Annotated in this window: 45 protein-coding genes, 1 tRNA gene, 1 rRNA gene and 1 pseudogene (1 of these 48 running past the window's edge); 19 read left to right on the top strand and 29 right to left on the bottom strand. The window is 72.7% G+C overall.

All coding sequences use genetic code 11. From position 1 onward, the window contains the following. Positions 1-205 carry the 3' portion of an antitoxin gene (locus AB0M16_RS31840; RefSeq protein ID WP_365349139.1) on the top strand. It extends 44 nt beyond the left edge of the window, so 205 of the gene's 249 nt are visible here — the last part of the coding sequence; its start codon lies beyond the left edge, outside the window; its stop codon occupies positions 203-205. A gap of 303 nt (positions 206-508) precedes the next feature. Here the strand turns inward: AB0M16_RS31840 and AB0M16_RS31835 are convergent, their stop codons facing one another. The 6 genes from AB0M16_RS31835 to AB0M16_RS31810 form a co-directional block, all read right to left on the bottom strand. Beyond that, positions 509-1,216, bottom strand: a complete 708-nt coding sequence (locus AB0M16_RS31835; protein ID WP_365349137.1) for a class III extradiol dioxygenase subunit B-like domain-containing protein — start codon at positions 1,214-1,216, stop codon at positions 509-511. A gap of 18 nt (positions 1,217-1,234) precedes the next feature. After that, on the bottom strand, positions 1,235-1,546 hold the full coding sequence (locus AB0M16_RS31830) for a hypothetical protein (protein ID WP_365349135.1): 312 nt from the start codon (positions 1,544-1,546) through the stop codon (positions 1,235-1,237). A gap of 34 nt (positions 1,547-1,580) precedes the next feature. Then, complete coding sequence (miaB, locus tag AB0M16_RS31825) at positions 1,581-3,113, bottom strand: tRNA (N6-isopentenyl adenosine(37)-C2)-methylthiotransferase MiaB (RefSeq protein ID WP_365349133.1); 1,533 nt, start codon at positions 3,111-3,113, stop codon at positions 1,581-1,583. Between the two features lie 93 nt (positions 3,114-3,206). Continuing rightward, a complete protein-coding gene (locus AB0M16_RS31820) occupies positions 3,207-3,902 on the bottom strand; it encodes a HisA/HisF-related TIM barrel protein (RefSeq protein WP_365349131.1) in 696 nt (231 codons plus the stop codon). Continuing rightward, complete coding sequence (gene pdxA / locus AB0M16_RS31815) at positions 3,881-4,891, bottom strand: 4-hydroxythreonine-4-phosphate dehydrogenase PdxA (protein WP_365349129.1); 1,011 nt, start codon at positions 4,889-4,891, stop codon at positions 3,881-3,883. Before pdxA ends, AB0M16_RS31820 begins: the two co-directional genes overlap by 22 nt. Before the next feature lie 203 nt (positions 4,892-5,094). Beyond that, entirely contained in the window at positions 5,095-6,483 is a 1,389-nt protein-coding gene (locus AB0M16_RS31810; RefSeq protein WP_365349127.1) for a four-carbon acid sugar kinase family protein, read from the bottom strand. 129 nt (positions 6,484-6,612) lie between these two features. On the opposite strand from AB0M16_RS31810, the gene AB0M16_RS31805 reads away from it, so the two are divergent. Further along, entirely contained in the window at positions 6,613-7,521 is a 909-nt protein-coding gene (locus AB0M16_RS31805) for a LysR substrate-binding domain-containing protein (protein WP_365349125.1), read from the top strand. Here AB0M16_RS31805 and AB0M16_RS31800 read toward each other — a convergent pair. The 3 genes from AB0M16_RS31800 to AB0M16_RS31790 all read right to left on the bottom strand — a co-directional run bounded on the left by AB0M16_RS31800 (position 7,514) and on the right by AB0M16_RS31790 (position 10,729). After that, positions 7,514-8,926 (bottom strand): hypothetical protein, encoded by a 1,413-nt coding sequence (locus AB0M16_RS31800; protein ID WP_365349123.1) that lies wholly within the window; start codon positions 8,924-8,926, stop codon positions 7,514-7,516. The two genes, AB0M16_RS31805 and AB0M16_RS31800, sit on opposite strands and share 8 nt — an antisense overlap. A gap of 250 nt (positions 8,927-9,176) precedes the next feature. After that, positions 9,177-10,100 (bottom strand): hypothetical protein, encoded by a 924-nt coding sequence (locus AB0M16_RS31795; protein ID WP_365349121.1) that lies wholly within the window; start codon positions 10,098-10,100, stop codon positions 9,177-9,179. A 140-nt stretch (positions 10,101-10,240) separates the two neighbouring features. After that, positions 10,241-10,729: a hypothetical protein gene (locus AB0M16_RS31790; RefSeq protein ID WP_365349119.1), complete on the bottom strand. Its 489-nt coding sequence runs from the start codon at positions 10,727-10,729 to the stop codon at positions 10,241-10,243. Positions 10,730-11,315: 586 nt separating this feature from the next. Between AB0M16_RS31790 and AB0M16_RS31785 the strand changes: the two genes are divergently transcribed. The 4 genes from AB0M16_RS31785 (at position 11,316) to AB0M16_RS31770 (ending at position 16,031) form a co-directional block, all read left to right on the top strand. Continuing rightward, positions 11,316-12,521: a sialidase gene (locus tag AB0M16_RS31785; RefSeq protein WP_365349117.1), complete on the top strand. Its 1,206-nt coding sequence runs from the start codon at positions 11,316-11,318 to the stop codon at positions 12,519-12,521. Between the two features lie 13 nt (positions 12,522-12,534). After that, complete coding sequence (locus AB0M16_RS31780; RefSeq protein ID WP_365349115.1) at positions 12,535-13,728, top strand: chromosome condensation regulator RCC1; 1,194 nt, start codon at positions 12,535-12,537, stop codon at positions 13,726-13,728. A gap of 28 nt (positions 13,729-13,756) precedes the next feature. Continuing rightward, positions 13,757-14,947 carry a chromosome condensation regulator RCC1 gene (locus AB0M16_RS31775; RefSeq protein WP_365349113.1) on the top strand — a complete coding sequence of 397 codons (1,191 nt, stop codon included), beginning with the start codon at positions 13,757-13,759 and terminating at the stop codon, positions 14,945-14,947. Between the two features lie 85 nt (positions 14,948-15,032). After that, positions 15,033-16,031 carry a TAXI family TRAP transporter solute-binding subunit gene (locus AB0M16_RS31770; RefSeq protein ID WP_365349111.1) on the top strand — a complete coding sequence of 333 codons (999 nt, stop codon included), beginning with the start codon at positions 15,033-15,035 and terminating at the stop codon, positions 16,029-16,031. Positions 16,032-16,299: 268 nt separating this feature from the next. Here AB0M16_RS31770 and AB0M16_RS31765 read toward each other — a convergent pair whose 3' ends face one another. Continuing rightward, positions 16,300-17,766, bottom strand: coding sequence for a HAMP domain-containing sensor histidine kinase (locus AB0M16_RS31765; RefSeq protein WP_365349109.1), 1,467 nt, complete (start codon positions 17,764-17,766; stop codon positions 16,300-16,302). A gap of 18 nt (positions 17,767-17,784) precedes the next feature. Further along, positions 17,785-18,489: a response regulator transcription factor gene (locus tag AB0M16_RS31760; protein WP_365349107.1), complete on the bottom strand. Its 705-nt coding sequence runs from the start codon at positions 18,487-18,489 to the stop codon at positions 17,785-17,787. 276 nt (positions 18,490-18,765) lie between these two features. On the opposite strand from AB0M16_RS31760, the gene AB0M16_RS31755 reads away from it, so the two are divergent. The 8 genes from AB0M16_RS31755 to AB0M16_RS31720 all read left to right on the top strand — a co-directional run bounded on the left by AB0M16_RS31755 (position 18,766) and on the right by AB0M16_RS31720 (position 25,548). Beyond that, positions 18,766-19,551 (top strand): amino acid ABC transporter ATP-binding protein, encoded by a 786-nt coding sequence (locus AB0M16_RS31755; protein ID WP_365349105.1) that lies wholly within the window; start codon positions 18,766-18,768, stop codon positions 19,549-19,551. A 300-nt stretch (positions 19,552-19,851) separates the two neighbouring features. After that, complete coding sequence (locus tag AB0M16_RS31750) at positions 19,852-20,772, top strand: glutamate ABC transporter substrate-binding protein (protein WP_365349103.1); 921 nt, start codon at positions 19,852-19,854, stop codon at positions 20,770-20,772. Between the two features lie 150 nt (positions 20,773-20,922). Continuing rightward, positions 20,923-21,570 (top strand): amino acid ABC transporter permease, encoded by a 648-nt coding sequence (locus AB0M16_RS31745; protein ID WP_365349101.1) that lies wholly within the window; start codon positions 20,923-20,925, stop codon positions 21,568-21,570. Beyond that, on the top strand, positions 21,567-22,469 hold the full coding sequence (locus AB0M16_RS31740; protein WP_365349099.1) for an amino acid ABC transporter permease: 903 nt from the start codon (positions 21,567-21,569) through the stop codon (positions 22,467-22,469). The genes AB0M16_RS31745 and AB0M16_RS31740 overlap by 4 nt, the downstream gene beginning before the upstream one ends. A 175-nt stretch (positions 22,470-22,644) precedes the next feature. Beyond that, complete coding sequence (locus tag AB0M16_RS31735) at positions 22,645-24,324, top strand: FAD-dependent monooxygenase (RefSeq protein ID WP_365349097.1); 1,680 nt, start codon at positions 22,645-22,647, stop codon at positions 24,322-24,324. A gap of 43 nt (positions 24,325-24,367) precedes the next feature. After that, positions 24,368-24,454: a putative leader peptide gene (locus AB0M16_RS31730; RefSeq protein ID WP_365349170.1), complete on the top strand. Its 87-nt coding sequence runs from the start codon at positions 24,368-24,370 to the stop codon at positions 24,452-24,454. A gap of 78 nt (positions 24,455-24,532) precedes the next feature. After that, on the top strand, positions 24,533-25,072 hold the full coding sequence (locus AB0M16_RS31725) for a cysteine dioxygenase (RefSeq protein WP_365349095.1): 540 nt from the start codon (positions 24,533-24,535) through the stop codon (positions 25,070-25,072). After that, positions 25,069-25,548, top strand: coding sequence for a rhodanese-like domain-containing protein (locus AB0M16_RS31720; protein ID WP_365349093.1), 480 nt, complete (start codon positions 25,069-25,071; stop codon positions 25,546-25,548). The genes AB0M16_RS31725 and AB0M16_RS31720 overlap by 4 nt, the downstream gene beginning before the upstream one ends. A gap of 208 nt (positions 25,549-25,756) precedes the next feature. On the opposite strand, the pseudogene recX reads toward AB0M16_RS31720, so the two are convergent. From recX to AB0M16_RS31700, 4 genes and pseudogenes are all read right to left on the bottom strand, one after another. Then, positions 25,757-26,434 (bottom strand): annotated as a pseudogene (recX, locus tag AB0M16_RS31715) (recombination regulator RecX); the annotation flags it as partial. Further along, positions 26,328-27,461: a recombinase RecA gene (recA, locus tag AB0M16_RS31710; protein WP_365349091.1), complete on the bottom strand. Its 1,134-nt coding sequence runs from the start codon at positions 27,459-27,461 to the stop codon at positions 26,328-26,330. The pseudogene recX and the gene recA, both read right to left, overlap by 107 nt. A gap of 359 nt (positions 27,462-27,820) precedes the next feature. Then, positions 27,821-29,134, bottom strand: a complete 1,314-nt coding sequence (locus AB0M16_RS31705) for an AI-2E family transporter (RefSeq protein WP_365349089.1) — start codon at positions 29,132-29,134, stop codon at positions 27,821-27,823. Between the two features lie 49 nt (positions 29,135-29,183). Continuing rightward, a complete protein-coding gene (locus tag AB0M16_RS31700; protein WP_365349087.1) occupies positions 29,184-29,378 on the bottom strand; it encodes a DUF3046 domain-containing protein in 195 nt (64 codons plus the stop codon). A 79-nt stretch (positions 29,379-29,457) separates the two neighbouring features. Between AB0M16_RS31700 and AB0M16_RS31695 the strand changes: the two genes are divergently transcribed. Next, positions 29,458-30,393, top strand: a complete 936-nt coding sequence (locus AB0M16_RS31695; RefSeq protein WP_365349085.1) for a hypothetical protein — start codon at positions 29,458-29,460, stop codon at positions 30,391-30,393. A 43-nt stretch (positions 30,394-30,436) separates the two neighbouring features. Here AB0M16_RS31695 and AB0M16_RS31690 read toward each other — a convergent pair whose 3' ends face one another. The 3 genes from AB0M16_RS31690 to AB0M16_RS31680 form a co-directional block, all read right to left on the bottom strand. Next, complete coding sequence (locus AB0M16_RS31690; protein ID WP_365349083.1) at positions 30,437-30,745, bottom strand: AzlD domain-containing protein; 309 nt, start codon at positions 30,743-30,745, stop codon at positions 30,437-30,439. Continuing rightward, positions 30,742-31,482, bottom strand: a complete 741-nt coding sequence (locus AB0M16_RS31685; RefSeq protein ID WP_365349081.1) for an AzlC family ABC transporter permease — start codon at positions 31,480-31,482, stop codon at positions 30,742-30,744. The genes AB0M16_RS31690 and AB0M16_RS31685 overlap by 4 nt, the downstream gene beginning before the upstream one ends. A 141-nt stretch (positions 31,483-31,623) precedes the next feature. After that, the gene (locus AB0M16_RS31680; RefSeq protein WP_365349168.1) at positions 31,624-32,478 is read right to left on the bottom strand and encodes an AraC family transcriptional regulator; all 855 of its coding nucleotides are present in this window, start codon (positions 32,476-32,478) and stop codon (positions 31,624-31,626) included. 444 nt (positions 32,479-32,922) lie between these two features. Here AB0M16_RS31680 and AB0M16_RS31675 point away from each other — a divergent pair, with 444 nt between their 5' ends. From AB0M16_RS31675 to AB0M16_RS31665, 3 genes are all read left to right on the top strand, one after another. Next, a complete protein-coding gene (locus AB0M16_RS31675) occupies positions 32,923-37,560 on the top strand; it encodes an ATP-dependent helicase (protein WP_365349079.1) in 4,638 nt (1,545 codons plus the stop codon). Positions 37,561-37,680: 120 nt separating this feature from the next. Then, entirely contained in the window at positions 37,681-38,487 is an 807-nt protein-coding gene (locus AB0M16_RS31670) for a DNA-formamidopyrimidine glycosylase family protein (RefSeq protein ID WP_365349077.1), read from the top strand. A 60-nt stretch (positions 38,488-38,547) separates the two neighbouring features. After that, positions 38,548-39,312, top strand: coding sequence for an SDR family NAD(P)-dependent oxidoreductase (locus tag AB0M16_RS31665; RefSeq protein ID WP_365349075.1), 765 nt, complete (start codon positions 38,548-38,550; stop codon positions 39,310-39,312). Here the strand turns inward: AB0M16_RS31665 and AB0M16_RS31660 are convergent. The 9 genes from AB0M16_RS31660 to AB0M16_RS31620 form a co-directional block, all read right to left on the bottom strand. Beyond that, positions 39,260-39,538 (bottom strand): hypothetical protein, encoded by a 279-nt coding sequence (locus tag AB0M16_RS31660; RefSeq protein WP_365349073.1) that lies wholly within the window; start codon positions 39,536-39,538, stop codon positions 39,260-39,262. The two genes, AB0M16_RS31665 and AB0M16_RS31660, sit on opposite strands and share 53 nt — an antisense overlap. A 256-nt stretch (positions 39,539-39,794) precedes the next feature. Then, entirely contained in the window at positions 39,795-40,178 is a 384-nt protein-coding gene (locus AB0M16_RS31655; protein ID WP_365349071.1) for a helix-turn-helix transcriptional regulator, read from the bottom strand. A gap of 109 nt (positions 40,179-40,287) precedes the next feature. Then, positions 40,288-40,821 carry a CinA family protein gene (locus AB0M16_RS31650; RefSeq protein WP_365349069.1) on the bottom strand — a complete coding sequence of 178 codons (534 nt, stop codon included), beginning with the start codon at positions 40,819-40,821 and terminating at the stop codon, positions 40,288-40,290. Further along, positions 40,818-41,504, bottom strand: coding sequence for a CDP-diacylglycerol--glycerol-3-phosphate 3-phosphatidyltransferase (gene pgsA, locus AB0M16_RS31645; RefSeq protein WP_365349067.1), 687 nt, complete (start codon positions 41,502-41,504; stop codon positions 40,818-40,820). Before pgsA ends, AB0M16_RS31650 begins: the two co-directional genes overlap by 4 nt. After that, a complete protein-coding gene (rimO, locus tag AB0M16_RS31640; RefSeq protein ID WP_365349065.1) occupies positions 41,501-43,009 on the bottom strand; it encodes a 30S ribosomal protein S12 methylthiotransferase RimO in 1,509 nt (502 codons plus the stop codon). The genes pgsA and rimO overlap by 4 nt, the downstream gene beginning before the upstream one ends. Before the next feature lie 82 nt (positions 43,010-43,091). Next, the gene (locus tag AB0M16_RS31635) at positions 43,092-43,931 is read right to left on the bottom strand and encodes a helix-turn-helix domain-containing protein (protein WP_365349063.1); all 840 of its coding nucleotides are present in this window, start codon (positions 43,929-43,931) and stop codon (positions 43,092-43,094) included. A 225-nt stretch (positions 43,932-44,156) separates the two neighbouring features. Continuing rightward, a complete protein-coding gene (locus AB0M16_RS31630; RefSeq protein WP_365349061.1) occupies positions 44,157-46,967 on the bottom strand; it encodes a DNA translocase FtsK in 2,811 nt (936 codons plus the stop codon). A gap of 116 nt (positions 46,968-47,083) precedes the next feature. Continuing rightward, positions 47,084-47,758, bottom strand: a complete 675-nt coding sequence (locus tag AB0M16_RS31625) for a response regulator (protein ID WP_365349059.1) — start codon at positions 47,756-47,758, stop codon at positions 47,084-47,086. Positions 47,759-48,057: 299 nt separating this feature from the next. After that, complete coding sequence (locus tag AB0M16_RS31620; RefSeq protein ID WP_365349057.1) at positions 48,058-53,523, bottom strand: HAMP domain-containing protein; 5,466 nt, start codon at positions 53,521-53,523, stop codon at positions 48,058-48,060. Between the two features lie 267 nt (positions 53,524-53,790). On the opposite strand from AB0M16_RS31620, the gene AB0M16_RS31615 reads away from it, so the two are divergent. Next, complete coding sequence (locus AB0M16_RS31615; RefSeq protein ID WP_365349055.1) at positions 53,791-56,439, top strand: SpoIIE family protein phosphatase; 2,649 nt, start codon at positions 53,791-53,793, stop codon at positions 56,437-56,439. A 95-nt stretch (positions 56,440-56,534) separates the two neighbouring features. Here AB0M16_RS31615 and AB0M16_RS31610 read toward each other — a convergent pair. Beyond that, positions 56,535-56,607 (bottom strand) — tRNA-Thr (locus tag AB0M16_RS31610). Positions 56,608-56,612: 5 nt separating this feature from the next. After that, a 5S ribosomal RNA gene (gene rrf, locus AB0M16_RS31605) occupies positions 56,613-56,705 on the bottom strand; the annotation flags it as partial.

Raw genomic sequence — 56,705 nt, 5'->3', positions numbered from 1 at the left:
GGACAAGGTCTCCGACCTCGCCAAGGAGCACGGGGGCAAGGTGGAGCACGGCCTGGAGAAGGCCGCCAAGGTCGTCGACGAGAAGACCAAGGGCAAGTACAGCGACAAGATCGAATCCGGCACCGGCAAGGCCAAGGGGGCCATCGAGCGGCTCGCCCACAAGGACGAGGGCCCGCCCCCGCCGCCTTCGCCGCCGGCCGCCTGACCCGGGCGCCCGCCCCTCCCCCTCGGCGGACGGTCGCGGAGCCCACGGCTCCGCGGCCGTCCGCCATGGCGTGCCCCGGCCGCCGTCGTCCCCGTACCGGACCCGGCTCGGCCCCGCTCGCGCCCAGGTCGTGTCCGGAGAGCCCCGCCCGGCACGCGACGCCGGGTACGCACGCTCGCCCGCTGTCGGCACACCGGAGTACGCCTGGTGCGAGGGCGACCCTCCGGCTCGGCGATCGCGCGCACCGGACGCCGCGAGCCCCGCCCTGCGGGCGGACGGCGCTCCTTCACGGACGCGACCTGGCTAGCTCCAGGCGGCGACGAAGTAGCCGACGCCGTACGGGGCGTCCTCGAAGAGCAGCCGGCCGGCCAGGTCCGCGCCCTCGGCGGCGCCCGCGAGCACCTGCCAGGGCGCCCGGCCGGCCGCCTTCAGCTCGTACGCGAGTTCCTCGTCCAGGGCGAGCAGCGCGGCCGGGTCCGCCGAGCCGAGCGCCCGGGCGGCCTCCGCGTCGAAGGCCTCGGCACGCTCGTCCAGGTAGCCGGGCGCCTTCAGCGTGCGGCAGGCGCTGCCGTCGCCCATCACGAGCAGGGCGACGCGCTCCGCCGACCCGGCGATGTCCCGTCCGGTCGCCGCGCAACGCGCGGCCTCCAGCGGCTCGCCGACCCCGAGGCCCTCGACGGGTGCAGCGGCCCAGTCGGTGTGCTCCAGGAGCCAGCCGGCGACGGCGAGCGAGGCGGGCAGCGGCCGGTCGCCGCCGGGCCCGCTGCCGAGCCGTACGGTCAGGTCGACGCCGAAGCCGGCGAAGGAGCCGACCGAACCGGCGGGGAACACGCCGCGGTCGCCCTCGGTCGCCGGACCGACCACGACCAGCCGGTCGGGGCGGGACGCGGCGAGCACACCGAGCGCGTCGGAGCAGGCCGTACGGGCCTCGGCGAGCTCGGGCGCGGCACCCGCCGCGACGGCGGGCACGAGCAGCGGAGGGCAGGGGCAGACGGCGGCGGCGACAAGCATGATCCGCAGCCTACTGCGCTACCGCACCGGGGGCCGGTCCTCAGGCTCGGCGGGCCACAGGTCCCAGTCCTTCGTGTCGTGGACCAGCTCGGCGAGGCTCAGGGTGATCTCCAGGAAGGTCACGGCCCCCTTGACGATCACCAGATAGCTGTCGCCGCCGGGGAAGCGGTAGACCTCGCGCCACTTCTCCCGCTTCGGCGCGCGGTACGAACGGACGGCGAGCTGCAGCGCCTCTTCGGCGTCCTCCCGGGTGCCGGTCACCCGGGAGACGACCTCCGTGACGTGATGGTCGCCCTGCGAGTACCTCGCGACGACGGCCCATTTCCCCATGTGTCCCCCCGGGGTGTCGGTATCGGTGTCCGTGTCAGTGGCTGCCGCAGGCCGGCGCGTCCGCGACCGGCAGGGGCTCCGGGACGCCGATCTTCGGCAGGCCGAGGAGCACGCCGGCCGGCTTGGCGGCTGCTGCGGCGGTGCGCTTCTCCCAGGCGTCGCCCGCGCGGGTGCGGCGCACGGCGGTGGTCGGGCCCTCGGCGAGGAGGTGGTGCGGGGCGGCGTAGGTGATCTCGACGGTCACGACGTCGCCCGGGCGCACGTCCTCGTCCGGCTTGGTGAAGTGGACGAGGCGGTTGTCGGGGGCACGGCCGGAGAGGCGGTGGGTCTCGCCGTCCTTGCGGCCCTCGCCCTCGGCGACCATGACCTCCAGGGTGCGGCCGACCTGCTTCTTGTTCTCCTCCCAGGAGATCTCCTCCTGGAGGGCGACGAGGCGCTCGTAGCGCGCCTGCACGACCTCCTTCGGGATCTGCCCCTCCATGGTGGCCGCGGGCGTGCCGGGGCGCTTGGAGTACTGGAAGGTGAAGGCGTTCGCGAAGCGGGCCTCGCGGACGACGTGCATGGTCTGCTCGAAGTCCTCCTCGGTCTCGCCGGGGAAGCCCACGATGATGTCGGTGGAGATGGCGGCGTGCGGGATGGCGGCGCGCACCTTCTCGATGATCCCGAGGAAACGCTCCTGCCGGTACGAGCGGCGCATCGCCTTCAGGACGGTGTCCGAGCCGGACTGCAGCGGCATGTGCAGCTGCGGCATGACGTTCGGGGTCTCGGCCATGGCGGCGATGACGTCGTCGGTGAAGTCGCGCGGGTGCGGCGAGGTGAAGCGGACCCGCTCCAGTCCCTCGATCTCCCCGCAGGCGCGGAGCAGCTTGCTGAAGGCCTCGCGGTCGCCCAGGTCGGAGCCGTACGCGTTGACGTTCTGGCCGAGCAGGGTGATCTCCGAGACGCCCTCGCCGACCAGCGCCTCGATCTCGGCGAGGATGTCGCCGGGACGCCGGTCCTCCTCCTTGCCGCGCAGCGCCGGGACGATGCAGAAGGTGCAGGTGTTGTTGCAGCCGACGGAGATGGAGACCCAGGCGGCGTAAGCGGACTCGCGGCGTGTCGGCAGCGTCGACGGGAACGCCTCGAGGGACTCCGCGATCTCGACCTGCGCCTCCTCCTGGACGCGGGCGCGCTCCAGGAGCACCGGCAGCTTGCCGATGTTGTGGGTGCCGAAGACCACGTCGACCCAGGGGGCCCGCTTGACGATGGTGTCGCGGTCCTTCTGCGCCAGGCAGCCGCCGACGGCGATCTGCATGCCGGGCCGGGCGGCCTTCATCGGCGCGAGGTGGCCGAGGTTGCCGTACAGCTTGTTGTCGGCGTTCTCGCGGACGGCGCAGGTGTTGAAGACCACCACGTCGGCGTCGCCGTTGGAGCCCGTGGGAGCCTTGACGTAACCCGCCGCCTCGAGGAGGCCGGAGAGCCGCTCGGAGTCGTGGACGTTCATCTGGCACCCGTAGGTGCGTACTTCGTAGGTTCGCGTCACGCCCTGCTCGGCCACGGCTCCGGTCCCGTCTTTGCTGCTGGTCACCTGACAAGGGTAAGGGGGACCGGAGGTTGCCCCGCCACGGCCGGGCGCCGCCCCGGCGCCGCCCCCGCCCCCGCGTCCGCCGCGGCCCGCCGCTCACGTCTCCCGCGCCCTCCGCCGGCGCCCCCCGCCGCTCGCCTCCGTCACGGCCGTGAGCTGGGCGGCGAGGGTGCCCGCGTCCGGTCGGACGGCACCCGCGAAGACCGCCGAGCCGACCGTGAAGGCATCGACGCCCGCCTCGGCGAGGGCCCGGATCTGGGTGGCGGTGGTGAGGGAGCCCGCGACGACGAGCCGGCCGGCGGTCGCCGCGCGGGCGGCGCGGACCAGGGCGAGCGGATCGGCCTCGGTGGCGCGGTGGGCGAGCAGGTCGACCCCCGCGCAGCCGGCCGCCTCGGCCCGGCGGCAGTCCTCCGCGATACGGGCCGTGTCGCCGGCCAGGCGGGTCGGACGGCCCTCGGGCTCGCCGACGAACGGCAGGTAGCGGACGGGCGTCCCGGCGAGCAGGTCGAGGGTCTCCGCCACCCACGTGCCGCCCATCAGCCAGTCGACGCCGAGCTCGACCGCGGTCCGTACGGAGTCGAGGGCCTGGTCTCGGCCGGTGGAGACCACCTCCAGGTGGCTGGTCGCGCCGAGCGCCCTGATCTGCTCGTGGAGCCTGCGCAGGGTGGCGGGGTCGACGCCGACGTCCTTGAAGCCGATGTGGGTGATGCCGAGATCGCGGACGGAGTCGAGGACGTGGAGGCAGTCGGTGACGGTCCGGTCGTCCCGGGTCAGCATGAAGACGAAGTCCATCGGGGGTCCCCCTGGGCGTGGGCGGCCAGCTCGTCGGCGTGGCGCAGGGCGGTGAGCAGGCTGGTGTGGTCGGCGGTTCCGGTGCCCGCGAGGTCGAAGGCGGTGCCGTGGTCGACGCTGGTGCGCACGAACGGCAGGCCGAGGGTGATGTTGACGCCGTGCTCCAGCCCCAGGTACTTCACCGGGATCAGCCCCTGGTCGTGGTACTGGGCGACGACGGCGTCGAACTCGCCGGCCCGGGCGCGCATGAAGACGGTGTCGGCGGGCCACGGCCCGCTCGCGTCGATGCCCTCGGCGCGGGCGGCACGCACGGCGGGGGCGATGACGTCGAGGTCCTCGCGGCCGAAGAGGCCGTTCTCGCCCGCGTGCGGGTTGAGACCGGCGACGGCGATCCGGGGCGGCCGGCCGGCGCCTTCACCCCCGGCCGCGCGCAGGGCTTCGTGGGTGAGCCGGATGACGTCCAGTTCGCGTTCGACGGTGAGGGCGTCGAGCGCGGTGCGGAGCGACTGGTGGACGGTGACGAGGACGACGCGCAGCTCGTCGTTGGCCATCATCATCGCGTAGCGGCCGGTGCCGGAGAGCTCGGCAAGGATCTCGGTGTGGCCGGGGTGCGGCAGCCCGGCGAGCCGTAGCGCCTCCTTGTTGATGGGGGCCGTGACGATCGCTCGTACGTCTCCGGCGAGAGCGAGGTCGACGCCTCTGCGGACGTACGCGTAGGAGGCCGCGCCCGCCACGGCGGCGACGGTGCCGAGGGCGAGGTCCGCGGGGAGGGCGGGCCCCGCCGCGAGCACGTCCAGGACGCCGGGGGTACGGCCGGCTCCGGCGGGGCTCTCCACCGTGCGCACGTGGAGCCGTGTGCCGGTGGCGCGGCAGGCGCCGGCGAGGACGCCGGGATCGCCGATCACGAGGACGGGGGCGCTCGCCGGACGACGCGGATCGGCAAAGGCCTTGACCGTGATCTCCGGGCCGATGCCGTGGGGGTCGCCCATGGTGATGGCGACCGGGCGGCCCGGTGGACCGGGCCGTGCCGGGACGGTGGGCGCCGGGCGGGACAGCGGGCCGAGCGGTGGGGGGACCGGGGCCGGGACGGTGGGTGCCGTAACGGTGGGCGCCGGGGCTACGGGCGCAGGGGCTGTGGGCGCAGGGGCTGCGGGTGCCGGGGCTATGGGTTCCGGGTGGGGCCTCGGGTCGGTCATCGGGCGTCTCCCGTGGCTCGGGTGTGTCCCGCCTGCCGTGTGTCGCCGGGTGCCTCCGGGTCGCGTGTCCGTCGCACGTCCCCCGGAGTCACACGGCCCCCCGCCAGCACGGTGTGCAGGCGGACGAGCGTGCGGTCGTCGCCGAAGCCGCCCGCCTTGACCAGGACGGGGAGGCGGGGGACGGCCGGCCCGTGGAGGGTGCCGCGGGCGATGCCCGGCTCCGGTTCGTCGTACAGCTCGATGCCGGTGGCGCCCAGCGCACCGAGGACGGCAGCCGCGGTCTCCCCGCCGGTGAGGACGAGCCCGTCGGCGCGCCGCTCCCTGATCAGGGCGTCCGCGGCGCGGGCGAGCCGGTCGAGCAGGGGGGCGGGGTCGGCGGCGCGCTCGTCGGGCGTGTGCAGGGTGAGGACGGAGCCAGGGTCCAGGGGCGACGGGGTCGTGATGCCGTCGCGCGCTTCCGACTCCTTCCGCAGCGCGGCGAGTTGGCGCCTGCTGGCGGGATTGACGCTACCGACGACCGTCAACGGGGCTCGCACGGAGGGGAGTTCGGGGAGCGGGTCGGCCGGCTGACGGGGGTGGCGGCGGGCCAGGGCCGCCGCCAGGCCCGGTGAACCCACCCACAGGACGTCCTGGGGGCGGGGTACGGCGGCCGTGATCGCGTCGAGGTCCGCTTCCGTGGCGGCCGAGCAGGCGAAGATCCCGCCGCTCTCGACCAGTCGGGGCAGCTCTGACAGCCGGCCGGGGTCGACGAGGACCGCATCCGGGAGGAGCTCGGCGAGGTCGGCCGTGCGGACCGGGTGGGCCGGGTCACGGGCGAACTCGCTCGTGTCGACCCGTACGCCCCGCACGTACTGGACGCCCCTGACCGTCGTACGGCCCTCGGTCGGGAAGGCCGGGGCGAGGATCGCGGCGCGACGGCCCGATCCGGCGAGGGCGGCGCGCAGTTCGGCGACGACGTGGCCGCGCAGGGTCGAGTCGACCGTCTTGACCAGGAGTTGCGCGTCCGCGTACGCCTCGGCGGCCTGCCGGGTCCGCACGGCGGCCTCCGGCTCTCCCAGGAGGCGGGTGCCGAGGTCGACGGCGGTCACACCTGCCCGGTGAGCCCCGTGAGCCCTGTGAGCCCTGTGAGCCCTGTGAGCCCTGTGAGCTCCGTGAGCCGTGCGGGCCTCGGGGGCCTCGGGGACCGCATGAGCCTCGGAGACCCCGTAGACCTCGGGGCCCTCGGCGGCCTCGGCGGCCTCGGGGGCGAAGAGGACGAGGGCGCGGTGGCCGGACCGGCGGAAGGGAGCGGCGCCGTCGGCGGCGCTGGTCAGGTCGTCGGCGAGGACGACGACGGTGGACGGCGGGGGTGGCGGGGGTGGCGGGGGTGGCGGGGATGGCGGCATCGGGGCGTGTCCCTCGGATCGTGGTGGAGCGTGCGCGATCGTTGTTCCGTGACGAGATCAACCTTGTCTCGCCACGAACCCGCAGGACAAGCGATTCCTTCTCACCCCACCTGTGACTAGATTTCACGCATGACCAGGCCGGACCTTCCCCCGCTGAACACCCTGCTCCCGTTCGAGGCGGCCGTCCGGCACGCGAGCATGACCCGGGCCGCCCAGGAGCTCCACGTCACGCACGGGGCGGTCAGCCGGCAGGTGCAGAGCTTGGAGAAGGCCCTGGGGACACCCCTCTTCGAGCGCGGGGCGCGCTCGCTGCGGCCCACCCCGCAGGCGCGCCGTCTCGCCGCGGCCGTGCGGGACGCGCTGGACCTGATCGAGTCGGCCGCGCGGGAGGTCTCGGGCCGCGACCGGGGCACCGGGCCGCTCGCCCTGTCGTGCGAGCCCACGCTGCTGATGCGCTGGCTCATCCCGAGGCTGCCGGACCTCGCCGCGCGGCACCCCGAGCTGACCGTGCACCTGTCCGCGGGCGGCGGCCCCGTCGCGTTCGCGCGGGACACGGTGGACGCGGCGCTGCGCCGGGACGACTTCCCGGCGCCCGAGGGAGTGAGCCGCGTACCGCTGTTCGAGGAGTGGATCGGGCCGGTCTGCCGTCCCGAGCTCGCCGCTCGGCTGAGGAGCGGCGCACCGGTGCCGCTGCTGCACACCAGCACGCGGTCGGCCGCCTGGGACGACTGGCGCCGGCTCACCGGCCTGACGACCACAGCCGCGTCGGAGCAGGTCTTCGAGCACTTCTACCTGGCGCTCCAGGCCGCCGCCGCGGGCGTGGGCGTGGCCGTCGGACCGTACGCACTCGTCCGCGACGACCTCGTACGGGGCCAGTTGGCGGCCCCGTACGGGTTCGTCGCGGACGGCACGGGCTACGGGCTGCTCAGCCCGCGCCCGCCGGAGCGGGACGCCCGGACCGCCGCGCTGCTCGGCTGGCTGCGGGACCAGGCGGCCGTGCTGACGCCGCCCACAGGCCACCGGTTCGGGATCAGTTGAGCGGGACGGTGCGGATCGCCCGGCCCGACCGGGCGGCGGGCGCAGCCGCCTTGAGGGTCCCCTTGTCCGAGGAGTACGCGGGCGCGTCCGCGCCGACCGGCGTGGTGGTCATCGGCCGGGACGCGGCGCACCGCTGCTTCTCGGCCTCCGACATGGGCCCGGTGCGCTGGAGCAGCCGGTCGGGCGCGGCCCGCGAGGGGCCGTCGATCACCGCGTGCAGCCGGTAGTCGTCCTTCTTGCTGAGGAACCAGCCCTCGACGCGTTCCCGGCTCGGCTGGAGCTCCACCCAGCTCACCTCGCCGGGCTGGATGCGCTCGACGACGGTGCGCTGGTCGCTGCTGAACCACTGCCAGGCCCGCTGCCAGCCCTGTTCGTACGCGAGGGAGAACTGACCGGCCATCGGCCGTTCCTTGATCCGCTTCTCGTCCTCGGTGCGGTCGCCCGACGTGGGCAGTTTGGCCACTTCGTTGAGGGGCAGTTGGGCGGCGGCGTAGGTCTGGGAGACGCTGTCGTAGCTCCGCTCGGAGAGGGGGACGATCCGGGTGTGTTCGAGGGTGTTGCGGGTGCAGTTGACGAAGGCCTCGCCCACGACCCGGGACCGGTCGTAGTAGCGGAAGGACATGCCGGGGACGGGCCGGAAGGCGCAGGCGTTCTCGCCGTTGCACGCGGCGGCCGCGTTGTGCAGGGTCTTCTCGCGCTCGTTGCCCTTGTAGGCCTCCGCCGTGCCGAGCGCGGTCTTGTCGACGGTCCTGTCGAGTGCGGGCGGCACTTCGACGGCCCGGATGCGGGCGATCATGGGCGTGCAGGTCACATGGGTCCTGGGGTCGGTGACCTTGGAGGTGAAGGTGAGCAGCGGCTCGTTCTCGCCCGCCGTGAAGACGTAGCTGCGCGTGGTCCAACGGCCCTTGCCCGGCGTGCCCTTGACGCGGTCGGGGTCGCCGGCCGTGGTGACGGCCTGTACGGATCCGCCGGAGGCCTCGACGGTGTACGGCTGCCCGTTGACGACCTGTTCGCCGGTGCACTCCTTGGAGACGGCCGGACTGTCCTCGTAACTGACGGTGACCTGGGCGCCGTTGCGCACGCCGCGGAGCCGCTGCCGGACGGTGTTGCCGTCCTTCTGCAGGGCGACGCCGTGGGCGTTGTCGGTGCGTCCGGAGGCGGTGGGCGAGTAGCGCTGGTTCTGGCCGTCCCAGAAGTCGAGTCCGACGGTGGTGGGGCCGTCGCCCTTCATGACGGGGTCGGCGAAGTCGCCGTTGAGGACGGGGACGGATTGCGAGCCGGCGGTGGCTCGGGCGGGCGCCTGGGCGGCGTCGGCCGTGTCGACGGCCGTCCAGCCGGTGAAGGCGGCGGCGGGGAACAGCAGGCCTGCGGCGGCCAGCGTGCGGAGGGGGGAAGCGGGAGACATGGGGACGGACTCCTCGTGGGGGGGTGCGTGCCAGGGACGGGACGTGCCAGGGACGGTGCGTGCCAGGGGCGGGACGTTGCGGTGGGGGACGTGGCCCGGGGACGTCCGGGGTCGCGGCTGGGGACGTCCGGGGACGTGGCCGGGGGGCGCGGGCGTGACCGGGGGCGTCCGGGGTCGTGGCTGGGGACGTCGGGGGGCGCGGTCGGGGGCGCGGCCGCGGGACGTTGCGGCCGGGTGGGAGACGTACGGGTCAGGAGCCGGTGGGGCGCAGGACGTCGACGTGCTTCGGCGCCGCGCCGGGGGCGAGGGCGTCCCGGGCGGGGAGGGTGCGGAGCTTAGGCGTGTTGTTGTCGCCGTCCGGTGCGGTGTTCTGCGGCGGGCGCTTGCGCCCGCAGAGCTGGTCCGGGACCGCGTAGGTCTGGGCGACGAAGGTGCTGGAGTTGACCATGGACGGGCTGTCCACGGCGATCCCGGAGACCTGCGCACCCGTGCTCGTGACGAGCGAGCCGACGACGCGCCGCATGGCGGCGCTGGCTCCGAACACCAGCATGTCGTAGGGCTTGACGGTCGTCTTGTACGTCGTGGTCTCGGTGTTGTCGACCGTCCAGGACTTGCTGTACGTGGCCTTGAAGGCGGCCTCGAAGGCGAGCTTGGCGCTCATCGAACCGGCGACCTTGCCGCCGACGGCGACGCTGGTCTTGGTGCCGTTGGTCGAGGTCGGGCCGTCCTTGAGGTTCGGCGTCTTGTTCTCACTGGTGATGTCGTTGACGAGGTTGGTGTTGACCTCACCGGAGGCGGAGACCGTGCCCTCTGCGGTGATCTTGCCGGAGATCTCCCCGCCGATGTTGTCGGTGCTGGACGTGCGCAGGGTGACGGTGCGGTCGACGCTCATGTCGCTGACCGTGCAGTTGACGACCGCGTTGCCCAGGGACCGCACGGCGGTCGAGAACTCGCGTCCGTTCTTGGGGTCGATGACGAAGCGGCAGGACTCGGGCTTGTCGTCGCACTGCTTCAGGATGTCGGTGACCTTCGCCGGGCGGCCGTCGGCGGCGACGGCCCGCGGGGTCGGCGGCTCGGCGGGAGCCTCGTCGGCGGCGACGGGCGGGGCGAGGGGGACGGCGAGTCCGAGGGCGAGAGCGGGGAGGAGGAACAGCGCGGGACGGCGCGAGGGCATGGGACATCCCTTCGGGACGGAACTTTCGGGACGGGAGTTTCGGGACGGGAGTTTCGGGACGGGGCTTTCCGGACGGGGCTTTCCGGACGGGGCTTTCCGGACGGGGCTTTCGGGATCCGGGGCGTGGTGGCGCGCGGAGGTCAGGAGCCGAGCAGCTTGCAGAGCTGGGAGACCGGGAACTGGGTCTGTCCGGGGTCGGTGGATCCCTCGGGCAGCAGGGCCGGGAAGTCCGCGCAGGTGCTGGTCACGGCGGACTGCGCGTTGTCCTTGGGGTCGGGCTGGAAGCCCTGGACGGCGGCCGTCATGTCGGCCAGGCCTTCCTTCTCGCCGTTGCCCTTGGCGAGGCCGGCCATGCAGGTCTCCGAGCCGGGCTTGCACTTCTCCAGGTCCGCACCGACCTTCTTGATGTCCTTGTCGGCCTGGGCCGCCGACTCCTTGGTCTTCTGCTGCTGCTCCTCGATCTCCTTGGCCTCGGCGGCGTTGGCCTCGTTGTCCTTGCACACCTGGTCGTCGGGCGCGCACTCGGCGGCTGCGCCGGACGACGCGCCCGACAGGAGGAGGGCGCAGGCGAGCACGGCGCCGCCGAGAACCCGTCGTACGGAGGCGGCTGCGGGCAGGGCGGAAGACATGACAACTCCCTGGGGACGGAGGTGAATTGGGGGTCGCGTGAAGGCGCGACGATCGCGGCGGGGACTCGTCACCAAGATCGCCGAGCGCATGCCGAAGCTAACCGGACCGGTCTCGGCGCCCCGGCGCGACACACGGCGCGGCGCGGGCCCGGCACCCGGCTCACCACATCGGCGGAGCGCACCCGCGGTCGGCCGAACGGCCCGCCGGGCCGTCGGGCGGAGGCCGGGCGGCGGGCGCCCCCTCGACACTCGTTAGGATGGTTCCGGGGCCCTCGCGCGAGGCCCGTGCGCCGCCCCTCGCGGGGCCCCTCACCCTCCCGGGCGCCTCCGATCGGCGGCCTTCCACCCCGGGGCGCCGGGCCCGGCGCACTCCACCCCGATCCGGTGAAACCGCCGCCCCGGTCTGTTTCCCGAACAGCCGTCGGGCATACGGGTGTTTCGGGCGTTCCGGCTCGCGCCCATGATCGCTGTCGGTCAGTCTGCTCATGTGTCCGGCGGCCCGTTCCAGGCCGTCGGGCCAGGTCCCGGGCACCCCCGTGCCCGTGGTCCGCCCTCCCGTACGTCCCCCACGAAGGAGAGCAGACCCATGTCCCGATCACGAAGCGGTGCTTGGCGTGCCCTGCGCGGCCTGACCCTCGTCGCCGCGCTCACCGCCGTGCCCGTCCTCGCCCCCACGGCCCTCGCCAACGAGGGCAACCCGACCGTGCTCAGCTGGGGTGCCGGGCGCACCGGCCAGCTCGGCAACGGCACCGTCGCCGACAGCCTGTCCCCCACCTCGGTCACCAGCCTGTTCCGCGGCGACGTCGACCAGATGTCCGCGGGCGGCACCTCCTCGGCGGACTCGTTCACCCTCGCCCGTACCGACAAGACCGTGAAGTCCTGGGGCCACAACTCCTCCGGCCAGCTCGGCAACGGCGGCAACGACAACCAGACCGTGCCGACGACCGTGCCGCGCCTGACCAACATCAAGGACGTCGCGGCGGGCGGCAAGCACGCCCTCGCCCTCGACACCGGCGGCCAGGTCTACTCCTGGGGCGACAACTCCTACGGCCAGCTCGGCAACAACCGCACCGGCGACAGCCGTACCGTCCCCGACCGGGTCCAGGGCATGCCGAAGGTCAAGCAGATCTCGGCCGGCTGCGACTTCAGCCTCGCGCTCCTGGAGAACGGCAAGGTGTACGCGTGGGGCCGCGGCATCCACGGCCAGCTCGGCACCGGCAGCCGCGCCACCAGCTCCGTACCCCGGCAGGTGACGGGCCTGGAGAACGTCGTGTCCATCGACGCCGGCTGCTACCACGCCCTCGCGCTGACCGCCGACGACACCGTCAGGTCCTGGGGTTACAACCTCTACGGCCAGCTGGGCAACTCCAGCACCAAGTCGTCCACCGTCCCGGTCGACGTCGACTGGCTGGAGGGCGTCTCGGAGATCGAGGCGGGCGCCTTCCACAACTACGTCAAGACCAGCGACAGCCACGTCTGGGGCTGGGGCAACAACCAGTACGGGCAGCTCCTGGAGGGCGACGAGGCCTTCGGCGACAACGTCTCGCGCACCAACCGCACCGCGCCCGTCGAGATCCCGCGCCTGGAGGGCGTCCAGCACCTCGCGGCCGGCGCGCGCCACGGTGTCGCGGTGACGGCGGACGAGGTCTTCGCCTGGGGCCACAACGGCGAGGGCCAGCTCGGCAACGGCACGACGGTCTCCCGCTTCGAGTCGGTGAAGATCCTCAACGAGGGCTCGAAGGTGAAGGACGTCGCGGTCTCGCTGGGTGGCAACACGACGTACGCGTACTGAGGCCGGTGACGGCATGTCGCACCGCTCGTACGCGAGGGGCGCGGTCGCCCTGGCCCTCGCCATGACCGCCGCCCTGACCGTGTCCGCACCCGCACAGGCCCGCACCGAACCGCGTGATCCATGGGTACGTGCATGGGGCCTGAACATCGGTGGCCAGCTCGGCAACGGCACCACCCTCGACCAGCCCACTCCGGGCTCCGTCCCGGGGCTCGCCCGCGGCCATGTCCGCGATCTGTCCGCGGGGGGCTTCAACAGCAACATCGCGTTCGCCCTCGCCCTGCTCAACGACGGCACGGTGCTGTCCTGGGGCGGCAACACCTCCGGTCAGCTCGGCAACGGCACCACCATCTCGCAGGGCTTCCCGGCGGCCGTCGCCGGGCTCTCGGGGGTGACCGCGGTCTCCGCCGCCGGCGGTCCCTTCGCCCTCGCGGTGCGCGGCGGACGGGTCCTGGCCTGGGGCACGAACGACTACGGGCAGCTCGGCAACGGCCGCACCGCCCCCGACAAGGACGGGCCGGCCACCCGCCCGGTCGCCGTCCAGAGCCTGAACCGGGTCAAGGACGTGTCCGGCGGCTGCTCGCACTCCGTCGCCCTCCGGACGGACGGCACCGTCTGGACCTGGGGCAGGAACAATTTCGGGCAGCTCGGCAACGGCACCGACACCGACCGGAACACGCCCCAGAAGGTGCCCGGCCTCGACGACGTGGTGGCCGTCAGCGCCGGCTGCCTCCACACCCTCGCCCTCACGGCCGACGGCACGGTCAAGGCGTGGGGCCACAACACCAACGGCCAGCTCGGCGACGACAGCACCGAGCACAGCCCGCTGCCCGTCGACGTACGCCATCTGGACGGCGTCGCGAAGGTCTTCGCGGGCGCCTACCAGAGCTACGCGCTCCTGGACGACGGCAGCGTGCGGGCCTGGGGATGGAACGGTCAGGGCCAGCTCGGCGACGGCACCACCGTGAGCCGGACGACTCCTGTTCCCGTCACCGGCCTGAGCGGCGTCCAGGAGATCGCCGGCGGCTGGCAGCACACCCTCGCCGTCCTGACCGACCAGTCCGTCCTCGCCTGGGGCAACAACAGCAACGGCCAGCTCGGCAACGGCACGACCGAGTCGTCCCCCACTCCGGTCACCGCCTTGCCCGCGGGCAGCGGCGCGAGCCACGTCGCCGCCTCGGTCGCGAACAAGTCCAGCTACGCCTACTGATCACCCCCACGAACAGAAAGGCACGCAGATGACCCCACCCCTGCGTCCCACCCTCCTCGCCGCCCTGTCCCTGGCGGCCCTCCCCCTGACCACCCTCCCCGCCTCGGCGTCCGCCGCCGGCACCGACCCCTGGGTCCGCGCCTGGGGCGAGAACGCGCAGGGGCAGCTCGGCAACGGCTCCGTGCTCGCCCAGCAGACCCCGGCGGCCGTCACCGGCATCGCCCGGGACGACGTGCGCCGGCTCGTCGGCGGCGGAGGCGGCGCGGCCGCGGCCTCCAACCAGTTCGCCGTCGCCCTGCTCAAGGACGGCACCGTCAAGAGCTGGGGCGCCAACCAGACCGGCCAGCTCGGCAACGGGACCGTCGTCAACCAGAGCTTCCCGGCCACCGTCGCCGGGCTCTCCGGCGTCAGCGCGGTCTCGGCGGGCCTCAACCACGTCCTCGCCGTCAGGGGCGGCCGCATCCTGGCCTGGGGCAGCAACGCCTCCAAGCAGCTCGGCACCGGCCAGGACACCACCAACCCGTACAGGAACCCGATCCCCGTGCAGAGCCTGGACAAGGTGAAGGACGTCGGCGCGGGCTGCGACTTCAGCGTCGCGCTGCGCCAGGACGGCACCGTCTGGACCTGGGGCAAGGGCGACAACGGACGTCTCGGCACCGGGAACAACACCACGCGCGAGACCCCGCAGAAGGTGCCGGACCTCGTCGACGTCGAGTCGATCGCGGTGGGCTGCGAGTACGCGCTCGCGCTGACCGCCGACGGTACGGTCAAGGCCTGGGGGAAGGGCGGTGAGGGCCAGCTCGGCAACGACGCCACCACCGACAGCAACAAGCCGGTGGACGTCGCCTACCTGGACGCCGTGGCCAAGATCTTCGCCACCAACGCGACCGGCTTCGCCGTCCTCGACGACGGCAGCCTGGCCGGCTGGGGCAAGAACACCGATCGGCAGCTCGGCGACGGCACGGCCGCCAACCGGACCACCCCGGTCGTCCTCGACCAGCTCAAGGGCGTGCAGGAGATCGCGGGCGGCCTCGACTTCACCCTGGCCGCGCTCGACGACGGCTCGGTGATCGGCTGGGGCGCCAACGCGGCGGCCCAGCTCGGCGACGGCACCACGACCGGGACGACCGGGACCGCGACGACCACCGCGCTGCCGCCGGGCAGCGCGATCACCCACGTCACGGCCACCACCACCGGCAAGTCCGGCTTCGCCTACTGATCCCTACCGGCGAGTAGTCGCCGTCCTGGCCGGGGCGTGACGTCCGCCCTGGCCAGGACCGGGACCGAGCTGGCAGGATCGCGCCATGCCCACCGCACCGTCCCGCACCGCCCGCCGCCGCCTGCTCCAGGTCTCGGCGGCCCTGTTGGTGCTGGTCGGTGTCCTCGTGTGGTGGCTGGTTCCGTTCGGTACGAAGTCGCCGAGCGGGCACGTCACCTTCAGCACCGGCGTGCCCACGGGCGTCTACCAGAAGTACGGAGAGCTGCTCCAGCAGGCCCTGGCCAAGGATCTCCCGGACGTCTCGATAACGCTGCGGAACAGCGAGGGATCGCAGCAGAACCTGGCTCGGCTCGCCTCCGGCGAGGCCGATTTCACGGTGGCCACGGCGGACGCCGTGGCCCAGTACCAGCGGGACCGCAGACCCGGCTTCGAGCGGCTGCGCGGCTGCGCCCGGCTCTACGACGACTACGTCCAGCTCGTCGTCCCCAAGGGCTCGACCGTGCAGTCGGCGGCCGATCTTCGCGGTCTGCGGGTCGGCGTCGGGCAGTCGGGATCCGGCGTGCGGCTGATCGCCGACCGGGTCCTCGCGGCGGCCGGGCTCACCCCGGACGTCGACATCGTCCCGGTGTCGGCGGGTATCGACACGATGCCGCGGCTCCTGGAGCGGCGCCGGCTGGACGCCTTCTTCTGGTCGGGCGGTCTGCCCACCGAGGGCGTCCAGAAACTGTCCGAGCGGCTGCCGATCCGGCTCGTGCCCCTGGACGACACCCTGGTGGAGAGCCTGCACGACGTGGGCGAGTCCACCCGCTACTACCGCTCGGCGACCATCCCGGCGGACGCGTACACCCTCGCCCAGGACGGCAACCCCGTGGACACCCTGGCGGTGGCGAACATCCTGGTCACCACGGACAAGACCGACCCCGATCTGGTCGAGGGCTTCACCCGCACGGTGATCGGCAGCCGGGACCGGATCGGCAACCAGGTCCACCCGGCGCAGCTGGTGGACCTGCGGACCGCGATCTACACGGATCCGCTCCCGCTGCACGAGGGCGCCCGGCGTTACTACCGCTCCGTGAAGCCCTGACGAAGGCGAGTCCTCGCCGCACCGGCGAAGCCCTGAGCCCGGCGAGGCCCTGCCCCGTCCGGCGAGCCCCTGACCGAGGCGAGACCTTCCGCCGTACGGCCAAGCCCTGCCCCCCGGGGCCGCCAAGCCCTGCCTCCCGGCGAGGCCTTTCCCGACAGGGCGAAGCCGACCCCGGCGAGCCCTCCCCCTCCGGCGAAGCCCCGCCCCCGGCGAAGCCCCGCGCCCGGCGAAGCCCTGCCCCCGGTGAAGCCCTGCCCCCGGTGAGGCCCTACCCTCCGGCGGCGCCCTCGCCGCCCGCGAAGTCCTGTCCCCTGCGGCCCGGCCCCGGCTCCTGGCCGGCCCACGGGTCGTTCCGCGGCACGCGCACGGTCACCTTCAGCCCGTGCGGCTCGTTGTGGGCGTACGCGATGGTGCCGGCGCCGGCCGCGAGCAGCACGCGGGAGATCGACAGGCCGAGGCCGGAACCGTTGATGTTCTGGTGGCGGCCGGAGCGCCAGAAGCGGTCGCCGATCCGCTCGAGCTCCTCGTCGGTGAGCCCGGGGCCGTGGTCGGCGATCTCGATCTCTACGGTGGCGCCGCCGGGTGAGAGCCGGGTCGCGACGCTGACGTCCTCCCCCTCCGGGGTGAACTTCAGAGCGTTGTCGATGACGGCGTCGAGCGCGCTGGAGAGCGCCACCGGGTCCGCCCAGGCGGTGACGGCGGCGGTGCCGGCGACGATCCCCACGCCCTTGTCGTCGGCGACCGGGCGCCAGGAGGCGACCCGCTCGGCGGTGAGCGCGCCGATGTCGGTGAGCCGCAGCTCGGCGGCCGTGTGCTCGGCGAGCGCCAGGTCGAGCAGGTCGTCGAGGACCCGGGCGAGCCGCTTGCCCTCCGTGCGGACGGAGGCGATCTCCTCGTTGCCCTCGGGGAGCTCGAGGGCGAGCAGCTCGATGCGCAGCAGGAGCGCGGCCAGCGGGTTGCGCAGCTGGTGGGAGGCGTCGGCGACGAAGGCCCGCTGCTGTTCGAGTACGTCCTCGACGTGATCGGCCATCTCGTTGAACGAGCGGGCCAGGTTGCGCAGTTCGGGCGGGCCACCGGCGGCGGCGACCCGGGACTTCATCCGGCCGGTGGCGATGTCGTGGGTGACGGCGTCGAGGACCCGGACGGGGCGCAGCACCCAGCCGGTGAGCCGGAAGGCGGCGCCGACGGCGAGCAGCATGGCGGCGGCCTCGCCGGCGAAGATCAGCAGCCAGTCGCGCAGGATGCGGGAGCGCAGCTGTCCGGTGGGAGAGTCGGTGACCACGACGGCCACGACGTCGCCGTCCCGGACGACCGGGGAGGCGATGGTGAGCCGGGCGTGCGTCTGCCAGGGCCAGACCTGCGGCGGGTCGTGGCTGCGGCGGCCGAGGAGCGCCTCGTTGAAGGCGCGCCGGCCCTCGCCCTCGTACGGCACGACCCAGTCCTCGGGGGCGACGGCCATGGACCGGTTGTCCCGGTAGAAGATGCCGGCACGGATGCCGTAGACGTCGTGGTAGCTGGCGAGTTCGCCGCTGAGCGTGGAGCGGCGTTCGTCCGGGCCGATGTTCCGCTCGCTGACGAACTGGGCCAGCGCGGCGAACCGGGCCGCGTCGTCCAGCCGGTCGACGACCACCCGCTGCTGCTCGGAGGCGGCGGTGCTGGCGGCCAGCGGGAAGCCGAGGGCCAGCAGGACGCCGGCCATCAGGACGATGAGGAGCGGGAGGAGTCGGGTGCGCACGGCCGGGCGGCCCCTTGGCTAAGCGGCGGGCGCGACCAGGCGGTAGCCGACGCCCCGCACGGTCTCGATCAGGGCGGGCATGCGCAACTTCGAGCGCAGGGAGGCGACATGGACCTCCAGCGTGCGGCCGGTGCCCTCCCAGTTGGTGCGCCAGACCTCGCTGATGATCTGCTCGCGGCGGAACACCACGCCGGGTCGCTGGGCGAGCAGGGCCAGCAGGTCGAACTCCTTGCGGGTGAGCGGGACGGCGTCGCCGTCGACACTGACCCGGCGGGTGGGCAGCTCGATGGTGACGGAGCCGAGCCGCAGCGTGCTGTCCTCGGCCGCCCCGGCCAGCTCGTCGGCGCCGGTGCTGCGCCGGCTGACGGCGTGGATGCGGGCGAGCAGCTCACCGGTGTCGTAGGGCTTGACGACGTAGTCGTCGGCGCCGAGGTTGAGGCCGTGGATCCGGGAACGCACGTCGGCCCGGGCCGTCACCATGATCACCGGGGTGGTGGTGAGCTTCCGGATGCGGCCGCACACCTGGTAGCCGTCCTGGTCGGGCAGGCCGAGGTCGAGCAGGATCACGCCGTACGAGGGGCGCTCGCCGTGCGCGGCGGGCAGTACGGCCTGGAGCGCCTCCTCGCCGTTGCGGGCGTGGGTGACGGTGAAGCCGTGCCGGGCGAGGATCGCGGAGAGCGCGGCGGCGACGTGGTCGTCGTCCTCGACGAGCAGCAGTCTCATGGCCCTCCTCCGTGATCTCTCCGTGCGGTGCGCGACGCGCGCGATGACGTTCTGTGTACCAAGGCATGAACGCCGATGGTCACGGTCACAGTCAAGTCTGCCTCGGCGGCACCCCCGCTTCCGTTATCCACCCGGTACGGCCTCGACCCCGCCCTTCACCCAGAGTGTCCGGTTGCGACCGGATCGTTATCCTCAAACTTCGCTCAGATGTGATGACGCTCCGCGCACCCGGTCTCTAGTGTCCTCCCCAACCGAGCAGGACGGAGCGAGAAGCCGATGAGCGGAGTGTCAGTGACCAAGGGTTCGGAGGACGCGGTGCCGGCCACGGACGACCTGGTCGTGCTGTCCGACGTGAACAAGCACTTCGGCGCGCTGCACGTGCTCCAGGACATCGATCTGACGATCCGTCGGGGCGAGGTCGTGGTGGTCATCGGCCCGTCCGGGTCCGGCAAGTCCACGCTGTGCCGCACGATCAACCGCCTGGAGACCGTCGACTCCGGCAGCATCACCATCGACGGGAAGCCGCTGCCCCAGGAGGGCAGGGAGCTGGCGCGACTGCGGTCGGACGTCGGCATGGTCTTCCAGTCGTTCAACCTCTTCGCGCACAAGACCGTGCTCGAGAACGTGATGCTGGGGCAGATCAAGGTCCGCAGGACCGAGAAGAAGGCGGCGGAGGCCAAGGCCCGCGCCCTGCTCGACCGGGTCGGCGTCGGCACCCAGGCCGACAAGTACCCGGCGCAGCTCTCCGGCGGCCAGCAGCAGCGCGTGGCCATCGCCCGCGCGCTCGCCATGGATCCGAAGGTCATCCTGTTCGACGAGCCGACCTCGGCGCTCGACCCGGAGATGATCAACGAGGTCCTGGAGGTCATGCAACAGCTGGCGCGGGACGGCATGACGATGGTCGTCGTCACCCATGAGATGGGCTTCGCCCGCTCGGCGGCCAACCGCGTGGTCTTCATGGCCGACGGCCGGATCGTCGAACAGGCCGCCCCCGACGAGTTCTTCAGCAACCCGCGCAGCGACCGCGCCAAGGACTTCCTCTCGAAGATCCTGCACCACTGAGATCCCCGCACCACCAGGGACCTCAGCGCCACCGAGATCTCCGCACCACCGGGATCTCCCGCACGACCGGAGACCTCACGCACCACCGAGATCTCCCGCACCACCGGAGACCTCACGCACCACCGAGATCTCCCGCACCACCGGAGACCTCACGCACCACCGGGATCTCCCGCACCACCGGGATCGTGCGTCAGCGCGATCCCGGAGCACCGACGCCACGCGCCCGGAACTCCTTAGTCACTGCATGCGACTTGCTGCACACTGACGATCAACTACCCTCGACCCTTAGGGATGTTCACGATGAAGCTCCGCAAGACCGCGGCCGTGGCCGTTGCCGTCCTCGCGCTGACCGCGACCGCCTGTGGCGGCAAGGAGGGCTCGGCCGGTGACAAGCCCGCCACCAAGCCCGGCGACTCCGGCGCCCCGCAGCTCCCCAAGTACACCGTCGCGACCGGTGTCGACCTGGCGGCGTCGCCGACCTTCAAGAAGGCCAAGGAGCGCGGCAAGCTGATCATCGGCTCGAAGGCCGACCAGCCGTACCTCGGCTTCGAGGACCAGGCCACGAAGAAGCGCTCGGGCTTCGACATCGAGATCGCCAAGATGATCGCCGCCGACCTGGGCTTCTCCGAGGACCAGATCGAGTGGAAGACGGTCGACTCCAAGCTCCGCGAGACCGCCATCTCCACGGGCCAGGTCGACTACTACGTCGGCACCTACACGATCAACGACAAGCGCAAGGCGCAGGTCGGCTTCGCGGGCCCGTACTACCAGGCCGGCGCCGACCTCCTGGTTCGCAAGGACGAGACCGGGATCACCGGCCCGGAGACCCTGAAGGGCAAGAAGGTCTGCTCGATCACGGGCTCGACCCCGCTCCAGGAGATCAAGAAGCCGCAGTACGGCGCGGAGACCGTCGAGCTCGGCAAGTACTCCGACTGCGTCCAGCAGCTGCTCACCAAGCAGGTCGACGCCGTCACCACCGACGACTCGATCCTCAAGGGCTACGCGGCCGCCAACGCCGGCAAGCTCAAGGTCATCGGCAAGCCGTTCACCAAGGAGCCGTACGGCATCGGCATGAACAAGGAGGACAAGGCCCTCCGCGACAAGGTGAACGACGTCCTCAAGGCGCACGAGGACGACGGCACCTACAAGAAGATCTACGAGGCCACCCTCGGCCTCTCGGGCTCGGCCTACACCGAGCCGCCGGCGATCGTCCGCTACTGACGGCCGCCCCTCCCGCGCGAGCGCCCCGCAGCCCCGTAGCCACGTACACGTCCTCCCCGGACGCCGGCTCCGGTGCCGCGGGGCGTCCGCTCCCCTGCCCGTACGCCTGCTGCCCGCAAGCCCGCCGCTGACTGCCGACGCGGAGTCCTCATGAACGTACTGCTCGACCATTTCGCGGAGTTCCGCAACGGATTCATAGGAACCGTGGAGATCACCGCCGTCAGTTCGGCCATCGCGCTGGTCCTCGGCATCGTCGTCGCCGGCTTCCGGGTCTCCCCCGTCCCCCCGCTGCGCTTCTTCGGCACGGCGTGGGTGACGCTGCTGCGCAACACCCCGCTGACGCTGCTCTTCCTGGTCTTCTTCTTCGTGGTCCCGGAGATCCTCTTCCCGGGCATGAGCCCGTTCCTGCTGGCCTCCCTCGCGCTCGGCTTCTACACCTCCTCGTTCGTGTGCGAGGCGGTCCGCTCCGGCATCGGCACGGTGCCGCTGGGCCAGGCCGAGGCCGCCCGCTCGCTCGGACTGACCTTCTCGCAGACGCTGCGCCTGATCGTGCTGCCGCAGGCCACCCGTACCGTGCTGCCCCCGCTCAGCTCGATCTTCATCGCCCTGACCAAGAACTCGGCGATCGCCGGCGCCTTCAGCGTCACCGAACTCTTCGGCTGGCAGACGCTGATGAGCGAGCAGGGCTACGCGATCGGCCCGGTCTTCGCCTGGGTCGCCGTGGCCTACCTCGTCATCACCTTCGCCATCAGCGGACTCTTCCGTCTCCTTGAGCGCAACCTGGAGGTCGCCCGATGAGCGCCAGCGTTCTCTTCGACGCCCCCGGCCCCAAGGCCCGGATCCGCAACCGGATCTACGCCGTCGTCGGCAGCCTCGCCCTGCTCGCCCTGCTCGCCGTCAGCGTGCTGCGGCTGAGCGACAAGGGGCACCTCGCCCCCGAGATGTGGGACATCTTCAACTACGCGGGCATCCGGCAGAACATCGCCGACGCGCTGCTCGCCACCCTGAAGGCCTTCGGTCTCGCCGCGGTCGGCTCCCTCGTGCTCGGCGTGCTGCTCGCGGTCGCGCGGCTCTCCGACCACAAGCCGGTCAGCATGGTGGCCACCGGCTTCATCGAGGTCTTCCGCTCCCTGCCGCTGCTCATCACGATCTACGCGGTCTGGGTCGCCTTCCTGACGGACTACTCGCTGTGGGCCCTGGCGGTCGGCCTGTCCGTCTACAACGGCTGTGTGCAGGCCGAGGTGCTGCGCGCCGGCGTCAACGCGGTGCCGCGCGGACAGCGCGAGGCCGCGTACGCGCTCGGCATGACCAAGACCCAGGTGATGACCAGCGTCCTGCTGCCGCAGGCGATCCGGGCCATGCTCCCGACGATCATCAGCCAGCTCGTGGTCACCCTGAAGGACACCTCGCTCGGCTTCGTCATCCTCTACCCCGAGCTGCTCTACTCGGCCCGCCTGATCGCCTCCAACACGCTGGTCAACGGCCAGTACCCGTACGTCTCCGTGATCGTGGTCTTCGGCGCCATCTACATCGCGCTCTGTCTGGCGCTCTCCGCGCTGGCCACCTGGATCGAGAAGCGCGGGCGGCGGGCGAAGACCGGCATCAAGGTCTCCGACGCGGAGGCGCAGGCCGTCGTCGTCACCGCCGACGCCGGTCAGCACGGCGGCTCCGGCACGGGTGGGCCCGGTTCCGCGTAGAACTGACGGTATGTGACATCATCCGGGGGCAGTGGCGGCGCCGCTGCCCCCGTCGCTTGACGCACGCACCCCCAATGGGTTGCATACGTTCTGTGATCAAGCCCCGGGCCGGTGCCACACCCCGCTGTGCTTCCCGCATGACCGTACGGCCTCGCACGCCTTCAGGAGCCGCGCCGTGGACCCGGTGATCATCGTGGGCGCGGGGCCGGTCGGCCTCGCGCTCTCCCTCGCCCTGGCCGCCCAGGACGTGCCCAGCGTCGTCCTCGACGAGACCTCGGGCAAGGAGGAACCCCGGCCCGCCCGGACCGTGGTGCTGCGTGCCGACATGGCCGCCCTGGTGGAGCGGCTCGGCTGCGCCACGCTCCGTGACGAGGGAGTCCGTTGGGTCGGCTGGCGTTCGATGCGCCGCCGGCAGCAGATGCGGCACGTCCCGCTCGACCTGGGCCTGGCCGGGGACGTCGGCGCGGAGGGCGGCGTCGACATGCCGGCCGCCCCGCTGCACATCCCCCAGCACGCCCTGGCCCGCGGCCTGCGCGACGCCGTCGGGCGCGAGCAGCTGGTCACGCTCGTCACCGACGCGCGGGTCGACACCGTCGAGCAGGACGCGCGGGGGGTCGGCGCCCACACCCGGGGCCCCGACGGGACCTGGTGGCGCGGCAGCCATCTGGTCGGCTGCGACGGCGCCCGCTCGACCGTGCGCAAGCTGCTCGGCGTCCGTTTCCCCGGGCGCACGGCGGTCGAACGGTACGCGGTCGCCGCGCTGCGCACCGAACTCCCCTGGGCCGGCGAGGCCCTGCTGCACCGGCAGCCGCCGTGGCGGGGCGTCGGGGACGAGATCTCGGCCCGGCCGCTGCCCGACGGGGTGTGGCGGATCGACTGGCTGCTGCCGCCGCGCGGCGAACTGGTCACCCCCGACGCGCTGGTGACCCGCATCCGCGACACGCTCGCCGGCTGGTGCGAGGGGACGACCCCGCCGTACGAGCTGATCGACACCGGCGTGCACACCGTGCACCACCGGCTCGCCCGGCGCTGGCGCGTGGACCGGGTGTTCCTCGCCGGGGACGCGGCGCACCTGCTGGGCGCGGTCGGCACCCAGGGGCTCGACGAGGGGCTGCGGGACGTCGAGAACCTGGCCTGGAAGCTGGCCCACACCTGGCACCACCGGGACGCCTCGCCCACCCTGCTCGACAGCTACCAGAGCGAGCGCCGGGCCGCCGTCGCGGGCCTGCTGCGCGCCGCCGACCAGGCGCTGCCGCTGCTGCGCGGCGGCGGAGGCCTGCGCACCTACCTGTCCGGCGGCGGGCGGGGGCACGACGCCCTGCTGGCCGACGGGCACCTGGGGCGCGGCCCGCTGGGCGCACTGCCCGCCTACCCGCACTCCCCGCTGGCGCCGGAGCCCGCCGAGGGCCGGATCCCGGTGGGGACGCCGGACGGGGCGCCCGTGGAGGACGTCCGGGTGACCGCGCCCGACGGCACGACCGTACGGCTGCGGGACCGGCTCGGTCAGGGGCGCCTGCTGGTCCTCCTGGTCGCCCCGGGGACCGGGGTGTGGGACCGGCGGCACTGGGTGAGCGCGGGCGTGATGCCGCGGCTCGCCGAGGCCGTGGAAGCGCTGCCCGCGCCGGCCGAGCTCCTGGTGACCGAGGCGTACCCTGGCGCCCCGGCGCACGCCGTGCTCCTGGTCCGCCCGGACGGGCATCTGGCCGCCGCGTTCGCCGGGGTGCGGCCGGAGGAGCTGTACGCCGCGGCGGACGCGGTACGAGGCGGTGACCCGGCGGCCGAGGACACCGCCGAGGACGCGTCCGACGAGGAGTCCGAGGATGTGACCGCGGACGTGGCCGCGGACGCCTCCTGACGGTCGATTGACCGCCGCAGGCGTCCGTGGTGTACTCCGGAGCGTGACCGACACCGATGTGCGCCTGTGGCGGAGGGTCCATGTGGACCTGATCCGCTACGCGGGCTGCGTGTGTCGCCCGTCCTGCTGAATTCGCCTCCCCCTCTACGGCTTTCGCGCGCGCCCCTGCTGGCTGCGCGCGCTTTCGCGAACCTCAGGACGGACCTTCGTGCCTCAGACACAGCACGCCTCCACGCCCGTTTCCGACACCTCCTCCGCTCCCGACGAGGCCGGTCTGCTGGACTTCGTCCGGCGTACGGCCGCCGACACCGCGCTGATCGACTCGCTCCCGCTGGACCCCGAGGGCCGTACGTGGGTGCGGCTCGACGGTCCTGGCGGCAGCGAGGCCTGGCTCATCGGCTGGCCGCCCGGCACGGGTACCGGCTGGCACGACCACGCCGAGTCGTTCGGCGCCTTCGCCACCGCGCGCGGCACGCTGCGGGAGCACTCCCTCGCCGTACGCCTTCCGGCGGGCGGCTGGAAGAACCTGGAGCTCGCCGACGGCGTGGACCGCGGCCGTGAGCTCCCGGCCGGCCGGGGCCGTGCCTTCGGCCGCCATCATGTGCACGAGGTGCTGAACGAGTCCCGCGACGAGCACGCGATCTCGGTGCACGCGTACTATCCGCCGCTCCCGCTGATCCGGCGCTTCAGCCGGGCGGGCGCGGTGCTCCGCCTCGAGCAGGTCGAACGCCCGGAGGACTGGCAGTGAGCGACGAGACCCCGCGCGAACAGGCCGCGGAACGCATCGGTATCGACGAGCTGTTGGAGCGGGTGCGGGCCGGCGTCGACCGGATCGACGCCCGGACCGCGTACGAGGCCTACCAGGCGGGTGACGCCCTGCTCGTCGACACCCGCTACGCGGCACTGCGCGACCGGGACGGCCTGATCCCTGGCGCGCTGGTCGTCGAGCGCAACGAACTGGAGTGGCGGCTCGACCCCCTCGGCAGCCATCGCGCCCCCGAGGCGGACAGCCACGATCTGCGGGTCGTGGTGCTCTGCGACGAGGGCTACGCCTCCTCCCTCGCGGCCGCCTCCCTGCACCAGCTGGGCCTGCACCGGGCGACGGACGTCATCGGCGGCTTCCAGGCCTGGCGAGCGGCGGGCCTCCCGGTGCTCCTCCCGGCGAACCGGGAGACGGACCAGGAAGACCGGCTGGTGGCACGACCGTCCGGGAAGGCGCACTAGGCAGCCGGGCGGGAGAACCGGGGAGCGAGACAGGCGGAGCCGGGCGGGAGCCGGGCTCGGCGGAGCCGAGCGGGAGCCCGACGGAACCGGAGCCGGGCGGGAGCTGGGCGGGAGCCGGGCGGGACGACTGGGGGAAGGACGGGCAGGAGGGACTGACTGGGGGGACTGGCCGGGGGGTGTGGCTGCGAGGAGTGATCGGGGAGACGGACTAGAAGGGCTCCTCCAGCCCCTCCGTGTCCTCGCCCTCTTCCTCCAGGGCCTGCCGGACCACCCGCAGGGCCATGCCCTCCGGGTATCCCTTGCGGGCGAGCATGCCGGCGAGTCTGCGCAGCCGCCGGTCGCGTTCCAGTCCGCGGGTGGCACGCAGCTTGCGGTCGACGAGTTCGCGGGCGCGGACCTCCTCCTGATCCGTGTCGAGCCGGTCGACGGCCTCCTGGATCACGGTGGGGTCGACGCCCTTGGTGCGCAGCTCGCGGGCCAGGGCCCGGCGGGCGAGCCCCCGGCCGTGGTGCCGGGACTCGACCCAGGCCCCGGCGAAGGCGGCGTCGTCGATGAGCCCGACGTCCTCGAACCGGGAGAGCACCTCGTCGGCCACCTCGTCGGGAATCTCCCGCTTGCGCAGGGCGTCGGCGAGCTGCTTGCGGGTGCGGGGGGTCCCGGTGAGCAGGCGCAGGCAGATCGCCCGCGCCCGCTCAGCCGGATCCTGGGACGACAGCTCCTTCTCGGCCCTCGACGAGTCGGGGCTGTCGTCCGGCCATTCGGTGCGACCGGTCACCGGGTCAGCTCTTGGCCGTGGTGGCCTTGGTCGCCTTGGCGGCCTTGGCCGGGGCCGGGACGGACTTGCCGGCCTCGTCCGCGCCCGCGGCGTCCGTGGCGCTCGCGGCGTCCGCGCCCGGCTCGGCCGAGGGCTCCTCGGGCCGCACGCCGACGCCCAGCTTCTCCTTGATCTTCTTCTCGATCTCGTTGGCGAGGTCGGGGTTGTCCTTCAGGAAGTTACGGGCGTTCTCCTTGCCCTGGCCCAGCTGGTCGCCCTCGTACGTGTACCAGGCACCGGCCTTGCGGACGAAGCCGTGCTCCACGCCCATGTCGATCAGGCCGCCCTCGCGGCTGATTCCCTGGCCGTAGAGGATGTCGAACTCGGCCTGCTTGAAGGGCGGCGCGACCTTGTTCTTGACGACCTTGCAGCGGGTGCGGTTACCGACCGCCTCGGTGCCGTCCTTCAGGGTCTCGATGCGGCGGATGTCGATGCGCACCGAGGCGTAGAACTTCAGGGCGCGGCCACCGGTCGTGGTCTCCGGCGAGCCGAACATCACGCCGATCTTCTCGCGGAGCTGGTTGATGAAGATCGCGGTGGTCTTGGACTGGTTGAGCGCGCTGGTGATCTTCCGCAGCGCCTGGCTCATCAGGCGGGCCTGGAGACCGACGTGCGAGTCGCCCATCTCACCCTCGATCTCCGCGCGCGGGACGAGCGCGGCGACGGAGTCGATGACGATCAGGTCGAGGGCGCCGGAGCGGACCAGCATGTCGACGATCTCGAGGGCCTGCTCGCCGTTGTCCGGCTGGGACAGGATGAGGTTGTCGATGTCGACGCCCAGCTTGCGGGCGTACTCGGGGTCGAGGGCGTGCTCGGCGTCGACGAAGGCGACCTGGCCGCCGGCCTTCTGCGCGTTGGCCACGGCGTGCAGGGTCAGGGTCGTCTTACCGGAGGACTCCGGGCCGTAGATCTCGACGACACGGCCGCGCGGCAGGCCGCCGACGCCGAGGGCGACGTCGAGGGCGGTCGACCCGGTCGGGATGACCTCGATCGGCTCCCTCGAGCGCTCACCCATGCGCATGACGGCACCCTTGCCGAATTGCCGTTCAATCTGTGCGAGCGCGGCGTCGAGCGCCTTCTCGCGGTCGGTTCCTGCCATGGGTTCCACCCGGTTTGCTTGAGTCGATCGCTTCATGTGAAAGACGCTAACCCCTGCCACTGACAATGGGCCCCGGCGTCCCTCCCGACCTGTGGATAACTCGGCGACAACCCCGTGATTCCAAGGCCCTGAACTCCCATGAGAATGGATGTTCGATTTTCGTGTCAAGCGCACCACGCCGCTCCCGCCCCACCGGCGACGGCCTCCCGCCCATCGTTCCCGGCATGGCCCTCCCCCGCGCGCACGCGACGCCGGCGTGGCGATCTGGCGCACCGTCCGGCACCGGGTGACCGGCCCCTCCTCCCTCTGACCGTCCGCCGCGGCCCGTCGTCCTCCGCTCGCCTCGGCCGCCTCCGCGCCTACGGCCCGTTCTGCACCCGCTGGCTCTTCTCCGCCTGCTCCTTCTTGTGGTGCAGCGCCTTCTGGAGCCGGGCGACGACGGCCTCCCCGTAGCGCCGGTGCCCGTGGACGCGGGGGTCGTCGGTCACGTCGTACCGCTTCACGTAGGCGCCGAGGAACGCCTGGAGGGTGGCGACGGCGGGGATCGCGATCAGGGCGCCGACCGCACCGAGCAGCGCGGTGCCCGCGATCACCGAGCCGAAGGCCACGGCCGGGTGGATGTCCACCGTCTTGGACGTCAGCTTGGGCTGCAGCATGTAGTTCTCGAACTGCTGGTAGACCACGACGAAGATCAGTACCCACAGCGCGTACCAGGGGTCCACGGTGAAGGCGATCAGCATCGGCAGGGCGCCGGCCAGGTAGGTGCCGATCGTGGGGATGAACTGCGAGACCAGGCCGACCCAGACGGCAAGCGCCGGCGCGTACGGCACGCCGAGGATCTCGAAGAGCACGAAGTGCGCCACACCGGAGATCAGCGCCATCAGGCCGCGCGAGTAGAGGTAGCCGCCGGTCTTGTCGACGGCGATCTCCCAGGCGCGCAGCACCTCGGTCTGCTTGGCCGGCGGCAGGACGGAGCACAGTGCCCTGCGCAGCCGGGGACCGTCGGCGGCGAAGTAGAACGCGAACAGGAAGATCGTCAGGAGCTTGAAGAGCCCGCCGAGGAGGGTCGCGGAGACGTCCAGGACTCCGGACGCGCTGTTCTGCACGTACTTCTGGAGCCAGCCTGAACGCAGCACGCTGTCCTGGACCTCGACCCGGGACAGCTCGGTGTGGAAGTGCTGGTTGATCCAGTTGATCAGGGAGTCGAGGTACTTGGGGAAGTTCTCGACCATGTCGACGATCTGGCCCGCGAGCATCGAGCCGAGGAGCACGACGAAGCCGACGCTGACGATCAGGACGGCGAAGAAGACGATGAAGGTGGCGAGGCCCCGGCGCATCCCGCGCGCCGCCATGCGTCCCACGGCCGGCTCGATGGCGAGCGCCAGGAAGAAGGCGAGCAGGATGTTGACGAGGAGGCCGACGAGTTGGTGGAAGGCCCAGCTGCCGAGTTGGAAACAGGCGTAGAGCGCGAGGGCGAGCACCAGGGCCCGGGGCAGCCAGCGCGGCATGCGCGCCGCGGGTGCGGGGGCCGGCCCCTCGTCCTGCCGCCCGTCCGGGGCGGTCGGCTCGGTATCCCGCCGCGGGGTCGCCGCGCCGCCCTCGTCGGGGGCGGCGGCACGGCTCTCGTCGTCGTTCTCGCCTGCGGTCTCGTCGTTCGCGTCAATCGGGGCCACCCCGCCAGTCTCGCGCACCGCGCGGACAATCCGGTCCGGACCCCTCACATCATTGCTTCTCGGCCGGTACGCCGACGGCCGCGCACACCGCCCGCCAGACGTCCTTGGCCTCCCAGCCGGCGTCGAGCGCCTCGTGCACCGTGCGTCCGCCGAGTTCCGTCATCACGTGGTCCCGGGCGAAGGTCTCGGCGTAGGACGCACCGAAGTGGTCCGTCATCCGTTCCCAGAAAATCGTCAACCGCATGACCCCAGTATCCCGCCCTCAGGAGTGCAGCCCGGGCCGTAGGCCTTGTCAGAAGCGCTTTCGCGCCTACGGTCGGAACATGGCCGGAAATCCTCCTGAAACCCCCGCTCCTGCCGCGTCACCCCTCGCGCGGGCCGAGCACTTCGTCTGGCTGACCGCCCGCGTGCTCGAACAGCGCCGGTTCGCCTACCACTTCCTGCGCGGCGGGGCGGACCCCGTCGAGGCCGCGCTCACCGCGTACCTGAACGAGGACGGCGGCTACGGCCACGCCCTCGAACCCGATCTCCGCGGGCCGGTCAGCCAACCGCTGCACACCGCGCACGCGCTGCGGGTGCTCGACTCGATCGGCCGGTGCGGCGGACTGCGGGTCGAGCGGATCTGCCGCTACCTGACCGAGGTGTCGACCCACGACGGTGCGCTCCCGGCCGTCCACCCCTCGCAGCGCGGTTATCCGACGGCGCCGTTCGTGCCCGTCGTCGACGACCCGCCCAGCGAACTCCTGACCACCGGGCCGGTGGTCGGTCTGCTGCACCGCAACCAGGTCTGGCACGCCTGGCTGTTCCGGGCCACCGAGTTCTGCTGGGCGGCCGTCGAGTCCCTGGAGAAGTCGCATCCGTACGAGGTCCAGGCCGCGGTCGCCTTCCTGGACGGGGTGCCGGACCGCGCCCGCGCCCAGGCGGCGAGCGACCGGCTCGGGCGGCTCGTGCGCGAGCAGGGGCTGGCCGTGCTCGACCCGGACCGGCCGGAGGACTTTCCCGTGGCGGACGGCTACGCGCCGGGCGAGCACCACTATCCGTACGACTACGCGCGCGTGCCGGACTCGTCGGCCCGCCGCTGGTTCACGGACGAGGAGATGAGCCGCTCCCTGGACCACCTCACGGCGGCCCAGGAGGAGGACGGCGGCTGGCCGGTCACCTGGCGGCAGTGGGCGCCGGGCACGGCCCTGGAGAACCGTCCGATCGTCACCGTGGAGGCGCTGCGGACCCTGCGGGCGCACGGCCGGTCGATCGGCTGACGCCGGTCCGCCCCGGCCTGGGCTCAGCCACCTCGGCCCGGGCTCAGCCGCCCAGCGCCCTTACGCCCGCGGTGACCAGGACGGCGGCGCCGACGACCACCAGGAAGGGGGCCCTCAGGAAGAGGGCGACGGCCGCGGCCGCGACCCCGGCGGCGCGGGCGTCCACGGCGAGGGCGCCACCGGCGCTGAAGGTCTGCTGGGCGGTGAGCGCCGCGAGCAGGGCGACCGGCAGCAGGGCGGCGAGGCGCTGGACGAGGGGGCGTTCCAGGGCGTGCGCCGGGACCAGCAGGCCGAGCAGCTTGACCAGGTAGCAGCCGCCGGCGGTCAGTGCGATGGCGATCCACACGTTCATCGGGCGTCCTCCTTGGAGCGTCCGTCGGCCGTACGGCCCCGGAACCAGAGCACGGAGGGTGCGGCGAGCGCGGCGGCGAGGACCGGGACGCCGGCCGGCAGGACGGGCAGCAGACCGAGGCCGAGCAGGACGGCGAGGGCGGCGGTGGCCCGCTCGGGGGCGGTCTTCAGCATGGGCGCGAGCAGGGCGAGGAAGACCGCCGGGCCCGCCGCGTCCAGGCCCCACGCGGCGGTGTCGCCGATCGCCTCGGCGCCGAGGGCGCCGAGCAGCGTGGTGACGTTCCACAGCACGTACAGGGTGAGGCCGGTGACGGTGAAGCCGAGGCGGGCGGCCCGGCGGTCGGGCTGGGCGAGCGCGACGGCCGTGGTCTCGTCGATGACCCACTGCGCGGCGAACGGCCGCACCGCGCGGCGCAGCGCGAGCAGCTGGGAGAGCCGCAGGCCGTAGAAGGCGTTGCGGGTGCCGAGGAAGAACGCCCCGGCGGCCGCGGTGAACGGGTTCCCGCCGGCCGCGAGGGCGCCCACGAGCGCGAACTGCGAGGCGCCGGTGAACACCAGCAGGCTGAGCGCGCAGGTCTGGAGCAGGCTGAGGCCGGCCCCGGCGGACGTCACGCCGAAGGCGAAGCCGGAGAGGCCCACGGCGACTCCGACCCCGAGGGCGTCGCGCACGACGGCGGCGTCGCTCCTGGGGGCGGTCCCGTCGCCGCGTATCACGGGAGGTGCTGTCTGTTCTGCCACGTCAGGGACGGTACGGGGCGGGGCCGGGGCCGGTCTTGTACGTTCTTGCGGCTGCCGTACGTCCCGCCGCCGGAGGGCCGCCCGGCGGACGCCCGTCGGGACCCGTGGCGCGGACGGCCGGAGGGCCGCCGCGCCGAGCGGCTACCGGGCGCCGCGCGCCCGCTGGTACGCGCCCGGGGGAACGCCGACGCTCCGGGTGAAGTGCCGGTTGAGGTGAGGCTGGTCCGTGAAGCCGACGGCGACCGCCGCCTCGGCCGGGGGCGTCCCCGCGTCCAGCAGGCGCCGGGCCCGCCGTACCCGGGCGTCGGTCAGCCAGGTGTGCGGCGGCATCCCGTACGCGGCCCGGAAGGCCCGCAGCAGCGCGAAGGGGCTGGTGCCGAGCTCCGCGGCGAGCTGTTCCAGGGTCGGCGGGTCGGCCATCCGCTCCTGCAGGACGGCACGCGCGCGTGCCGCGTCCCGGGCCCCGGCGGCGAGCGGCGTCAGCGGCGTGACCCTCCCGCCGTGGCTGCGCAGCATCCGGGCGGTGACGAGCCGCAGCAGGCTGTCGGCGGCGAGCGCGTTGCCCTCCTCGGCGGCCCGGTGCACCCCGATGACGAGCTGCGCCGCGTACGGGTCGTCGACGACGGGGGCGGTGAACCCGACGCCGCCGCGCAGCGCGATGGTGTCCTCCGCGATGGACCGGATCAGCTCGGCGTCCGGGTAGATCGTGCGGTAGGTCCAGCCCTCGGGCACCCCGGCGTGCCCGGTGTGCGGGGTGTCGGGGTTCACCAGCGCGATCTGCCCGGGCCCGGCGTGCACGAGGTCGCTGCCGTAGTGGAAGGCCTCGACGCCCTCGGTGATGGCGGCGAAGACGAAGCTCTCGTGGGTGTGCCGGGAGAACGACTTGCGGACGTAGTGCGCGTGCAGCAGGTCGACCCCGGGCAGCCCGACCGGCTGCCAGTACCGCGCCCGCTCCCCGCGTGCCGCGACCCCGCCGGTCGCGCCCCCGACCGGCACCGGCGCCCCGCTCCGGTCGCCCGCGGTGACGGCGTGACCGCGCGGCCGCGCGGAGCCGCCCGCCGCGCCCGCGGAAGCCACGGGGTCCGACGGGCGCACGGGGGCGGAGGGGCCCACGGGAGCGGCGGGGCCTGCGGGGCCGGAAGGCCCCCCAGGGGCAGTGGGGCCCACGGGGGCAGCGGGGCCCACGGGGCCGGAAGGATCCCCAGGGGCAGTGGGGCCCACGGGATCGGAGGAGCCCGCAGGGTCGGAGGAGCCCGCAGGGTCGGAAGGGCTACGGAGGGCCGTCCGCTCCCCTGACGCGCCGCCGCCCTTGCGCGCCCCCGGTCCCTGCCCCCCGTCACCACTCGCCATTCCCCCATTCTGCGCCACCCGCGCGGGCCACCACGAGCCGGTTTCCCCAGGTCCGGGCGGTTGTCAGTGGCGGGGTGCACGATGGAGGGCATGGTCAGGTCCGCACTCGACGCGTTCTCCCCCGCGACCCGTGGCTGGTTCACGGGTGCCTTCACCGCGCCCACCGCCGCGCAGGAGGGCGCCTGGCAGGCCATCGGCGCGGGCTCGGACGTGCTCGTGGTCGCCCCGACCGGTTCCGGCAAGACGCTGGCCGCCTTCCTCGCCTCCCTCGACCGGCTCGCGGCGGTTCCCCCGCCCGCCGACGCCAAGAAGCGCTGCCGGGTGCTGTACGTGTCTCCGCTGAAGGCGCTCGCGGTCGACGTCGAGCGCAATCTGCGCTCCCCGCTGACGGGCATCCGCCAGGAGTCGGTCCGGCTCGGTCTGCCCGAGCCGGACGTGAAGGTGGGCATCCGGTCCGGCGACACACCGGCAGCCGAGCGGCGGGCGCTCGCGACCCGGCCGCCGGACATCCTGATCACCACCCCCGAGTCGCTGTTCCTGATGCTGACCTCGGCCACGCGCGACGCGCTCGCGGGCGTGGAGACGGTCATCCTGGACGAGGTGCACGCGGTCGCCGGGACCAAGCGCGGCGCGCATCTGGCGCTCTCCCTGGAGCGGCTCGACGAGCTGCTGCCCCGCCCCGCCCGCCGGATCGGCCTGTCGGCGACGGTGCGGCCGGTGGAGGAGGTGGCGCGCTATCTGTCGCCGCAACGGAAGGTGGAGATCGTCCAGCCGCCGTCCGGCAAGGAGTTCGACCTCTCCGTCGTGGTGCCCGTGGAAGACATGGGCGAGCTCGGGGGCTCCCCCGCGTCCGAGGCCGCCGAGGGCGGCGAGCGGCCGTCCATCTGGCCGCACGTGGAGGAGCGGATCACGGACCTGGTGCAGGCGCATCGCTCGACGATCGTCTTCGCCAACTCCCGCCGCCTGGCCGAGCGCCTGTGCAACCGCCTGAACGAGATCGCGTACGAGCGGGCCACCGGCGAGGCCCTGCCCGACGGGGCGCCGCCCGCCGAGATCATGGCCCAGTCGGGCGCGGCACAGGGCGCCCCCGCACTGCTCGCCCGCGCGCACCACGGCTCGGTCTCCAAGGAGCAGCGCGCCCAGGTCGAGGAGGACCTGAAGGCGGGCCGGCTGCCCGCCGTGGTGGCCACGTCCAGCCTGGAGCTGGGCATCGACATGGGCGCGGTGGACCTGGTCGTCCAGGTGGAGTCGCCGCCCTCGGTCGCCTCCGGGCTCCAGCGCGTGGGCCGCGCGGGGCACCAGGTGGGGGCGGTCTCGACGGGTGTCGTCTTCCCGAAGTACCGGGGCGACCTGGTGCAGTCGGCGGTGGTGACCGAGCGGATGCGCAGCGGCTCCATCGAGTCCCTGAGGGTCCCGGCGAATCCGCTGGACGTGCTCGCCCAGCAGCTGGTGGCGATGGTCGCCCTGGACTCGTGGCAGGTGGACGACCTGCTGGCGGCGGTCCGTCGGGCGGCGCCGTTCGCGGCGCTGCCCGAGTCGGCGTTCACGGCGGTCCTGGACATGCTGGCCGGGCGCTATCCCTCGGACGCGTTCGCCGAACTGCGCCCCCGCGTGGTCTGGGACCGGGTCGCCGGCACGGTCACCGGCCGACCGGGTGCCCAGCGGCTTGCCGTCACCTCGGGCGGCACGATCCCCGACCGCGGGCTGTTCGGCGTCTTCCTGGCCGGTGCCGATCCCAAGAAGGGCGGCGGCCGGGTCGGCGAGCTCGACGAGGAGATGGTGTACGAGTCGCGGGTCGGCGACGTCTTCACGCTGGGCACGACGTCCTGGCGCATCGAGGACATCACCCGCGACCGGGTCCTGGTATCGCCCGCGCCGGGCGTGCCGGGGCGGCTGCCGTTCTGGAAGGGCGACCAGCTGGGCCGCCCGCTCGAACTGGGCCGCGCGGTGGGCGCGTTCCTCCGCGAGGTCGGCGCGCTCGCGCCCGAGGACGCCCGGCTGCGGCTCTTCGCCGCCGGGCTCGACGCCTGGGCGGCCGACAACGTGATCGCGTACCTCGCCGAGCAGCGCGAGTCCTGCGGCCATGTGCCGGACGACCGGACGATCCTGGTGGAGCGGTTCCGGGACGAGCTCGGCGACTGGCGGGTCGTCATCCACTCCCCGTTCGGGGCGCAGGTGCACGCCCCGTGGGCGCTGGCGCTGGGCGCCCGGCTCGCCGAACGGTACGGAATGGACGCCCAGGTCATGCACGCCGACGACGGCATCGTGCTGCGGCTGCCGGACGCGGACCTGATGGGCCTCGATCTGCTCGACAGCGAGCCGGTGGACCCGGGCCGGTTCGCCGACACCGCCTTCGACAGCGAGCAGGCGCCCGTCGGGGCGGCCGACGTCGCCTTCGACAAGGGCGAGATCGAGCAGATCGTCACCGATCAGGTCGGCGGCTCCGCGCTGTTCGCCTCCCGGTTCCGGGAGTGCGCGGCGCGCGCCCTGCTGCTGCCCAAGCGCAATCCGGGCAAGCGCACCCCGCTGTGGCAGCAGCGGCAGCGGGCGGCGCAGCTGCTGCAGGTGGCGAGCGAGTTCGGCTCCTTCCCGATCGTCCTGGAGGCGGTCCGCGAGTGCCTGCAGGACGTCTTCGACGTCCCCGGGCTGCGGGAGCTGATGGGGGACATCGAGTCCCGCCGGGTGCGCCTGGTCGAGGTCACCACCCCGGAGCCGTCCCCGTTCGCCCGCTCCCTGCTCTTCGGCTACGTCGCCCAGTTCCTCTACGAGGGGGACTCGCCGCTCGCGGAGCGCCGGGCTGCGGCGCTCTCCCTGGACTCCCGGCTGCTCGCCGAGCTCCTCGGCCAGGCCGAGCTGCGGGAGCTGCTCGACGCGGACGTGCTGGCCGAGCTGGAGCGGGAGCTCCAGTGGCTGACCGAGGACCGGCGCGTCAAGGACGGGGAAGGCGTCGCCGACCTGCTGCGGGTGCTCGGGCCGCTGACCGAAGCGGAGCTGGCCGAGCGGGGGGCCGAGTCCGACTGGGTCCAGGAGCTGGCCCGGGCCCGGCGCGCGATCCGGGTGCGGATCGCGGGGGCGGACCACTGGGCGGCGATCGAGGACGCCGGCCGACTGCGGGACGCGCTGGGCACGGCGCTTCCGGTGGGCGTGCCGGAGGCGTTCACGGAGCCGGTGAAGGACCCGCTGGGCGATCTCCTCGCCCGCTACGCGCGCACGCACGGCCCGTTCACCTCCTCGCAGGCCGCCGCCCGCTTCGGCCTGGGCTCGGCCGTCACGGACGGCGCCCTCCAGCGGCTCGCGGCCGCCGGCCGGGTCGTCCAGGGCGAGTTCCATCCCTCCGGGATCGGCCAGGAGTGGTGCGACGCCGCCGTCCTGCGCCGGCTGCGTCGCCGCTCCCTGGCGGCCCTGCGGCACGAGCTGGAGCCGGTGCCGCCGGCCGCGCTCGCCACGTTCCTGCCCCAGTGGCAGCACCTGGGGAGCAACAGCCTGCGCGGCATCGACGGCCTGGCCCGCGCGATCGAGCAGCTCCAGGGCGCTCCGGTGCCGGCCTCCGCCCTGGAGAAGCTGATCCTGCCGTCCCGGGTACGGGACTACTCACCGGCGCTCCTCGACGAGCTGACCACGACCGGCGAGGTGGTCTGGGCGGGCGCCGGCGCGCTGCCCGGCAAGGACGGCTGGATCTCGCTCTATCTGGCCGACGCGGCGCCGCTGCTCCTGCCGCCGCCGCATCCGCTGGAGCTCACCGGACTCCACGAGTCCGTCCTCACCACCCTCTCCGGCGGCTACGGACTGTTCTTCCGCCAGATCGCCGACCAGGTGCGGGCCACCACCCACCCGGACGCGACGGATCCACAGCTCGCCGACGCGCTGTGGGACCTGGCCTGGTCGGGCCGTCTGACCAACGACACCCTGGCCCCGCTGCGCTCTCTGCTCGGCTCGGGTCGCACGGCCGGCTCGACGGCGCACCGCGCCCGGCGCACGGTCCCGCGCGGCCGGTACGGCACGCTGAGCGCGGCCGCCCGCACGGCCTCCCGCACGGGCCCGCCGACGGTGAGCGGCCGCTGGTCGCTGCTGCCCCCGGCGGAGCCCGAGCCGACCCACCGGGCGCACGCACTGGCCCGGACGCTCCTGGACCGCCACGGCGTGGTCACCCGGGGCGCGGTGGCCGCCGAGGGCGTGGAGGGCGGCTTCTCGGCGACGTACCGGATCCTGTCGGCCTTCGAGGACAGCGGCCAGGCCCGCCGGGGCTACGTCGTGGAGGGTCTGGGCGCCGCCCAGTTCGCGATGGACGGGGCCGTGGACCGGCTCCGCGCGGCGGCGAACGCCCGGGACCGCGGCGCCGAGGAGGGCGCGGGCCCCCGCGCGGTGGTCCTGGCGGCGGCCGACCCGGCGAACGCGTACGGGGCGGCCCTGTCCTGGCCCGAGCCGCCGACGGGCGCCGGCCACAAGCCGGGCCGCAAGGCCGGCGCGATGGTCGTCCTGGTGGACGGCGAGCTGACGCTCTACATGGAGCGCGGCGGCAAGACGCTGCTGTCCTGGCCCGCGGAACCGGACTCCCCGGCCCTGCGGGCGGCGGCCGAGGCCTTGGCCGCGGCGGCCTCCGCGGGTTCGCTCGGCACGGTCACGGTCGAGCGGATCAACGGCGCGACCGCCCTGACCTCCCCCCTCTCCCACCCCTTGGAGGCGGCCGGCTTCCACGCCACCCCCCGCGGCCTCCGCCTCCGCGCCTGAGCTCCGCGCGTTCCCGGGGCCCCTCGCGCGCAGCCTGAAGCAGGTACGCGGCCCCCGCGCATGTCCTGAGCCGGGCCCGCGCGCATGTCCTGGACCCGGGCGCGCGGGCATGATGGCCTCATGCCCGAAGGAGACACCGTCTGGTACGCGGCCCACCGGCTCGACGAGGCGCTCGCCGGGCGGGTGCTCACGCGCTCCGACCTGCGGGTGCCGCGTTTCGCGACCGCCGATCTGACCGGCCGCCGGGTGCTGGACGTCACCCCGCGCGGCAAGCACCTCCTGACCCGGATCGAGGGCGGTCTCACGCTCCACTCCCACCTCCGGATGGAGGGGTCCTGGCGGGTGTACGCCACCGGGGAGCGCCCACGCGGCGGGCCCGCCCACCAGATCCGGGCGATCCTCGGGAACACCGAGTTCACGGCGTACGGCTACCGCCTCCCGGTCCTGGAGCTGATCCGCACGGCGGAGGAGCCGAAGGCGGTCGGGCATCTCGGCCCGGATCTGCTCGGTCCGGACTGGGACCCCGCGGAGGCCGTGCGCCGCCTCGCGGCTGATCCCGCGCGGACGCTCGGCGAGGCCCTGCTCGACCAGCGGAATCTCGCCGGTATCGGCAACGTCTACAAGTCGGAGCTGGCCTTCCTGGCCGGCGTCACGCCCTGGCTGCCGGTCGGCGAGCTCGCCGAGGGCGTCCCGGAGCGCCTGGTGGCCACCGCGCACCGGCTCCTGGAGGCGAACAAGGACCGCCCCGACCGCCGCACGACCACCACGCGCCGTGGCGGCGAGCGCCTCTACGTCTACGGCCGCGAGGGCCGGCCCTGCCCGCGCTGCGGCAGCGCGATCCGCAAGGCCGAACTCGGCGACCGCGTGACGTACTGGTGCCCGGCCTGCCAGAAGGGCGCGCAGCGGGAAGAACGGGTCACCCGGTAGGACCGCTCGCCACCGCCACAACAATTGACGACCCGTCAGATTCGGTCGTACGGTCCGGACATGGCCCTCACCGCGTACGACCTCACCGGCCGCACCGCCTTCGTCACCGGCGCCGCGAGCGGCATCGGCCGGGCGACCGCCGCCCTCCTGGCCGAGGCCGGGGCGACCGTCCACTGCGCGGACCGCGACGAGCACGGCCTCAAGGAGACCGCGTCCTTGATCGCCGCCCGGGGCGGCACCGCACACCTCCACCCCCTCGACGTCACCGACCGGGCCGCTCTCGCCGCCGCCGTAGGCGCCGCGGGACCGCTGCACGTCATGGCGGCCGTCGCCGGGATCATGCACACGAGCACCGTCCTGGAGACCCGCGACGAGGACCTCGACCGGGTCCTCGCGGTGAACTTCAAGGGCGTGCTCCACGCGTGCCAGGAGGCCGCCCGCTCGATGATCGACGCCGGCGTGCCGGGCTCCATCGTCACCATGGCCTCCGGGGCGATGGACACCGCGAGCCCGGGCCTGCTCTGCTACAGCGTCGCCAAGGCCGCCGTCGTCCAGCTGACCAAGACCCTGGCCGCCGAGGTCGGCCGGCACGGCATCCGGGTCAACGCGGTCGCTCCGGGCTGGATCCGCACCCCCATGACGGACCGCCACGAGCCGGCCGCCCAGGAGCAGGCCGAGGCCGCGATGGTCCGCGTCTCCCCGCTCGGCCGGGTCGGCGAGCCGACGGACATCGCACACGCGGTGCTCCATCTCGCCTGCGACGCCTCGTCGTTCACGACGGGTCAGATCCTCCGCCCCAACGGCGGCGTGACGATGCCCTGGTGACCACGCCCACGAGGCGCCAGGGCGCGCCGCGGCGCCCCGAAGAGGCGGCCACGTGCACCGGCAGCAGGCTCAGCCCCCAACCGCCCGCGGCCACCGCCCCCTCGACCGGTCCCGTATCCCCCGGCACCAGCAGCAGGCGCATCACCGCCCACCACCAGAGCCCACCGGCCACCAGTCCGGCCGCGACCAGAATGAGCGTCACCAGCGGAACCCGTCGCCCTACCATGGCCGCCTCCTCCGGTCGACGCTAGTCCGGCAGGATCACCCGGCGGGAGGGCGCACAAGAGGCAGACCGGGCGCACAGGATGCGTATCGGCATGTTCCGGATTCCTTCCGGTCCTTCGAGGGCCGCCCACGCGGCCCTGGCGCCAGTCTCGCCCGTCCCGGCCGGGCCCGCATCCAGAGGCGGGCCAACCAGAACAGGAAAAGCCCCGGTCGGCGCCCATGTCGGGCACCGACCGGGGCTTCGCCCCATGTCGGTCTCAGGCAGCGACGACGTCCACCGCTTCCGCGGGCGCCTTGATGGTCACCCGCTCGGTGGGCACACCGCCCACGGACGTCACCGACACCGAATTGAGCATCGGTCGCACCGGCGCCGGCACCGGTTCGCTCGCCGCTGCCGACTCGGCCAGTTCGGCCAGCGACAGCTCGTCGCTCACTTCACGCATGAGCTCGGACATCCGTACGTCCAGCGCGTCGCAGATCGCGGAGAGCAGCTCGGAGGAAGCCTCCTTCTGCCCCCGCTCCACCTCGGAGAGATAGCCGAGTGAGACTCGGGCGGACGAGGAGACTTCGCGCAGAGTACGGCCCTGGCGCTGGCGCTGCCGACGCAGCACGTCACCCAGCAGGCGACGGAGCAGAATCATCGGTGGCTCCCTCCTCGGACCGCGTAGCCGCATCCTTCACGCCCCACCGTACCGCCTCGCGCCGCGGCCGTGCGGGGAGCGATGTCGTGTTCACTCATGGCTGCAAACATCAATCTCCCCCGTTCTGTTCCGTATCCTGTGCCCGCGCATTTTCCGAGAGTTCGTCGCCGAGCAGTTCACGCAGCAATTCGAGCACGCTCCGTACGCTCTCACTACGGATTTCCGCCCGATCGCCGTTCAATCTCAACGAGGCCACCTTCCCGGCCCCGGCACCGGCCCCCGCGGGCCCGGCGACGGCCACGTACACGGTCCCCACCGGCTGTCCGTCCTGCGGATCGGGCCCCGCCACGCCCGTCGTCGCGATGCCCCAGTCGGCCCCCAGCCGACCCCGGACCCCCGCCGCCATCTGCAGCGCGACCTCCGGGTCGACCGCGCCGCGCTCCGCCAGAAGGGTGCCGTCCACCCCGAGGAGCTGCTCCTTGAGGGCCGTGGCGTAGGCCGTGACGGAGCCGCGGAAGGTCTTCGATGCCCCCGGCACCCCGGTCAGCTCCGCGGCCACCAGACCGCCCGTGAGGGACTCCGCCACCGCCAGCGTGTGACCACGCTCCGCGAGCAGCTGCAGCACCCGGGCGGCCTCGTTCATCGTCCGTCAGCCTCCGCGCGGCCCGTCCCGGCGGCGGCCGCGCGTTCCGCCGCGAGTCCCCTCCGCCTCAGCACGACCGCCTGTCGCACGTAGTCCAGACCGGTGACGACCGTCAGCACGACGGCCACCGCCATCACCCAGAAGCGCATCGTGGCGAGAGCGCCGGTGAGCATCAGCACGTACATGCCCACGGCCGTGCCCTGCGCGAGCGTCTTCATCTTTCCGCCGCGACTGGCCGGAATGACCCCGTGCCGGATCACCCAGAAGCGCATCAGGGTGATGCCGAGCTCACGGGCGAGGATCACGCCCGTGACCCACCACGGCAGGTCGCCGAGCCCGGACAGGACGATCAGACCGGCCGCCATGATCGCCTTGTCGGCGATCGGATCGGCGATCTTCCCGAAGTCCGTGACCAGGTTGTACGTCCGCGCCAGGTGTCCGTCGAAGACGTCCGTGATCATGGCGACGGCGAACGCCGCCCACGCCCAGGCGCGCCAGGCCGGGTCGTGCCCGCCGTCCTGGAGCAGCAGCACCACGAAGCCGGGCACGAGCACGAGCCGGACCATGGTCAGGATGTTCGCGATGTTCCACAGGCTGGCCTGATTGACGGCCGCAGCGCCCAGCTTGCCGCGGGGCGCCGGCCTACCGGTCCCGCCCGTCGCGGATGCCGGGACTCCGGTCATCTGCCCGCCTCCTCGAAGAGACACTCGGCGACGAGGTCGACGCCCTCGGTGTCGACGACCTTGGCGCTGACCATACGGCCCGGGGCCAGGTCGAGTCCCTCGGCCGAGTCCGCCGGCACGATCACCTGGCCGTCGGTCTCGGGCGCCTGGTGCGCGGCCCGGCCGATCCAGCCGTCCTCGTCCTCGTCGAAGGACTCGATCAGTACTTCCAGGGTCTCGCCGATCCGCTCCTCCGCGCGCTGGGCGGTGAGCTCCTCGGCGAGCCGGGACAGATGCGCGAGGCGCTCGTCCACGAGGTCCTGGGGCAGCTTGTGCTCGTACGTGGCGGCCTCGGTGCCGTCCTCGTCCGAGTAGCCGAAGACGCCGATGGCGTCGAGACGGGCGTGGGTGACGAAGCGTTCCAGCTCGGCGAAGTCCGCCTCGGTCTCGCCGGGGAAGCCGACGATGAAGTTGGACCGGGCACCGGCCGTCGGGGCCTTGGTGCGGATGGTCTCCAGGAGCTCCAGGAAGCGGTCCGTGTCACCGAAGCGGCGCATGGCCCGCAGCACGTCCGGGGCGCTGTGCTGGAAGGACAGGTCGAAGTACGGGACGACCTTGTCGGTCGAGGTGAGCACGTCGATCAGGCCGGGGCGCATCTCGGCGGGCTGCAGGTAGCTGACCCGGACGCGCTCGATGCCGTCGACGGCCGCGAGCTCGGGCAGCAGGCTCTCCAGGAGGCGGATGTCGCCGAGGTCCTTGCCGTACGAGGTGTTGTTCTCGGAGACCAGCATGATCTCCTTCACGCCCTGCTCGGCGAGCCAGCGGGTCTCGTTCAGGACGTCCGAGGGACGGCGCGAGACGAAGGAGCCGCGGAAGGACGGGATGGCGCAGAAGGAGCAGCGCCGGTCGCAGCCGGAGGCCAGCTTCACGGACGCGACGGGGCTGGTGTCCAGGCGGCGGCGCAGGGGCGCGCGGGGGCCGGAGGCGGGGGCCAGCCCCTCGGGGAGGTCGGCCGGTACGTTCTCGGGCGCCTCGGCGGGCGCCTCGGCGGCGTCACCGTGGCCGGGCAGGGCCACGGAGGCCGCGGCCTCCTGCCGCTCCACCGGGGACAGCGGGAGCAGCTTGCGCCGGTCGCGCGGGGCGTGCGCCTCGACGTTGCCGCCGCTGAGGATGGTCTGGAGGCGGCCGGAGATGTCGGCGTAGTCGTCAAAACCGAGGACGCCGTCCGCCTCGGGCAGCGCGTCGGCGAGCTCCTTGCCGTAGCGCTCGGCCATGCAGCCGACGGCGACGACGGCCTGGGTGCGGCCGTGGTCCTTCAGATCATTGGCTTCGAGGAGGGCGTCGACGGAGTCCTTCTTGGCGGCTTCGACGAAGCCACAGGTGTTGACGACGGCGACGTCTGCGTCCTCGGCGTTCTCGACGAGCTCCCAGCCGTCCGCTGCCAAGCGGCCTGCGAGCTCCTCCGAGTCCACCTCGTTACGGGCGCAGCCGAGAGTGACAAGGGCGACGGTACGGCGTTCGGGCATGGACTCAAGACTACTTTGTCTCGGCCGTACCTCCGTCGCGCAGGGTTCACCTGCGCGACGGGCGTCACACACGGGGGCGGGCTCAGCCGGCCTGAGGGTCACCCTTGGTGTACGACAGGCGCTCGACCTGGCCGGACTCGAAGGTGTCCTCGATCTTCTTGCCGTTGACGTAGAGCTCGATCGGCCCGGCGTTGCCGAGGATGAGATCGATCCGCTCGTCGTCCTGGAAGGTCTTGGACTCGCCCGCGTTCAGCAGGCCGTCGAAGAGCAGCTTGCCGTCGTGGGCCTTGGCCGAGATCCAGCTCTTGTCGTCGGTCGCCGTCAGCTTGACCGTGACCTTGTCCTGCGGGACCGCCGCGATGGCGCTCTCGGAGGGCACGGGCTTGGGGTCCGCCGGCCTGGCCGGCTTGGGCTTGGCGGGGGTGGTCGTCGCCTTGGGGGCCGGGGCCGGGCCCTCCGCGACCGCGCCGTTGCCGCGCACGTCGTTCCCGTTGAACATCGTGAAGCCGACGAAGCCGACGACGGCCACGATCGCCGCGACCATGGCGGCGGTCCAGTTGGGCCGGCGGGGCTCGGGGCGGATGCGCTCCGCCTCGAACAGCGGGGCGGCGGGGGTGGGCGACGGGCGGCCGCCGTGCTCGGCGTCGTACTGCTCGATCAGGGAGGCCGGATCGAGCCCCACGGCGCGCGCGAGCGTGCGGATGTGCCCGCGGGCGTAGACGTCGCCGCCGCAGCGCGAGAAGTCGTCCTCCTCGATCGCGTGCACGATCGGGACCCGCACGCGGGTGGAGGCGCTGACCTCTTCGACGGTGAGACCGGCGGCGACACGGGCCTGCTGAAGGGCACGACCGATCGAATCCCGGTCATCTGCCGGGAAGTTCCGGTCGTCCTCGGGGGATTCGGGGGAGTTGCCGATGGACACGAGAGCGCCTTTCGAGCGTGTAGCCACCTGCTGGATGTTCAGTCTATGGGTGGTACGAAAGGGTGGGGCAACCGGGCGGGCGTCGTTTGTACGCCATGAGGCTGGGACAGGGTCCTGTCCCTCCCTCCAACTTGACGTATGCCCAAGGGAAACGGTTGCCCTCGTTCCCTTACGAGTGAGTCTCGGCCCGGTCTCGTTACGGCAGCCCCCGTACGCGGCTCCCGCTCAGGCGCCCGGGTCCCCGCCCCGGATCACGTCGAGCACGGCGTCCAGCTCGTCCGGCTTGACCAGCACGTCCCGGGCCTTCGAACCCTCACTCGGCCCCACGATGTTGCGGGACTCCATCAGGTCCATGAGCCGGCCTGCCTTCGCGAAGCCCACGCGCAGCTTGCGCTGGAGCATCGAGGTGGAGCCGAACTGGGTCGAGACGACCAGTTCGGCGGCCTGGCAGAGCAGGTCCAGGTCGTCGCCGATCTCCTCGTCGATCTCCTTCTTCTGCTTGGTGCCGACCGTGACGTCGTCCCGGAAGACGGGCGCCATCTGGTCCTTGCAGTGCTGGACGACGGTGGCGACCTCGTGCTCGGTGACGAAGGCGCCCTGCATGCGGGTCGGCTTGTTCGCGCCCATGGGCAGGAACAGGCCGTCGCCCTTGCCGATCAGCTTCTCGGCGCCGGGCTGGTCGAGGATGACGCGGCTGTCGGCGAGCGAGGAGGTGGCGAAGGCGAGCCGGGACGGCACGTTCGCCTTGATCAGACCGGTGACGACGTCCACCGAGGGGCGCTGGGTGGCGAGCACCAGGTGGATGCCGGCCGCGCGGGCCAGCTGGGTGATACGCACGATCGCGTCCTCGACGTCCCGGGGCGCGACCATCATCAGGTCGGCGAGCTCGTCGACGATCACCAGGAGGTACGGGTAGGTCTTGAGCTCGCGCTCGCTGCCCGGCGGCAGCTGCACCTTGCCGTCCCGGATGGCCTGGTTGAAGTCGTCGATGTGCCGGAAGCCGAAGGCGGCCAGGTCGTCGTAGCGCAGGTCCATCTCGCGGACGACCCACTGCAGCGCCTCTGCGGCCCGCTTGGGGTTGGTGATGATCGGCGTGATCAGGTGCGGGATGCCCTCGTAGGCGGTGAGCTCGACCCGCTTGGGGTCGACGAGGACCATCCGGACGTCCTCCGGGGTCGCCCTTATCATCACCGAGGTGATGAGGCAGTTGATGCAGGACGACTTGCCGGAGCCGGTGGCACCGGCGACGAGGATGTGCGGCATCTTCGCCAGATTGGCCATCACGTAGCCGCCCTCGACGTCCTTGCCGAGCGCGACCAGCATCGGGTGGTCGTCCTCCGCCGCCTCGGCCAGTCGGAGCACGTCGCCGAGGTTGACCATCTCGCGGTCGGTGTTCGGGATCTCGATGCCGACCGCTGACTTGCCGGGGATCGGCGAGATGATCCGCACGTCCGGGCTGGCCACGGCGTATGCGATGTTCTTGGTGAGCGCGGTGATCTTCTCGACCTTGACGGCCGGACCGAGCTCGACCTCGTAGCGGGTGACCGTCGGGCCGCGTGTGAAGCCGGTGACGGCGGCGTCGACCTTGAACTCGGCGAAGACGTTGGTGAGCGACTCGACGATGGCGTCGTTGGCGGCGCTGCGGGTCTTGCCGGGGCCGCCGCGCTCCAGGAGGTCCATGGAGGGCAGCGCGTACGTGATGTCGCCGGAGAGCTGGAGCTGCTCGGCCCGCGGCGGCAGGTCGGTCGGCTCGGGCGCCGGCTTCGTCAGGTCGGGCACGCCGCCGCCGGCCGTCCGGTCCCTGGCGGCGCCCCGCGCGGTGGGCACCGGGGCGGAGGGGGCGGCCGGGGCCTCAGGGGCCTCCTGGGCGGCGCCGGCCGCCGCCACGGCGGCGGCCCGCTCGGCGGTGACGTCCCGGGTCAGGTCGGCGACCAGCGGCGAGGGCGGCATGCCGTTGAGGACGGCGCCGTCCAGCGCGGCGGCCGCCGCGGCGGCCACGTCGACCGGGTCGAGTCCGGTGGTGTCGAAGGCGGACGCGGGCGGGGTACGGCGACGGCCGCGCCGCTGCAGGGCGGCTGCCTCGGCGCCGTCCGGGTCGTAGTCCGCGCCGGGCGCACGCCGGCGCACGGGGCGGGCGGCGCGGGGGGCCTCGTCGCGCCAGTCGTCGCCGTACCCGTCCTCGGCCACGCCCTCCTCTGGCTCGTACTCCGGTTCGACGATGCCGAGCCGGGCGCCGAGGGCGCGCAGCCGCTGCGGGATGGCGTTGACGGGGGTGGCGGTGACCACGAGCAGCCCGAACACCGTGAGCAGCACGAGCAGCGGTACGGCGAGGACCTCGCCCATCGCGAAGACCAACGGCTTCGACGCGGCCCAGCCGATCAGTCCGCCGGCGTCCTGCATGGCCTCGGTGCCGTCGCCCCGGCCGGGCGAGCCGCAGGCGATGTGGACCTGCCCGAGCACGCCGATGACCAGGGCGGACAGACCGATGACGATCCGGCCGTTGGCCTCCGGCTTCTCCGGGTAGAGGATCAGCCGGACGCCGATCGCGCCGAGCAGCAGCGGTACGAGCAGGTCGAGGCGGCCGAAGGCGCCCGTGACCAGCATCTCCACCAGGTCGCCGACGGGGCCGCGCAGATGGGACCAGGTCCCGGCCGCGACGATCAGCGCGACGCCGAGCAGCAGCAGTGCGAGCCCGTCCTTGCGGTGCGCCGGGTCGAGACCCTTCGCTCCGCGCCCTATCCCCCGGAACATCGCGCCCACGCCGTGGGCGAGGCCCATCCAGATGCCGCGCACGAGCCGGTACACGCCCCCGGTGGGGGACGGCGCCGGTCGGGGCGCGGGCTTCTTCGCCGCGGTCTTGCGCGCGGGCGCGCGCTTGGCGGGCGCGGCCTTCTTGGCCGGCGCCTTCTTCGCGGGAGGCTTGGCGGGGGACTTGCCGGGCGCCGCCTTCTTCGCGGTGCCGGTCGTACGGCCGGCGCGCGGCTTCGCGGTGCCCGCCGCGCCCTGGGAACCCTTGCCGGACGTACGTGAGGCCATGATGCTGAGGTTACCGGTGGGGCCGTCCGGGAAACACGCTCACCCGTTCGTGTCGCCCTTGCACCGGCGTGGAACTGACGCCCGCTCACGGCGGGCGCCGGCGCGATGACCGTACGTCAGCTCTGCGCGGGCAGACTGGGCGCGCCGCCCGTACCCGGCTCCAGGGCGTCCAGGGCCCTGCGCAGACCGGTGAGCTTGCGCTCCAGGTGCGCGGCGGTGGCGACCGCCGCGGCGTCGGCGGAGTCGTCGTCCAGCTGCTTGGACAGCGCCTCGGCCTGCTCCTCGACCGCGGCGAGACGGGCGGAGAGCTCGGCGAGCAGCCCCGCGGACTCCTTGGTCTGGCCGTTCGGGCCGCCGCCCTCCAGCTGGAGCCGCAGCAGCGCCGCCTGCTCGCGGAGCTGGCAGTTCTTCATGTACAGCTCGACGAAGACGGAGACCTTGGCGCGCAGCACCCACGGGTCGAACGGCTTGGAGATGTAGTCCACCGCACCGGCCGCGTACCCACGGAAGGTGTGGTGGGGTCCGTGGTTGATGGCGGTGAGGAAGATGATCGGGATGTCCCGGGTCCGCTCACGGCGCTTGATGTGCGCGGCCGTCTCGAATCCGTCCATGCCGGGCATCTGGACATCCAGCAGGATGACCGCGAAGTCGTCGGTCAGCAGCGCCTTGAGCGCTTCCTCCCCGGACGATGCCCGCACCAGTGTCTGATCGAGCGCGGAGAGAATGGCCTCCAGCGCCAGCAGATTCTCCGGCCGGTCATCGACCAGGAGGATCTTGGCCTTCTGCACCATGCCCCGTCCTCCTCGTCCCGGCACTGGTTCGCTCCGGCTCCGAGAGCCGGGGGAAGCACCGGGCGCCGCCCCAGAAGACGACTCCCATGCGCCGTCCGTCCTTGTGCCGGTCATCGTAGCCGCACCCCGCCCGTCGCCACACCCTGTCACCGCATTGTCACTGAGCACGCAGATCCGCGCCCGTACGTCGAACGCGGTGGGAGACCAGAAGGTTCCCCGTCCGGCGGGCTCTCACACCCGCCTGGCGACGGCCGGTCAGCGGCGGGATCCCAGGGGCCCCGGGAATCCCGCCGCCCGGTTCAGCGGCCCTCCCCCCGCATCCACTGCTCCATCACCGTCAGCAGGTGATCGGGGTCGACCGGCTTGGTCACGTAGTCCGAGGCCCCGGACTCGATGGCCTTCTCCCGGTCGCCCTTCATCGCCTTGGCGGTCAGCGCGACGATCGGCAGCCCCGCGAACTGCGGCATGCGCCGGATCGCGGTCGTCGTCGCGTAGCCGTCCATCTCCGGCATCATGATGTCCATCAGGACCACCGCCACGTCGTCGTGCTGCTCCAGGACCTCGATGCCCTCGCGGCCGTTCTCCGCGTACAGCACCGCGAGCCCGTGCTGTTCCAGGACGCTGGTGAGCGCGAACACGTTGCGGATGTCGTCGTCGACGATCAGCACCTTCTCCCCCGCGAACGAGAAGGTCGGCCGGGGCTCCGGCTCCGGACGCTCCTCGCCGGCCGCCAGGTCGTCCTTGCCGGACTGTCCGGGCACCTGCGCCCGCTGCTCCACGCTCTTGCGGCGGTGCCGGAACAGCGCGCCGGCCCCGGACCGCGCCTCGGTGTGCACCGGTGCGGGTGCGAAGTGCACCAGACCCCCGGCTCCCTCTCCGTCGAAGTCGATCCGCTCCTCCGGGTCCTGCTGCTCGTGGCCCTGGCCGGGGTGCGCCGGCTCGATGGGGCTCAGCGGCAGGTACAGGGTGAAGGTCGAGCCGCGGCCCGGCTCGCTCGCCGCGTAGATCTCGCCGCCGAGCAGCCGCGCGATCTCCCGGCTGATCGACAGGCCCAGGCCCGTACCGCCGTACTTGCGGCTGGTCGTGCCGTCGGCCTGCTTGAAGGCCTCGAAGATAACCCGCATCTTGCCCGCCGCGATGCCGATGCCGGTGTCGGTGACCGAGAAGGCGATCAACTCGGCCTCCGGGTCGCGCAGCGTCCCCGCCTCCAGGAGCTGCTCCCGGATCGACTGCGGCACGTCCGCGCCGGCCGGTCGGATCACCAGCTCCACTGCGCCGGTGTCGGTGAACTTCACCGCGTTCGACAGCAGGTTGCGCAGCACCTGCAGGAGCCGCTGCTCGTCGGTGTGGAGCGTGGCGGGCAGCTCGGGCGAGACCCGCACCGAGAAGTCCAGCCCCTTCTCCGCGGTGAGCGGCCGGAAGGTGGCCTCCACGTAGTCCACGAGCTGCACGAGCGCGATCCGCGTGGGCGAGACGTCCATCTTGCCCGCCTCGACCTTCGACAGGTCGAGGATGTCGTTGATCAGCTGCAGCAGGTCCGAGCCGGCGCCGTGGATCGTCTCGGCGAACTCGACCTGCTTCGGCGTCAGGTTCGCGTCGGCGTTGTCGGCGAGCAACTTGGCCAGGATCAGCAGCGAGTTGAGCGGGGTACGCAGCTCGTGCGACATGTTGGCCAGGAACTCGGACTTGTAGCGCATGGAGACGGCGAGCTGTTCGGCACGCTCCTCCAGGACCTGCCGGGCCTCCTCGATCTCGGTGTTCTTCACCTCGATGTCCCGGTTCTGCCGGGCCAGCAGCTCGGCCTTGTCCTCCAGTTCCGCGTTGGAGTTCTGCAGCTCCTTCTGCCGGTGCTCCAGCTCCGCCGAGCGCTCCCGCAGCTGCTCGGTGAGCTCCTGCGACTGCTGGAGCAGCACCTCGGTACGGGTGTTGACGCTGATGGTGTTGACGGTGGTCGCGATCAGCTCGGCGATCTGGTTGAGGAAGTCCCGCTGGATCTGCGTGAACGGCTGGAACGAGGCCAGCTCGATCACGCCGAGCACCCGGCCCTCGAACAGCACGGGCAGCACGATCACATGGGCCGGGGAGGCCTCGCCCAGCCCGGACGAGATCTTCAGATAGCCCGGCGGCACGTTGACCTGGATGGTCCGCTTCTCCTCGGCGGCCGTCCCGATCAGCGTCTCGCCCGGCCGGAACGAGGTCGGCATGGAGCCGGCCGAGTAGCCGTAACTCCCGCGCATCCGCAGCTCGTACGAGCCCTCGCCCTCGCCCACCGGTTCGGCGTCGTTGTTGGCGGAGCCGGTCGGCATCGCCACGAAGAAGGCGCCGTGCTGCGCCGAGACCACCGGCGTCAGCTCGCTCATGATGAGCGAGGCGACGTCGTCGAGGTCCCGACGGCCCTGCATCAGACCGGAGATGCGGGCCAGGTTGCCCTTCAGCCAGTCCTGCTCGTCGTTGGCGAGGGTGGTGTCGCGCAGGTTCGCGATCATGGTGTTGATGTTGTCCTGCAGGGCCTGGATCTCACCGGCCGCGTCCACACCGTCGATCTTGACGTTGAGGTCGCCCCGGGTCACCGCGGTGGCGACGGCGGCGATGGCGCGCACCTGACGCGTCAGGTTCCCGGCCATCTCGTTCACCGACTCCGTCAGGTCCCACCAGGTGCCCTCGACGTCGCGCACCCGCGCCTGACCGCCCAACTGCCCGTCGGTGCCCACCTCGCGGGCCACGCGGGTGACCTCCTCGGCGAAGTTCGACAGCTGGTCGACCATCGTGTTGATGGTGCTCTTCAGCTCCTGGATCTCGCCCCGCGCGTCGATGTCGATCTTCTTGGTGAGGTCGCCCTTCGCGATGGCGGTGGTGACGGCCGCGATCTGACGCACCTGACCGGTCAGGTTGTCGGCCATCGAGTTCACCGACTCGGTCAGGTCCTTCCAGGTGCCCGAGACGCCGGGCACGCGGGCCTGGCCGCCGAGGATGCCCTCGGTGCCCACCTCACGGGCCACCCGGGTCACCTCGTCGGCGAACGAGGACAGGGTCGTCACCATCGTGTTGACGGTGTCGGCCAGCTCGGCGACCTCGCCGCGCGCCTCGACCGTGACCTTCTTCGTCAGGTCGCCGTTGGCCACGGCTGCGGACACCCGGGAGATGTTCCGCACCTGACTCGTCAGGTTGTTGGCCATCAGGTTGACGTTGTCGCTCAGGTCCTTCCAGATGCCGGTCACGCCGCGCACCCGGGCCTGACCGCCGAGGATGCCCTCGGTGCCCACCTCACGGGCCACCCGCGTCACCTCGTCGGCGAAGTTCGACAGCTGGTCGACCATCGTGTTGACGGTCGTCACCAGCTCCAGGATCTCGCCCTTGGCGTCGACGGTGATCTTCTTCGACAGGTCGCCGCGCGCGACCGCCGTGGTGACCTCGGCGATGTTCCGGACCTGGAAGGTCAGGTTGTTCGCCATGAAGTTCACCGACTGGGTCAGGTCCTTCCAGGTGCCGGAGACCCCCTGCACCTCGGCCTGACCGCCCAGGATGCCCTCGGTGCCCACCTCACGGGCCACCCGCGTCACCTGGTCGGCGAAGCTGGAGAGCTGGTCCACCATCGTGTTGAGGGTGTTCTTCAGCTCCAGGATCTCGCCCCGCGCGTCCACGTCGATCTTCTGCGACAGGTCGCCCCGGGCCACCGCGGTGGCGACCTGCGCGATGTTGCGCACCTGGGCCGTCAGGTTCCCGGCCATGCCGTTCACCGAATCCGTCAGGTCCCGCCACACACCGGCGACGCCCGGCACCTGCGCCTGACCCCCCAGCCGCCCGTCGGTGCCCACCTCACGGGCCACCCGGGTCACCTGGTCGGCGAACGCGGACAGCTGGTCCACCATCGTGTTGATGGTGTTCTTCAGCTCCAGGATCTCGCCCCGCGCGTCCACGTCGATCTTCTGCGACAGGTCACCGCGGGCCACCGCCGTCGTCACCTGGGCGATCTGCCGCACCTGCGAGGTCAGGTTCCCGGCCATGAAGTTCACCGAGTCGGTCAGCTCGCGCCACCGCCCGGACACGCCGTCCACCCGGGCCTGACCGCCCAGCCGGCCCTCGGTGCCCACGTCCCGGGCCATCCGCGTCACCTGGTCGGCGAACGACGACAGCTGCGACACCATCGTGTTGACGGTGTTCTTCAGCTCCAGCATCTCGCCGGCCACGTCCACCGTGACCTTCTGCGACAGGTCACCGTTGGCCACCGCCGTCGTCACCTGCGCGATGTCCCGCACCTGACCCGTCAGGTTGCGGAACGCCGTGTTCACCGAGTCGGTGAGGTCCTTCCACGTACCGGCCGCGCCGGGCACCTCGGCCTGACCGCCGAGCAGACCCTCGACGCCGACCTCCCGCGCCACGCGGGTCACCTCGGAACCGAAGGCGGAGAGCTGGTCCACCATCGTGTTGACGGTGTTCTTCAGCTCCAGCATCTCGCCGGCCACGTCCACCGTGACCTTCTGCGACAGATCACCGTTGGCCACCGCCGTCGTCACCTGCGCGATGTCCCGCACCTGCGTGGTGATGTTCCGGAAGACGGTGTTGACCGAGTCCGTCAGGTCCTTCCACGTACCCGCCGCACCCGGCACCTGCGCCTGACCGCCGAGCAGACCCTGCGCGCCGACCTCGCCGGAGACACGGGTCACCTCGTCCGCGAAGGTCCGCAGCGTCTCCGTCATCTGGTTGATGGTGTCCGCGAGTTGCGCGATCTCGCCGCGCGCCGACACCCGCACCTTCTGCGACAGGTCACCGTTGGCGACCGCGGTGGTCACCTCCGCGATACCCCTCACCTGATTGGTGAGATTTCCCGCCATCGTGTTGACGGAGTCGGTGAGGTCCTTCCACACACCGGCGACCCCGGCCACCTCGGCCTGGCCGCCCAGCTCGCCCTCCGTGCCCACCTCGCGGGCCACCCGGGTCACCTCGGAGGAGAACGAGGACAGCTGGTCCACCATCCGGTTGACGGTGTTCTTCAGCTCCAGCATCTCGCCGGCGACGTTCGCCGTGACCTTCTGCGACAGATCACCGTTGGCCACCGCCGTCGTCACCAGCGCGATGTCCCGCACCTGCGCCGTCAGCCGGTTCGCCATCGTATTGACCGAGTCCGTGAGGTCCTTCCACGAACCGGACATACCGCGCACCTGGGCCTGACCGCCCAGAATGCCCTCCGTGCCCACCTCCAGGGCGACCCTCGTCACCTCGTCGGCGAACACCGACAGCTGGTCGACCAGGTTGTTCACGGTCCGCGCGACCTTCAGGAACTCGCCCCGAAGCGGCCGCGTCACCCCGTCCGTACCCTCCGAACGCAACTCCATCCGCTGCCCGAGATCACCCTCGGCCACCGAGGACAGCACCCGCCCCACCTCGGACACGGGCCGCGCCAGCTCGTCCACCAGCGCGTTCGCCGCCTCGACCGCGGACGCCCAGGCCCCCTCGCCGGCGCCGGTCTCCAACCGCTCCGACAGCTTGCCCTCACGGCCCACCACCCGGCGGACCCGCGACAGCTCCCCGGTCAGATGCGTCTGCCGGTCCGCGACCTCGTTGAAGACGGCGGCGATCTCCGCCATCATCCCGTCGCCCGAGACCGTCAGCCGCTTGCGGAAGTTCCCGTCGCGCATCGACACCAGCGCGGCCAGCAACCGCTGCAGCGCCGCGGCGTCCACCTGCACCGTGCCCCCGCCCCGGGAACGGCCGCCGCCCTTCGCCCGCGAACCGCCACCGCGTCGCGTCGTCGTGCCAGACTCCACCGTGTCCCTCCCGAAGGGGTCGACCGTACCGATCGGTCCTCGCTACCAGCCTGCCCAGTGTTTCACCGTGTCCGAACCAGGCCATAACAGTTCGGCAGCTTCGCACAACGTCCCCACGTCCGAGAGACCGAAACAGCGGTGACCGGCATCCGCTGGGACAGCGAAGGTAAGTAACCTGGCATCCGGCTGTCCAACCGCCCCGGTCCGCCCGGCGGGGGCGGGACGGGCCGAGAAGCAGCACCGGACAGCGGGAGGGGCAGACCGACCATGGCAGAGCCGGGCGTCGAGACGGGTACGAGGAGTTCAGTGATCACCGCGCGGGCGGCCGCCAGTTTCGAACCCGTCGGGCGGTCCGTCGCGACCGCCCGAGCCTTCGTCCGGGACACCCTCCAGGGCTGGGGATACGCCGAGGTGGTCGACGACGCCGTCGTCCTCACCAGCGAACTCGTCACCAACGCCGTCATCCACGCCGGCACCGCAGCCGACGTCCTCTGCCTGCGCCGCGACGACGGCGTCCGCATCGAGGTCGCCGACCGCTACCCCGAGCGCGAGATCCCCCTCCAGCACGCACGCACCATGGGCAGCCCCGACCGCGAGAACGGCCGGGGCCTTCTGCTGTGCGCCGCGCTCGCCGCCCGCTGGGGCGTCGACTACAGCCCCACCCGCAAACACGTCTGGTTCCACCTCGACCTCCCCGAGCGCTCCGTCGGCACCCGCTCCGCGGGCCCCGTGCTGCCCGACCCGCTGCTCCCCCTCACCGAGAGCCGGGTCCGCGTCGCCGTCGTGCAGATCGACGGAAGCGGCGCCATCACGGCCTGGAACGAGGACGCCGAGGAACTCTTCGGCTACGGCTCCGAGCAGGTCACCGGCAAACCGCTGGGCGACCTCGCCGCCTGGCCCCACACACCCGGCATCGGCACCGGCCTCGCCGAGGCCCTCCGCCTCTCCCGCTGGGAGGGCAGCTACGGCATCCGCTGCGCCGACGGCCGCGTCATCCCCGTCTACGCCTCGCACCTCCGCGTCCGCGACGCCCAGGGCGAGCCGTCCACCGTCTGCCTCCTCGTACGCGAGTACGAGCGCGCCGTCCTGCAGACCCCGCAGCGCCCCGCCGCCGAGCACGGGTCCGAGAACCGCACCACCGCGGACCCCTTCGAGGTCTTCATCGGCTCCCCCGCCCCCGACGACCTCGACGGCCTCCTCCAGCGCACCGTGGAACGCGCCCGCGACATGCTCGACGGCGACTCCGCCTTCCTCCTGCTCGCCACCGACGACGAGACCGAACTGGAGGTGCGGGCCACCACGGGCCTGCCCTCGGCCCGCCAGCGCTTCGCCCGCGTCCCCGTCGAGACCGGCGCCAGCCGCTACGGCTCCGCCCGCATGCCCGCCGTCCACGAGGACCTCGCCGCCGTCCCCGGTGCCGTACCCCTCCTCGAAGGCACCGGCATGCGCTCGGTCGTGACGGTCCCCCTGAAGGTCGAGGGCCGCCTCACCGGCTCCCTCGGCGTCGCCGCCGAGAGCGCCAACCGCTACTCCAACGAGGAGGCCCTGCGCCTCCAGTTCGCCGCCGACCGCATCGCGCTGGCCGTCGAGTCCGCCCGCCTCGGCGAACTCGAACGCCTCCGCCGCGGCTCCCTCAGCTTCCTCGTCGAGGCCTCCGACCTCCTGGCCGGCACCCTCGACCGCGACCAGACCCTGGCCCTCATGGCCCAGATGACGGTCCCCACCCTGGCCACCTGGTGCGCCGTCTACACGATCGCCGACCAGGCCTCCGACCCGTACCTCTCCTACGTCCTGCACGAGGACGAGGACCTCATCGACGGCCTCAAGGCCCTGCTCTCCTCCATCGACCCTCCGGACCCCGTGCCCACCCCCGGCGCCCGCGTCTGGACCGCCCCGGGCGACGCCGCCCACCGCACCGCGCTCAGCGCCAGCATGCGTGAACTCGGCGGCCCGGGAAGCCCGGTGTCCTCCGGCATCAACACCGCGCTCGCCACGGCGGCCGCCGTCGGCGGCGAGACCGTGGTCCTGCCGCTCTTCGCCCGCAACCGCGTCATCGGCATGCTCACCCTCGGGAAGCCCACCGACGACCACTTCCGCCAGGAGATCCTGGAACTCGCCGAGGACCTCTCCCGCCGAGCGGCCCTGGCCCTCGACAACGCCCGTCTCTACTCGGAGCGCATGGCCATCAGCCGCTCGCTCCAGCGCAGCCTCCTGCCGCCCGGCCTCCCCGACATCCCCGGCGTCGAGGTCGACGTCATCTACCGCGCGGCCGGCGAGGGCAACGAGGTCGGCGGCGACTTCTACGACCTCTTCCCCATCCGCGACGGCGCATACGGCTTCGCCATCGGCGACGTCTGCGGTACGGGCCCGGAGGCCGCCGCCGTCACCGGTCTCGCCCGTCACGCGCTGCGCCTCCTGGCCCGCGAGGGCTTCGGAGGCCCCGCCGTCCTGGAGCGCCTGAACGCGGCGATCCTCGACGAGGGCGCCCGCAGCCGCTTCCTCACCCTCCTGTACGGCGAGATGCGGCCCCAGGAGGACGGCTCCGCGGTCCTGAAGGTCGTCTGTGCCGGCCACCCGCTCCCCCTCCGGCTGAGCCAGGACGGCGTCGTCCGTCCCGCCGCGGACCCCCAGCCGCTCCTGGGCGTCATGGACGACCTGGAGCTCTACGAGCAGACGGTCACCCTGGACCCGGGTGACGTCCTGCTGTGCGTCACGGACGGCGTGACGGAACGCCGCGAGGGCACCCGCATGCTGGGCGACGACGGTCTCACCGAGGTCCTCAAGACCTGTACGGGCCTGACGGCCGGCGCGGTCGCCTCCCGCGTCCTGCGCGCGGTCGAGCGCTTCGCCCAGGAGCCCGCCTCGGACGACATGGCGATCCTGGCGCTGCGCATCCCTGAGCCGCACCACCAGTAGCGGAAAGCCGGCCCCGTGCGGGGGCCGGCTTCTCCGATGCCTTCGGGGCGCAACGCAAAAAAGGCCCCCGCCTGATGGCGGGGGCCTTTTCTCTGAGCCCTTTAACGGAATCGAACCGTTGACCTTCTCCTTACCATGGAGACGCTCTGCCGACTGAGCTAAAAGGGCGGGTTGTTCGGCGGCGTCCTACTCTCCCACAGGGTCCCCCCTGCAGTACCATCGGCGCTGAAAGGCTTAGCTTCCGGGTTCGGAATGTAACCGGGCGT

It is taken from the genome of Streptomyces sp. NPDC051921, assembly GCF_040680975.1.
In the GTDB taxonomy this organism is placed as follows: domain Bacteria; phylum Actinomycetota; class Actinomycetes; order Streptomycetales; family Streptomycetaceae; genus Streptomyces.
This window is presented reverse-complemented; position numbering and strand designations above follow the sequence as displayed.

Bases quoted from the DNA above. Each gene is read 5' to 3' on its own strand.
- AB0M16_RS31745 (WP_365349101.1), top strand. From the start codon at position 20,923: ATGAACGTACTGCTCGACCATTTCGCGGAGTTCCGCAACGGATTCATA.
- pgsA (WP_365349067.1), bottom strand. From the start codon at position 41,504: ATGACCGGAGTCCCGGCATCCGCGACGGGCGGGACCGGTAGGCCGGCG.
- AB0M16_RS31820 (WP_365349131.1), bottom strand. From the start codon at position 3,902: ATGGACTTCGTCTTCATGCTGACCCGGGACGACCGGACCGTCACCGAC.
- AB0M16_RS31615 (WP_365349055.1), top strand. From the start codon at position 53,791: ATGGCAGAGCCGGGCGTCGAGACGGGTACGAGGAGTTCAGTGATCACC.
- AB0M16_RS31835 (WP_365349137.1), bottom strand. From the start codon at position 1,216: ATGCTTGTCGCCGCCGCCGTCTGCCCCTGCCCTCCGCTGCTCGTGCCC.
- rimO (WP_365349065.1), bottom strand. From the start codon at position 43,009: ATGCCCGAACGCCGTACCGTCGCCCTTGTCACTCTCGGCTGCGCCCGT.
- AB0M16_RS31700 (WP_365349087.1), bottom strand. From the start codon at position 29,378: ATGCGGTTGACGATTTTCTGGGAACGGATGACGGACCACTTCGGTGCG.
- AB0M16_RS31770 (WP_365349111.1), top strand. From the start codon at position 15,033: ATGCCCACCGCACCGTCCCGCACCGCCCGCCGCCGCCTGCTCCAGGTC.
- AB0M16_RS31750 (WP_365349103.1), top strand. From the start codon at position 19,852: ATGAAGCTCCGCAAGACCGCGGCCGTGGCCGTTGCCGTCCTCGCGCTG.
- AB0M16_RS31740 (WP_365349099.1), top strand. From the start codon at position 21,567: ATGAGCGCCAGCGTTCTCTTCGACGCCCCCGGCCCCAAGGCCCGGATC.
- AB0M16_RS31800 (WP_365349123.1), bottom strand. From the start codon at position 8,926: ATGTCTCCCGCTTCCCCCCTCCGCACGCTGGCCGCCGCAGGCCTGCTG.
- AB0M16_RS31830 (WP_365349135.1), bottom strand. From the start codon at position 1,546: ATGGGGAAATGGGCCGTCGTCGCGAGGTACTCGCAGGGCGACCATCAC.
- AB0M16_RS31650 (WP_365349069.1), bottom strand. From the start codon at position 40,821: ATGAACGAGGCCGCCCGGGTGCTGCAGCTGCTCGCGGAGCGTGGTCAC.
- AB0M16_RS31795 (WP_365349121.1), bottom strand. From the start codon at position 10,100: ATGCCCTCGCGCCGTCCCGCGCTGTTCCTCCTCCCCGCTCTCGCCCTC.
- AB0M16_RS31655 (WP_365349071.1), bottom strand. From the start codon at position 40,178: ATGATTCTGCTCCGTCGCCTGCTGGGTGACGTGCTGCGTCGGCAGCGC.
- AB0M16_RS31630 (WP_365349061.1), bottom strand. From the start codon at position 46,967: ATGGCCTCACGTACGTCCGGCAAGGGTTCCCAGGGCGCGGCGGGCACC.
- recA (WP_365349091.1), bottom strand. From the start codon at position 27,461: ATGGCAGGAACCGACCGCGAGAAGGCGCTCGACGCCGCGCTCGCACAG.
- AB0M16_RS31660 (WP_365349073.1), bottom strand. From the start codon at position 39,538: ATGGTAGGGCGACGGGTTCCGCTGGTGACGCTCATTCTGGTCGCGGCC.
- AB0M16_RS31690 (WP_365349083.1), bottom strand. From the start codon at position 30,745: ATGAACGTGTGGATCGCCATCGCACTGACCGCCGGCGGCTGCTACCTG.
- AB0M16_RS31695 (WP_365349085.1), top strand. From the start codon at position 29,458: ATGGCCGGAAATCCTCCTGAAACCCCCGCTCCTGCCGCGTCACCCCTC.
- AB0M16_RS31675 (WP_365349079.1), top strand. From the start codon at position 32,923: ATGGTCAGGTCCGCACTCGACGCGTTCTCCCCCGCGACCCGTGGCTGG.
- AB0M16_RS31785 (WP_365349117.1), top strand. From the start codon at position 11,316: ATGTCCCGATCACGAAGCGGTGCTTGGCGTGCCCTGCGCGGCCTGACC.
- AB0M16_RS31755 (WP_365349105.1), top strand. From the start codon at position 18,766: ATGAGCGGAGTGTCAGTGACCAAGGGTTCGGAGGACGCGGTGCCGGCC.
- AB0M16_RS31665 (WP_365349075.1), top strand. From the start codon at position 38,548: ATGGCCCTCACCGCGTACGACCTCACCGGCCGCACCGCCTTCGTCACC.
- AB0M16_RS31775 (WP_365349113.1), top strand. From the start codon at position 13,757: ATGACCCCACCCCTGCGTCCCACCCTCCTCGCCGCCCTGTCCCTGGCG.
- AB0M16_RS31805 (WP_365349125.1), top strand. From the start codon at position 6,613: ATGACCAGGCCGGACCTTCCCCCGCTGAACACCCTGCTCCCGTTCGAG.
- AB0M16_RS31780 (WP_365349115.1), top strand. From the start codon at position 12,535: ATGTCGCACCGCTCGTACGCGAGGGGCGCGGTCGCCCTGGCCCTCGCC.
- AB0M16_RS31760 (WP_365349107.1), bottom strand. From the start codon at position 18,489: ATGAGACTGCTGCTCGTCGAGGACGACGACCACGTCGCCGCCGCGCTC.
- pdxA (WP_365349129.1), bottom strand. From the start codon at position 4,891: ATGGGCGACCCCCACGGCATCGGCCCGGAGATCACGGTCAAGGCCTTT.
- AB0M16_RS31810 (WP_365349127.1), bottom strand. From the start codon at position 6,483: ATGCCGCCATCCCCGCCACCCCCGCCACCCCCGCCACCCCCGCCGTCC.
- AB0M16_RS31625 (WP_365349059.1), bottom strand. From the start codon at position 47,758: ATGGTGCAGAAGGCCAAGATCCTCCTGGTCGATGACCGGCCGGAGAAT.
- AB0M16_RS31670 (WP_365349077.1), top strand. From the start codon at position 37,681: ATGCCCGAAGGAGACACCGTCTGGTACGCGGCCCACCGGCTCGACGAG.
- AB0M16_RS31790 (WP_365349119.1), bottom strand. From the start codon at position 10,729: ATGTCTTCCGCCCTGCCCGCAGCCGCCTCCGTACGACGGGTTCTCGGC.